This window comes from Mammaliicoccus sp. RAM2 (assembly GCF_045897195.1).
Lineage (GTDB): Bacteria > Bacillota > Bacilli > Staphylococcales > Staphylococcaceae > Mammaliicoccus > Mammaliicoccus sciuri.
Genome location: NZ_JBJNWI010000003.1, coordinates 1 through 57671 on the forward strand (window position 1 = coordinate 1; position 57671 = coordinate 57671).

The window sequence follows — 57671 nt, forward strand, 5'->3', positions numbered from 1 at the left end:
CTAATTTGCGTCTAAACAATATTGTACTAAAAACAATGTTTGTTTTCAACTAATTTTGTTAACTTATTTTTAACACGTTTATAAATATATAACATTTATTTCGTATTAACAAGAGTCAATTTTACACTTTCAAGAAAAAGTTTTGATAACTTTTTTCGTTGTTGTGCTGTCGTTTTCAGCGACTTTTATATAATATCAAGCGAGGTTTTAAAAGTCAACACTATTTAGCATCTTTTTTAACAAAAAATTAAAAAGCACAAGATTAAGGTGTAAATAGAATTTAATCTTGTGCTTTTTATCATTTCTTCAATGATTTACTGTCATTATTTAACTTTGATTTCTTTGCTTTTCTCTCTTCAAGAGACAACGCATTATATTTAGGTAATGTAATTAATTGATAAGCATTACATAATAATAATCCAAAGATTGTAAGATAAATCCAACTTGTATCTTCCACTCTTAAAAATGGTATAAGTTCTACAGTTGTCATAACAACCATAAAAAACATAGATGGAATCCATAAATTCTTTTTAGATTGTTTGTTTTTTATATTACTTGTGATGATTGCAAAAATAACAACAACTATTGGTAGCCATATAAATGATATGATTTGATCTGTTCCACCAAATCTTAAAAATCTAAAATACACTAAATCAAATATAGCAAATACAGTTACAACGATTTGTACATGTGGCCATATCTTTCCAAAGATACCTATGCCTAATTGATTAATGAATAAATAGATGAAATATGCAAGCTGACTTATAGTTGCTACAAGTAGTCCTACAACTAAGAACCATATTGAAGCTGCTATAAACTCACCTATTTCTCCAGCAAATAAATATTTCGTTACTTTATCATATCCAAAGATAAGTGACGCAATATATGTCACAACTACACCTATTAAAAGTGTATTTCTGTAAAATTGAATTAAATATTTTAAAGTCACTTGCTTACCTCCGCACTAATCTTCCTCTGTTATATTAATGATATTCTTAGCAATTTGACTATAAACTTTACCTAAATCTTCATGTTCTTTATAGATTGAAGGTGAAAAGTTATTTTCATCCCACTCAGGTTGGCTTAATGGAAGTTCACCTAATAACGTCGTTTGAAGTTCTTGTGCTAATTTTGCACCGCCGCCTTTACCGAATACATATTCTTTATTTCCTGTTTCTTTACTTTGGAAGTAAGACATATTTTCGATTACACCTAAAATAGAATGTTCTGTATGTTTAGCCATTGCACCAGCTCTTGCCGCAACAAATGCTGCAGTAGGATGAGGTGTCGTTACAATAATTTCTTTGCTTGAAGGTAACATTGTATGTACATCTAAAGCTACATCACCAGTACCTGGTGGTAGATCAAGTATTAAGTAATCTAATTCTCCCCATTTAACTTCTGTAAAGAAACTTGTGATCATTTTTCCTAGCATTGGACCTCTCCAAATGACAGGCGCATTTTCTTCGACGAAAAATGCCATAGAAATAACTTTAACTCCTTCACGCTCAACAGGAATAATTTGTTCGCCCTCGACTTCTGGCTTTTCTTGTATGCCCATCATATCTGGAACACTAAATCCATAAATATCAGCATCAACAAGTCCTACTTTCTTACCTTCTCTTGCAAGAGATACAGCTAAGTTAACAGCTACTGTTGATTTACCAACACCGCCCTTACCTGAAGCAATCGCAATAAATTCTACTGGATTATCTTTAGATAATAATCCTTCTATAGTTTGTTCTTCCATTACACCTTTGAATTTTTCTAATGCATCATCAGATAATTCGTCAAATCTTATCCCAACAGTTTTCGCACCATTCTCTTTTAAGAGATCTACAATTTCCATTTGTAAATCAAGTTGTGGTTGCCCACCTAGTTTAGCTATGGCAACTTTAACGCTCACATGTTCTTTTTCTTCTTTAATGCTAACTTCAACTATGCCGCCTGTTTCTTTAAGTGGTACATCTACAATCGGATCATGTAACGCTCCCACAAGTTCTTTAACCTGTTCTACTGATAACAAAATCTACGACTCCCCTTCTAAAATAATTATCTACTTATCATTATATTAAGTGTAACAAAAAATTTAAACATACAGGTAGTTTATTGTTCAAAAAAAGGCTGAGATCATAATCTCAGCCTTTAAATCTACTTATTTTGAATGATTAGGTATTCTTGTGTTGCGATGTTTATTTTCTGATTTAATAAATATAGATAAGACAACTCCGAAAAATACAATAACAGTCAATACTAAGAAAGCAATATTGATACCGTGAATCATTGCTTCAGATTGTAATATCTTCGCAGTATTACCAGCATTGGCATGTTCTAATTGTGTTTTTGAAGGTTCAAAATTCTTAGCACCAATTGACATAATTGTTACTAATATACCTGTACCAATTGAACCAGCGATTGTTCTTAGTGTATTCATCATCGCTGTACCATGAGATAACACTTCGTTTGGAATTGCATTTAATCCTGCAGTATTAACAGGCATCATAATCATAGAAACACCAAACATTCTAATTGAATAAACAACTATTAAATACAATAATGACGTACTATCATTTAGAAATGCAAGCATGAACGTTGTCACTGTAATGATTGTAAAACCTATGATTGCCAACCATTTCGCACCATATTTATCGAATAAACGACCTGTCACAAGTGACATAACACCTGTAATGATTGCACCTGGCAACAATAGTAAACCAGAGATTAATGCTGAATAACCTCTTGCATCTTGCATATACATCGGCATTAATAAAGATGGTCCTATTAAAGATACCATTGAGAACACACCAATGATTGTTGTTAGTGCAAATGTTTTATACTTGAATACTCTTATATTCAATAATGGGGTTTCTAATTTTAACTGTCTAAATACAAAGATTACTAACGTTACAATACCAACAATTAATGTAACGATAACAATTGGTGATGTGAATCCTAGAGATCCTGCGCTACTGAATCCATATAATAAAGATCCAAAGCCTACTGTAGATAGAATAATAGATGGTACATCTAAGTGAACATCTTTTGGTTTAGAAATATTCGTTAAGTATTTCGCACCAAAAGCTAATGCTACAACCGCGAATGGAATGATTGTGTAGAATGGACTTCTCCAACTAAAGTTATCAACGAGATAACCAGACAATGTTGGACCTAATGCTGGGGCGAATGAGATAACGAGACCTGCCATACCCATCGCAAAACCACGTTTCTCTTTAGGGAATAAATTAAAGAGTACAAATTGCATAAGAGGCATCATAACACCTGCACCCATTGCTTGAAGTACTCTTGCTAACATTAATATTCCGAAGTTAGGCGATAAAGCGGCAACTAACGTACCGATTGTAAATGATAACATCGCCATTAAATAAAGTGGTCTTGTATTAAATTTATCCATTAAAAATGCTGTAGCCGGTATCATAACACCGTTGACTAACATAAATCCTGTCATTAACCATTGACCTTGGTTGGCATCGATTTTTAAATGTACCATGATTTCAGGTATTGCTGTATTTAATAAGGTTTGGTTTAAAATCGCCACAAAGGCACTTACTAACATAACAGCTACTACTAAATTTCTTTTACCTTTTGAAATGTCCTGAACATTCATGGTTTCAACTCCTTCCAAATATACCTTTGCTATTATGCACTATTTTATTTCGGAAATCAAAATAAATGTTTCATCGGTTTAAATTTTTGCTATCTGGATAGAAAATTTCAGTACATATATATAGAACAGTGATAATGACTAATATCACCCAAAACTCAATTTTAATTTGTGAATAATATATATGTACTGTGAAATAAAACATAATTGTGCTAACAGTTATCGTTAATAAATGAAAAGTCATGCCCTTGAAATACGGATTATCATTCAGTCTATTTTTAAATCTATCTAATAAAAATTCTATAGCGACAAGTGTAAAGTACCCAAACAATATATAACTACCATAATAGAACAAATTATCTATCATACTTTTATTGTAATTGAATTCCGCTAAGCCATAATAAATTAAAATTCTGCTTAATCCAAACATACCAAAAGAAAGTAGTACAATAAAAATTGCACCAGACAATGTGAAAATACTTATTATAATCAATATGGACAATAAATGAAAAATATCAAAACGCTTATTTTTTCTTTTCATACATTGTGACTCCCTCTAAATATGTTTTACCTTTAAAAACTTTTTCTTCTCTTTTCTTTAAATATAGTTGCCCAAATAATTGTCAATATAATGACTACTAACATAATATACAACATAATATTTTGAACACCATAACTTAAAAATGAAATATTCAATACATATATTGAAGAAACGATTAAAGATCCTGTTGTACTACCAATCGTCTTAAATAATGTATAAATCGACATCATAGAACCTAGTTGGTGATGTGGCGCTTCTTCTTGAACAACGACAACATCTTTTGTATATACTGTACCAAAAGATACTCCCATTACAAAAACAGCAAATGGAATGATTACAATCCATTCAACGCCTGTTAAAATAGCAAAGCTACCAACAAACATTGCCAGGAAAGCTAACATATAAATAAGTTTCAATTTAAGTTGATCTAATCTGCCAAGTACAAACGTGATAAACAACCAACCTACCGACATTGGAAAAATGATTAAACCACTTTGTAATGGTGTAAAGCCTTGTTCATTTTGTAAATAGATTGGCATAAAAATAGTGTAGCCCATTAACATTGTTGAATAAATCATATCTGTAAACAACACGAGAATGATTTTTCTATTAAATGCTTCAACGGGTACAAATGGATTTCGCATACGTGTCTCCACTTTATAGAGTAATACGACAAATCCAACTAATAATATGAAGCAAATCACACGTACAATAAAAGGTATATGTTCTGCAACGATTAGTAAAAAGCTTGCGACTACGCCATAAAATATAAATAACCCTTTATAATCTAATTTAGTTTTCTCTACTTTCTCTTGTTCAAAATTAAAATACTTAATAACCAACCACATTGAAACTAAAGCTATAGGTACGTTGATATAAAATAGAAAGCTCCAGTTTAAAGATTCTAATATTGCGCCACCTAACAGTGGTCCTACAATACTAGATATCCCCCAAACACTACCAACAATACCCATCACTTTATATCTTCTCGGAATTGGAAAAGCAAGTTTAGGTATAACTTGACCTAAAGTCATCATGACACCTGCACCTAAACCTTGGATGATTCTAGAAATGACAAGCAACGGGAAACTATGTGTCATTTCACTTAACCCACAAAATATACTTCCAATAATAAATACAGATATCCCTAATAACACCACTAACTTAATATTAATTCTCTTTACAAGTTCACCAACTATTGGTGTCATAAACACAACCGCTATTAAATATACTGTAAAGATTAATGCAACTTCCGTATCAATATTAAAGTCTTTTTGCATTGTTGGTGTCGCTAAAGATACGATTGATGTTTCTATAGCACTCATAAACATAATAAGTACTAAAGCCAACACAATTCCTTTGTTCTTAGTCATAATTCACGCTCTTTCGTATACAATATTTCCGTTAACAATTGTTAATTTAGCTTGAATTTGTGCTAAATCTTGACGGTTAACTTTAAATGGATTTTGATCTAACACAGTGAAATCCGCTTCATATCCTACTTTAATTTTTCCAGTACGGTCAGTTGTTTGACCAATCTCACTCGCAAGCGTTGTATATAACCGTAACGCATCAAATACGGATAGTGCTTCTTCTATGAAATACGCACCTTCTTCACCGTACGTTTGTCTATTAACTGCCGCATGAATACCTAGCATCGGATTCGGAGTTTCAATCGGTGCATCTGAACCGCCACCTATTATAATACCTAAGTCTAACATTGACTTGAATGGATATAAATATCTAGCTCTCTCTTTGCCTAATTTATCTTGAACCCATGGAAAATCACTTGTAATAAATTGTGGTTGTACATCACAAATCACTGGTAAATTCGCAACGCGTTGTAATAACGCTTCATTTAACGTACTAATATGAATTAATCTATCTCTGAGTCCGTTCTGCACAGGATATTTTTCTATTGCATCCAATACCATTTCACAAGCTTTGTCACCAATCATATGAACTGCTATCGCACCATTATATTTTCTTGCGATTTTTACTTTTTCTTCGAGTTCTTCTTGAGTAAATATCGCAAGTCCATAATTTGTTCCAGTCGGATCATTAGAATAAGGTTCTTTCAACAATGCTGTACTGCCACCAAAAGCACCATCTGCATAAAATTTCATAGCATCAGGTTCTATCCATTTATCAATAAAAGTCGCCTGTTCTTCCATCATTTGTTCATAAACACTAAAGTGGCGTAACAATCGTACTCTAAATGGCTTTTGATCTTCACCTGGTCCTACAACTGTTTTATAAGCATTTAAGACATCTTTATAATCTTCGTAATATCCTAAATCTTCTGTATGCGATCCTGTTATACCATATTGATATAAATATGTAATCGCGTTATTTAAATGTTTAGTAAGAGACTGTTCATCTTCATTTGAAGCTAATTCTTCAAATGGTTCCATAGCTGTATCATATAGCCAACCAGTCAGTTCACCTTCTTGTTTTTCATATGAACCACCGTCAGGATTTTCTACATCATTTGTCATATCTAAAATCTCTAATGCTTTTGAATTTACGATTGCTGCATGTCTACATACTCTTTTAACAATAACCGGATTATTTTTGCATAACGCATCTAAATCAAATTTATTAAGTCTAATGCCATTTAATAAATTTTCATCATAACCTTCAGCAACTAACCATTCACCTGGTTGTAATGTTTGGGCTTTCTGTCTAATTTTTTGTTTTACATTTTCAATATTGGTCTCACCATTTAAAATGACTGATGATAACCAAACACCAGTCCCCATAACATGAATATGTGTTTCAACAAATCCAGGAAACATCGTTCCACCTTTTAAATCGATTGTTTCATAATCCGTTGTTTGAAGTTGGTTTAAATCTTTTTGTGATAAAACAGCTTCTATCATACCATTGTCTACAATTACACCTGCATATGTATCATCTGGTTTTTCCATTGTATATATTGTTCCGTTCTGATATAACTTTTTCATTCGATTCAGCCCCTTTATACATTCAAGTTTATTCTAATTCTACATATTTAATAGTAAAAAAGACACCGATAAAATCGATGTCTCCTATTTTAATTTTATAAAGTTGATTTTTATTGTATGACATGCTTTACGGCAGCAACTAATGCTTCCGTTCTTTCTTCACCAAAATATGCTTTATATCTATCATCTGCATCATACATATTTATGATTTCTATGTGTTTCTCTTCTGTATAATTTGGCCAACTATATGTTAACCATTCTCTGTGTAACTTAGTCACTTCTTCTTGTCTTTCCAATGTTGCTCCTTGGTCTACAATATTATCAAGTTCTTCTACTAGTTTCTTTTCAATTTGATTTTTACCTTTAATTTCATCTTTGGTCATATCGAGAAACTGATCATCAGTCTGGTCAATTTTATGGCCACTTCTATCTTCAACTGTTTCTCCCTGAATCTCTTCGTTAATATTTAGCTTGTCACGATCGAATGTTTCAAAACCTCTTTTTTCTGACATTATGATTTCCCCCTATTCATATCGTATAACATTTAATATTATCTATTTACCCGTTTTGCAAAAAAATAACAAAAAGAGCGGGATAGAAATCTCAATATTCTAAAGAGATTACATATCCCGCTCACTATTCTTATTTCAATCGTCTTTGTTCACCTTTTTTAAGATGTTCATTAAACGTTTGTTTATTATTTCTACGTTGGTGTTTAATCAGTAATACAAATGCATATATTAATATTAGACCGAATATGAGTGAAACAATGCCCATAAACTGTAAACCATTTTGTTTACCGCCACTAAATACAAAGTAATAAAAGAAATAGCCTTGAATTAAAATAATAATTGTAAGAACCGTATAATACAAACGATAGTTCATCTTATCCTCCTACATAAAGTACATAATTGCTAGAAAATGAAATACTGAAGCAATCAAAATGAAGAAGTGCCAAATCATATGGAAGTACTTTTTATCTTTTTGAGCATAGAACCAAGCACCTACTGTATAACTAAGACCACCAAATAAAATAAACAACATAAATATTAACGATGTCTTATTGATAACTGATGGTAACATGAGAACACCCATCCAACCCATGATTAAATACATCGCTAAACTTAATTTATGATTAACGTTCTTAGCTGTTGATTTATATACAATTCCCCAAATTGTAATCCCCCATTGGACTGCCATAATAAGCCAACCTAACCAGCCGCCAACTAAAGATAATGCAATAGGAGTATAAGTCCCACAAATTGCGATATAAATCATACTATGATCAATAATTCTCATAATGTATTTCTGAGGTGATGAAGATGACATTGAGTGATAAACAGCAGATGATAAAAACATCAGCATAATACTGATAATATATATAGATACACTCGTCGATTTAAGTGCACCATCACTAATATAACTTTCTACTGCTGCGTATGGTAAGAAGAATAACAGAAAGAAAGCAGGGACACCATGTGAAACTGCATTTCCGACTTCTTCGCCAAAGGAAAGTGGCATAATATCTTTGAAAGCTTCTTTAACTTTCCCATTTTTTCTAGGATGAGACTTTGTATAGTTGATTTGTTCCATTCATATACCTCTTTTTATAATAGTTGATTGTTCTCTAAATCTCTTTGAGCTGTTTCAATACTGTCTTGTCCTTCTTTATTCTTTAAAGGACTAAATTCTTTCGTTCTATCTACTTGTAGTGTAGCAAATGTGTCTGCATATTGGAAAATATCAAAATAAAACAGTTCGAATTTCAATGACTCTTCTTCTACAACGCTGAAGTCTTCATCTAATTGTTTTAACTTCTTAACTGCTAAATGATACGGCAATGGTTTAGAAGCCGCTTCTATAAGGAAATCTAATTTAAATACATGAATACCTATATTAGCATTCTCTAATTTATCAACATCATCTTCAGATAGCTCAGAATACTCTAATACACGTTTTTTACCATCTATTGATACAAGGCGACCAACTTTTTCACCACTATGTGCTTTAATAGATTTAGTTGTTACATCACTATTATGCTTTACTGTAAATCCAACAAATTCAGGATCCAGAACTTTTACGAGCGCGTTATCAATGTTGTTTAAAAATAAGTATTCCACGCCATTTTCTTTCATTTCAGCAAGTAACTTTGTTTTCTCTAGAGATTTGAATACACCACCATTACCATTAGGTGTACGCATCACTCTTTTATTTGTATCTAAAATTAATTGACCATCTGTTGTTAAAGATACAATGTGATCTTGCTTGAAGAAGTGAATATAATTTTCATCGTAATCAAAGTATTTATTCTCTAAGAAAAATGACAGCGTATCTTTATGATTTACGTCACTTGTCATAATATACCAATGAATAGGTGTACCAATTTCTTCTTTTAATTGCTTTAATTGTTCTGCTTGTCTTTCGAATAAACTTTTGTCATTAAACGAGAACGTACCCTTTGGTCCTTTATGACCTAATCTTGTACCTTGCCCACCAGCCATTAATAATACCGCAAATTTACCATCTTTAATCGCTTGTATCCCAAGTGAACGGTAAGATTTCAGTTGTTCTTCTGAAAGTTGATCTTTAACTTCAAACTCAACTTGTTCTATATTATCTGCAACATCTATTGTCTTTCTATTTATGTATACATCTTGATATAGTTTATCTATTTCATCTAAATCTAATTGATTAATATCAGATTCTAATTGTTCTTTCTCACTTTGGCTCATCACTTTAGTATATTCTAAAATGTGATTTTGACCATGTTCTATCAGGTTTGTTTCATCTAGCATTATAATACCTCCGAAAATTTGACTCATTCTTATTATACGACTTTAGAACGATTTGTCTAAAAATATCATAAAAAATTTATAATTAAAATGATTATTTCAAAATTAAATGGGTATTTATAATAATGTGTTGCTTTAAACACAAAATATCCCTATATATAATAGGCCAAGGAGGATTTTATTATGAGTTTAGGAGATAAGTTTAACGATGCAAAAGACAAAGCAGTTGAAAAAGGTAAAGATCATGTAGAAGAGAATAAAGACGAATATACTGAAAAAGGTAAAGACTTCGCTAAAGATAAAGGCGAAGATTTAAAAGGTAAATTCGGAAAATAACATAATGTTTAATGGAAGCTAAGACACTACCTTTTGTCTTAGCTTCTTTTTTATATAAACAATCGATAAATATCTTTCCACCATAAAACGACCGTGATAATGGTAAATGCAGATGATAGACTTAAATCCATAACACCGCCTGTTCTAAATACAATGGGTAATTTAACTGAGACATTTAAAGGATAAAATAGTTTAACGCCTCTTGGTGTTAACATATCTAAAATAATATGCGATAACATACCTAATATAATCGAAACTAAATATGGTTCTGGTGCGGATATGCTTCTCAATCCCCAAAATATTAAAAATAGAAATAATAATGAATGGGTAAACGTTCGGTGTCCAAAAATTAATCTAACAATAAAACTAATAGGAAATATTTTCTTGCCTAGATTACTTTTGAAATGACAAATATCTGGGACCAAACTTGCTACGCCACACAAACTTACAATCGTAAATGAAGTAAAAATATCTTCTCCATAATAAATACTTAATGATGACCCGATGAATATACCGCATGAAAGATGTGTTTTTCCTGTCATATTAATGTTTCCTCTTTTCAATTACTTTATTTTATTTTACCACAGAATACCGAACAAGTATACGAACACTTTGTGACTTTATAGTGATATACCTCACATAATTACAATTCAAATGACAAAATTGTGAAAAGAATCACATAAGTATTGATTTGTTATTAATCCCTGTTAAACTATAGTTGTAAGTCATATTAAACATAACCCTATACCATTGTTGAAATAACCCCCTTATTTCACAATAAAAAAACGTTCATCAATTACGATGAACGTTTTTTTATTTAGCTTGCTTTATTTAATTGCGTTTCTTGATGATAATCACTTTGAGTGGTTTCATTGTTGCTTGATTGTTGAGCGCGATTTTGACTTTGCCCTTCTCTATTTGTATTCTCATCTTGTTGGTTCGTGTTTCGAGAAGGATCTGTTTGATTATTATCCTCTTCGTATGGTTCATTACTTTGTTCATTTGATCCTTGACTAGAATCTTCATTTGTGTTTGAGTGTTGTTGATCATGATGACCTTGATTATTTTGATCATTTTCTTTAGGTAATGAACAGCCATCATCATTACATAAGTAACCATCACGTGATAAATTTTGCCAAGCTCTCGTAAATTCTATTGTATTTTCTGCTTTATCACATTCCGCTTGAGAGTTACCTTGATTTAATAAACAATTTCTAGCTACTGTATAAGCTTCTGTATCAAACGTTTCAGTTTCATTGTGATTGTTTGGTTTAACACCATTTACATTTTCTTCTACTGGAATTTCATCTGTAGATTGTTGATTGTTATTATCATTTTGTTCGTTCTGATTATTATTATTATTTGGTTTTGATTTTTCTTCTTTAGTTTTAACATCTTCACCTGTCGATTCTGCAGTTGTTTTTTCTTCAGTAGTAGTCGTTTCAGATGATTTTTCGTTATCATTATGTTCATTATTCTTAGAAGTTTGGTTGTCACATGCTACTAGAAATAATAAGCAAACTGTTAAGAGACCATAAATCCATTTCATAGAATCACTCCTCGGCCTTTTTGCTTTTTCTTTCTTACTATTCATTAAAGACACTTCTTTCTTATAAAATAATTAAGCATTTAATAAAACATAAGAATATCATACATGATAAACTAACATTAGTAAAAACTATTGTAACATGTAGGAGGTATTAAATATGTATAGAAATGTTAAAAAGGATGAGTGGACAGGTAGAACAGATAGTACAACATTGCGTTCTGCTTTTAGATTTCATCAAATCGTTGATTCAATTCATATTGAGAAAGAAGACATTACACCAAAGAAAGAATTCGAAAATCAAGTTAATATGGCACTTATAGGTTTTGAATGCGATGAAGGTGTTTCTAGAAATAATGGTCGACCAGGTGCTGTAGATGGTCCTAAACATTTTAGAAAAGCCTTAAGTCCTTTACCAATACATAATGAGTATTTACATTTAACTGACTACGGAGATATCATTTGCCACAAAAATAAAATGGAAGAAGCGCAATCAGAACTTGGAGATAAAATCTCAAACATATTATTACATAATGACTTTACAGTTATTATCGGTGGTGGTCATGAAGTATTATATGGCCATTATTTAGGCGTAAGAAAAGCCAACAAAGACAAAAAAATTGGCATCATCAATATAGACGCACATTTTGATATGAGAGATTACGATGAGAAACCATCTTCTGGCACAATGTTTAAACAGATTTTAGATCAAGACGATCAAGTTGGTTATTTCGTGCTAGGCATTCAGAAAAATGGTAATACAAAAGCACTCTTCGAAAGAGCTGATGAATACGGTGTCCAATACATTCGTGAAGATGAGCTTCGTAGCCATTTATCAATAGAGACTATTACTTCTATTAATTCATTTATTGAAGGATATGACGAAATCCTCATTACATTATGTACAGATTCGATAGATGTAAGTTATGCGCCTGCAGTAAGTGCACCTTGTATTATGGGCTTACAACCTCAAATTGTTCAAACAATTTTACAATTAGTTACAAACTCAAACAAAAGTTCAAGCATTAGTATTGCTGAACTATCACCAAGATTCGATATAGATAATCGAACTGCAAGATTACTTGCTAATATTGCATCGAATATTTATCACGATCAAGCAGAAGTTATTCAATCACAGTGGGAGTCCTAAATCATGTCAGAATTTAAAAAAGGTATTATTTATGCAATATTTGCATATATTATTTGGGGTGTCCTACCAATTTATTGGAACCTCGTAAGTGAAATTGGACCATTCGAAATTTTGGCACATCGTATTATATGGTCAGCAGTATTCATGTTATTACTGCTATTATTTACAAAACAATTTCCAATGTTCAAAGCAGCAACGATTAAATTATTTAAACAAAAGAAAATGCTATTCGCTATTATCATTGCTGGTTATATTATTACAGTGAACTGGGGTACATTTATCTGGGCTGTTAATAATCACCATGTACTACAAGCAAGTCTTGGTTATTACATCAATCCGTTAATGAGTATTTTCTTAGCTTTTATTTTCTTAGGAGAACGATTCTCAAAAGCTCAATGGGTAGCTATACTATTAGCATTTGTCGGTGTTATTTATATGACTTTTCAAGTTGGCGAATTTCCATTCGTTTCAATATTACTCGCAACATCATTTGCGCTTTATGGGTTAATCAAGAAAGTTGTAGATATTGATGCATTTAGTAGTATTACGATAGAATGTATCGTAACATTACCAGCAGCACTTATTTATATCTTCTACTTATCACAACATAATACCGTTACATTTGGTATGAACAGTTCAAGCGGATGGTTATTACTTTCTGGTGCTGTTACAGCTGTTCCATTAATTTTATTTAGTGCTGGAGCAAGAAGAATACCACTATCATTAACAGGCTTTATACAATATATCGGTCCAACTATCATGTTCTTTATCGGTATATTCTTGTTAAACGAACATTTCGATGTTGATCAATTTATTACATTCATATTTATCTGGGCAGGTATTATCATATATAGCTACAGTAAATATGTAGAACTTAATCGCAATAGAAAAAAATTAACAAAAGAAGCTAGCTAAAAAACAATAGAAGCAATAAATAAAGGGTGAGACATTTATTGATGTCTCACCCTTTATTTATTAATATATATCGCCACAAGTTGTAGCTAATAATGCTTTAATTGTATGCATTCTATTTTCTGCTTGTTGGAATACTTTCGAATAATCTGATCTAAATACGTCATCTGTCACTTCCATACTTGTTACACCAAATTTTTCGAAACAAAGCGCGCCCATTTCAGTATTCAAATCATGAATAGCTGGTAAGCAATGTAAAAATAAAGTTTCATTTTTACCAGTTAAATTAATTAAGTTTTGATTAACCTGGTAATCTTTAAGTAATTCAAAGCGTTCTTCCAATTGTTGTTCCTCACCCATTGAACACCAAACATCTGTATATATGATATCACTGCCGTAAATACCTTCTTGGATATTATCTGTAATTAATATCTCACTTCCAGATTCTTTACTAAATGACAATGCCATATTTTGAACTTCTTCATTTGGTTGGAGTGATGATGGTGCAACAATATGAATATTCACACCTAAAATTGCACTCGTAACGAGCAACGAGTTCGCAACATTATTGCGTCCATCTCCTATAAACGTCAAAGTCTTTCCTTCGTATGTACCAAAGTATTCTTTAATTGTCATAAAGTCTGCTAACATTTGTGTAGGATGCCACTCATTTGTTAAGCCATTCCATACTGGTACGTTCGAAAATTGAGCTAAATCTTCTACTGTCTTTTGTTCAAATCCTCTAAAAGCAATACCATCAAACATAGATCCAAGTACGACTGCTGTATCTTCAACAGATTCTTTCTTACCTAACTGTAAATCATCTTTACCTAAATAAGACACACTTGCACCCATCTTAGTTGCAGCTACTGTGAAAGCTGAACGTGTTCTCGTTGATTGCTTTTCAAATAATAAAGCGATATGTTTCCCGTTTAAATAACGGTGTGGGATTTGATGCTTTTCTTTGAATTTTAATTCCATTGCCAAATCAATAAGCGATTCTAATTCTCCTTTAGAAAAATCAACTTCTTTTAAAAAACTTGTCTTGTTTAATTCCTTTAACATAGATAACTTCGTCCCAATGAAACCAGCTCCTCATTTATTTATAAAGATAATATTACAACATAGCATTCTGTTTGTAAATAGTTATTCAATATATTGCATAAAAATACTATCATCAATTAGTATGACATAATAATTAAAAAATATAACACATTTTCTCGTTTTTCTATTGAAAACGGATACATAATGCGTTATGATGTAGTCATCAAACAAAAGGATGTGTTTAGATATGGCAATGAGAGTATCAAAGGACAATAATCAAGTTCATATTCAATGGAGAGTAGCGGACATTACAATTCCAAATAATGAAATTAAAAACATTAAAGAGGATCAAGATATTCACGCTTTGTCTAATGAAGCCCAAGATCATATCGTAAGAATTGGCTCAACTTTTGGCAAAACAAATCGTGTGATTATCGAAACAAATGATAAAGAATATATTATTTATACACATGCTGATAAGAAAGTTTACAACGAACTTACTAAAGAAGCTTAAGTTCAAACTTTCAGGCATTTTAAATAAACACCTCGAAGTCATATAAAGCTGACTTCGTGGTGTTATTTATATGGCATTTTCAAATTGAATTATTATGATACATTTTTAAAGCATGCTAACATATAAGAAAGGAGTGATGATCAATATGTTAAGAGACTTAAAAGGGCTCAATGCAGTCATTACAGGTGGCTCTAAAGGTATCGGTAAATCAATCGCGATTGCATTAGCTCACGAAGGCGTCAACGTTGCAATTGCAAGTAGAAATATTGATACTTTAAAAGCAACAGCCGATGAACTTAAACAATATGACGTCAAAGTATTTTATAAAGAAACTAATATTGCGCACCAAAAAGATGTGCAACGTTTTATAGAAGATTCATATCATGCATTAGGCTCTATTGATATCGTGATAAATAATGCAGGTATTATGAAGAACAATTCATTTTTAGATGTAAGTGAATCTGAGTTTGATCAATTATTCAAAACAAATGTTAAAGGTATATATTACGTTTTACAAGAAGCATTACCACATCTCGTAAGACAAAAAAGCGGAGATGTTATTAATATCGCTTCAATGTCTGGTTTAAAAGCCAGTGCAACAAGCAGTATCTATTCTGCTACTAAATATGCAGTAATTGGTATGACTGAAGGTATTATGCAAGAAATGAGAAAACATAACATCCGAGTATCATATTTAACCCCTTCAGCTGTATTAACAGACTTAATTGGAGAAACACAATTACAAGAAGATACAATGACGCATCCAGAAGATATAGCAGACGTAGTCATATCACAATTGAAACTACAACCAAGAACATTTATGAAGACAGCACAAATCTGGGCTACTAACCCAACACCAAAAGAATAGGAGAGATAACAATGTATGTTGTAACAAATAGAATTAAAATGAAAAAAGGTTATGCAGAAAAATTAGCACCAATGTTTACTAAAGGTGGCGCATTACAAGAAATGAAAGGTTTCATAAAAGTTGAAACTTGGAACATGCAAGACATTGATGACAATGACGAATTACATGTAAATATGTGGTGGGAAGAACTAGAAGACTTTGAAGCATGGAAAACGAGCGATGCATTTAAACAAGCACATAGTCGCGGTGGAGACAGTAATAAAGACAAAGGTGAATCACCAATGTTAGGATCTGAAATCGCAATCGCTAAAGTCGAAACAACAATCGATCCAAAATAATAATATAAAAACGGACAAACTGAACTATTTAAGTTCATTTTGTCCGTTTTTTAATTTAAAAGAAAATATGAGCTAATATTACAATTATCGGTAATGCAATAATTGTACGCATAATATAAATCATGAAGAGTTTCCCTAGGCTTACTGGTATTTTCGAACCGAGTATAACGCCCCCTACTTCTGATAAATATATTAATTGTGAAATACTTAAAGCACCTACGATAAATCTTGTCATATCACTTGGTACATTACTAATAAGTAATGATGGTAAGAACATATCTGCAAAACCGATTAATAATGTTTCAGACATTTCTTTTGCATATGGTATTTGCATTAATTCTAATAATGGTACAAATGGTGCACCTAAAATACTAAATGTTGGTGTATATTCAGCAACAATAGTTGCTAATGTACCGATTGTCATAACGACTGGTAGTACTGCTAACCACATATCCAATACAGTTTTCACACCATTGATAATGAATTGTTTAAAGTCAGGTGATTTTACAGCTTTTTGAGTTGCTTGTTCAAATCCCCATGATATTGGATTATGTGTTTTAGGAATTGATTCATTTAATTGCTCAGTGCTACCGTTTGAATACTTATCTGGAATTTGTTTAAGTGGCCAAATTCTAGGCATTATAAAAGCTGCTACAACACAAGCTAAAATAACGGATAAATAAAATTTAAAGAAATAATCCATTAAGCCAATTGTTTGAGCAATGACAATTGCAAATGTGATGGATACAACAGAGAATGTTGTCGCAATGACAGTTGCCTCTCGACGTGTATAAAAGCCTTGTTCATATTGTTGACTTGTAATCATTACGCCTACAGTTCCATCACCAATAAATGAAGCTAGATTATCAACAGTTGATCTACCAGGTAATTTAAATACTGGTCTCATAATTGGCGCAAACATTGGTCCTAAAAATTCTAATAAACCAAAGTCCATTAATAATGGTAAAAACAAACCTGCAAAGAAGAATACTGCAAGCAATGTTGGTAATAAATCATTGTAAACCATTAATCCAGTATTTTCATTTACAACTATACCAGGTCCAAAATCGAAATAAATGAATATTGCAAATATCGCACCTATTATTCTAATTACGACCCAAATCCAATTGACGTTAAACAATTCGTTCGCTATAGATCTCTTAGTAGAAGTACTGAATATCGTAGAATAGATTAATGTCATTACTGCAGAGAAACTAATTAAAAGCATTATAATTAGTCCGGCATAGTCACCTATCCAATCTAAAGCTGTATTTGCAAGGTATGCAACAGGTAAACTTGTTTCTTTCTCCCCTTTATCGTCAGTTACCGTAACGGGAACTAAAAATAAATATATTCCTAACACTGATAATATAATAAACTTTAACCTTCCTACTAAAACGCTCGTCTCTTTCATACTTTCTCTCCTTTTCGCAAGACTAACTATACACAAAAATTAATAAATATTCAATACTATTCATCTCTAATTGTATTATATATTTTTATGTAAGCGCTGTCATTATTTTTAGTAAAAATAAAAGAATTATTAATCATAATATACCAATGTATTTATTATAATTTTTCTTTAAATATTTTTAATTTTCAAACATCTATTTATTATCCGTATAATATATAGATCAATTCCAATTAAATCTTTCATTTTATACCTTAAAAACACCTTAAATTTCTGATTGTTCGGGTATTAAATTTTATCTGTATTTTTACAAATCACACTGTTATAATCATGATTATATGTCAAAGAGAAGGAGTTATATGATGTCGAAACCTCGATTAATTACATTTATGTTAAGCGTATTTGTTGTGGGAATGGTTGAACTAATGATTGCAGGTATACTTACTTTAATGAGTAAAGATTTGAATGTATCAGAAGCAATTGTAGGACAACTTGTAACAGTTTATGCATTAACATTCGCAATTAGTGGTCCCATACTTGTTAAACTCACTAAAAACGTCTCACCAAAGACTGTATTATTAGTAAGTATGGCTATATTTATTTTAGGAAACGGAATAATTGCGATTTCACCTAACTTTACAATACTAGTAATAGGTAGAGTATTATCTTCAGCGGCTGCTGCTATTATTGTCGTGAAGATTTTATCTTTAACAGTTGTGTATTCAAATCCAAGCGAACGCGGGAAAATGATTGGACTTGTTTATACTGGTTTCAGTGCAGCTAACGTACTTGGTGTTCCTCTAGGCACTAAAATAGGTGATTTAGTAGGTTGGAGAATGTCATTTGTATTTATATCTACAGTAGGGATTATTGCACTTATACTTATTATTTTTAATGTAGCAAGCAATAAAATAGATACAGTAGAATCTTCTAGTCAAAGCCAAGATTACAAAGTCGTTCATCCGTTAGAAATTGTAAAATATTTAAGCATAACTTTCCTTATATTAGCGGCAAATTATGTTGTCGTAACGTATATTAGTCCGTTACTATCTGTGTATGGATATGATTTAAATATCGTATCACTCGTACTACTCGTAGCTGGTATCGGTGCAATTATTGGTACTTCATTAGGTGGATATATTACAGATGCATTAGGCAGTAAAAAGTGGCTATTAATTTCATTAAGTACTTATACAGTACTAATGCTTGTATTTGAACAATTCTTACCTATACTTATTATTACATTAATAGGCGTATTTGCTTGGAATATTGTCCAATGGGGATCAAATCCACCTATCCAAATCGGTATCATCTCTCAACTTGAAGGAGATACAAGTGCGGCAATGAGTTGGAACATGTCTAGTTTAAATGCAGGAATAGGCGCTGGTTCATTATTAGGTGGTATATTTGTATCATACTTTAATGTTGTATCTAGTCTATATGTAGCTGGTGCATTGAGCTTCATTGCATTCCTAATTTGTTTAACGATTAAGAAACAACCAAAGACGCAAAAAGCATAAAAAAAGCGAGTGAGATAAATATCTCACTCGCTTTTTTTATACTTTATTGTAATTCTTTATTGCTTTTTGATTGGCTTTCTTCATCTGATGATGCGTTCTTTTGTTCGTATTCTTTTCTACTCATAACATCATCAACGTGCATATTTACTTCAACAACTTCAAGTCCAGTCATATGTTTAACTTGCTCTTTAACTAAGTCCGCAACTTTTTTGAAGATTTTAGGAGCTGATTCACCATATTCTAAAATTACTTTTAAATCTACAGCTGCTTGTTTTTCTCCTACTTCAACAGAAACCCCTTGCGTTACGTTATTTCCAGATGTGAAACGATCAGTTAAGCTAGAAGCAAAGCCGCCTTTCATATCTAAAATACCTCTAACCTCTCTAGCAGCAATTCCAGCAATTTTTTCTACTACTTCATCTGAAAATGATAATGTATTTGAAAATTGTTGCTCTTGAGCTTGAGCTTGTTGTTGTTGAGCTTCGCGCTCTTGTTCATTTACCCCTGTTTGTTCATTGTAACTACTTTTTACTTTGTTGTTGTCTACGTTTGCCATAATAGATTCTCTCCCTTTAATTTATAATTTGTTTATTTGCATTATTTATATTGTAAGCAGTCTAACTTATTCTATTTAAGAAATTTAAGAACTGCTGTGTACAATCTTTAATATACCCCAATCCTACACCTATTAAACATAGGACTAGGATTAAAACTGTTTTCCAAAAACCAATTGTTAAAAATAGTACTGCTAATATTAACATTGCGATAAAACCAATAATTCTCCATTTATATTCTTTAATAAAATTAATGAATTGATTTGGATCTTGATTTTCATTTGGCATAATCGGAACCTCCTATCCTTAGTCTTATAAAACTCTTGTGTCACTCGATTTTTGATCTCTGACATTAATCTCAATATTTTTTACAGGTATTTCTGAGAAATGCTCAACATTTTCCTTAATATCTGATTTAATTCGATCCGTTAATGTTTGAATTTGGCCTGTATCTGAAACCACAAAGAAATCAGCTTTGATTGTTGCATAAGATTTATTTTTCTTATTATACAGTTTAGAAATAACATTTGGTTGACGTACTTCATCGTATTTTTGAATAGTACGATAAACACATTTTTCAACTGAATTTCTCGTAATATAAATGTGACCATCCTCATAGTCACGATGTAAGCCTGGCTTTTTATGTGTTGGTTTAAATGTTGCAAAGAACATCAATATACCAAAGAATATTAATACACCTGCACAAGCAATCAACGTTGGTTCAAACCAATTATATTTTAATAATTCTTGTTGATAGCTCTTAATTTGGCTAATATCCAAGTACATAAAAAGAAGCGTGCCTACAACTACTATTATGAATAAGCCTAGGAAAAAATTCTTTAATCTTCTCACTGGCAACTGCACCTCCTATGTAAAGTTCTATTACTACTCATAGTTATACCCCTAAAACGATTTTGAAAACTAAATTTTATAATTTAAGTAAACTTTTTTGGAACATGTTAATAAATCTTAAAATTTGTAGTAATTAAAAAATAAAAAACTCTCTTCCATTATAGAAAGAGAGTTCATTATTATATATGCGTTGATTTTTGCATTAAGTATAAGAAATAAGGAGCACCAACTATTGCAACAATAATACCTGCTGGAAGTCCGTTAGGTTCTAATACAATTTTACCAATTGTATCTGCTACAACAAGTAAAATCGCACCGTTTAACACTGCAATTGGTAAATATAATTGGTGTCTCGGTCCAACAATACTTCTTGCTATATGTGGTCCCATTAAGCCGACGAAACCAATTCCGCCTGCTACTGAAACTGCAGCTGATGATAATACAACAGCTAAGAATACAAGTAGTATTCTTTCTCTATTATTATTAATACCGAAAGAAACGGAAATTTGTTCATTCGTACTTAATACATTTAATACATTTGCTTTATAGAATAAGAATGGCATGACAATAGCTAACCATGGGATAAATGCGAACACAAACGGCCATTCATCTCCCCATATATTACCTGCAAACCATCTTGCGATAAATTCCATTTGATCTTGATCAAATGTAGACATAATTGTAATAGATGCACCACTCAGAGCAGTAGATAAACCTACACCTATTAAGACCATTCTTACAGGGTTTATACCTTCTCCACGTTTATGACTGAATATGAAAATAACCATTGCAGTTGCTAAACCGCCGAGCATACTTACAATTGGTAATACATATACAAAATCTCCTGCTTTTATCGTACCAACAACAAGAAATAGTGTAATCATAAACCCGCTTCCTGCATTAATACCAAGAATACCTGGTTCTGCTAAAGGGTTCTTGGTAATACTTTGTAGGATTGCACCACTTAACGCTAAACTTGCACCTGCAAGTATTGTGATGAGCATTCTAGGCATTCTGAATTCAAATAATACCATTGTATCTAGTTCATTACCTTGTCCAAAAATCGTCTTAAAAAATTGTGTAAAGGACATATTAAATTCACCAGTTGTCATAGCAAATCCCATAGAAGCAATAAGTGCGATAACTAATATAATAAATGTAATACGCTGCTTTTTAATTATTTTAGGATGTATCATAATATTTTACCGTCCCTTCTTACAAGATAAAGGAAGAACGGCACACCGATAATTGAGATAACAGCTCCAATAGGTGCTTCTCCTAACATTCTTGCAATCATATCTGCAAATAACAGGATAAAACCTCCAAGAACTGCTGATAAAGGTATCACACGCTTATAATCAGTTCCAACCATGAATCGAACAATATGTGGCACCATTAATCCGACAAATGCGATTTGTCCAACGATTGAAACCGCTATACCTGCTAGGAACATTGTAGCAATTAGACTCGTGTATCTAACAAATGTACTATTTTGACCTAATCCTTTTGAAAGTGTATCACCTAAACTAAGTATTGTAAGTTGTCTACTCATGATAATAAGGACAATTAAAATAACAATAACAATCGGTGTAGAGATCATAAGTTGTTTCCAAGTTGTACCACTTACACCACCAACACTCCAGAATGTTAATGTTTGATTTAATCTAAATATTAAAGCAATTCCTTCACTTGCAGCTGTTAAAAGCGCAGATACTGCAGCACCAGCAAGTACTAATCTCATTGGGCTGAACCCACCTCGTTTAGATGAGCCTACACTCATAACGAGTATGCCACCTATACCAGCACCTACAAATCCAGCAAGCATTAATGTGAAATAACCTGCATTAGGTATAACGGCTAAAGTTAAAGCAAGCATCATACTCGCACCAGCATTAAGCCCTAATAAACCAGGGTCAGCTAAGCCATTACGTGTAACACCTTGCATGACAGCACCGGATACAGCAAGTGCCATACCAACAATGACAGCACCTATTTCTCTCGGAATTCTTATTTCTCTTAATATATTATGTTCTTCTATTTTTGGATTATAATGAAAAATCGCATCATAAACCACTTGTATCGAAGTCGTCTTTGCACCAAATAAAAATGACAGAAGTAAAACAGCTACAAGTAACATGATTGTAACTGTTAATATAATGGGATAGCGATTAACTTTTAATGATTTAGTCTGAGTCATTGAGTTGCCATCCTTTATAACTTCGTATAGTGCTTACATAATAAATTATATGTTACAAGCATTGGTTTTCCAGTTCGTGGGTCTGTAGAGAGCTCTGCATCAATATTGAAGACTTCTTCCAATATTTCATTTGTTAAAACTTCTTCTGTTTGACCTTGTGCAACAATTTCACCAGATTTCATAGCAATTAAATGATCTGAAAAACGAATTGCTTGGTTAATATCATGTAATACCATAATAATTGTACAACCTTGTTCTTTATTTAATTCTTGTACAAGCTCTAAAATTTCTAATTGGTGTGAAATATCTAAATAAGTAGTTGGTTCATCTAAAAAGATGATATCTGTTTTTTGTGCGAGAGCCATTGCAATCCAAACACGTTGTCTTTGACCACCACTTAAATCGTTAATCGATCTATATTTAAAATCATGCGTACCTGTTACATTTAAAGCCCATTCAATTTCCTCTTTATCTTGTTTAGATAATCTACCGAAACCTTTTTGATGAGGAAATCTACCATAAGATACAAGTTCTCCAACTGTTAATCCATCTGCAACATCAGGAGATTGTGGCAAAATAGCAATTTTTTTAGCTATTTCTTTAGTTGAAGTTGAATGTAAATTCTTACCATCTAACAACACTTGACCCGTTTGTACATTTAATATACGGCTTAAAGCTTTTAATAAAGTAGACTTACCGCAACCATTTGGTCCAATTATAGAAGTCACTTTGCCATCTGGTATTTCAAGATTCAATTCATTAACTATTAATTTTTCACCATAACCTATTGAAATAGCTTCTCCCGTTAAACGATTCATAAAGAACCCTCTTTCCATTAAAATTAACTCTATTTATATGACATTTTCATTAATTGTATATATCTGTAAATGATAATCATTATCATCATTCATATTCATGTATTATAGCATTTAATAGTATCTTTTTCTATCATTTTCTGAATATTTTCGTATTCCGTTCACAAAAAGAGGTTGGAACACTTAACGTATTCCAACCTCTTAACATTATTATTCATCTACTAAAAATCCATTTCCAAGAACGTCTCTTACGTCATGGACAACGACAAATGCATTTTCATCAAATTTTCTAATCATGCGTTTTGTTCTAGAAAGTTGTGTCTTCGCAATAACGACATATAAGACATCTGTATCTTTCTTAGAATAATAGCCTCTACCATTTAGAATCGTACAACCACGACCAATTTGTTCATCAATCATTTTAGCGATTTGATCGGGATTTTGAGAAATGATTGTAACGGCTTTTTTAGGATTTAGACCTTCAATTACAAAGTCCATCACTTTTGTTCCTACATATAATGAAATCACTGTAAGTAACGCTTTTTCTAAAGGCATTACAGTAAGTGAGAACATCACGACGATAAGGTCAAAGAATAATAGAGCATATGATGTATTAACGTCTAAATACTTATGCGCTATTCGAGCAAGAATCGTCGTTCCAGCAGTCGTACCACCAGATAATACAATTAGTCCTATACCTAGACCAACCATGAAACCACCAAAGATTGTGTTAATTAAAATTTCATTCGTATGCACAACCCAAGAGTCAGTTAGACCTAGAAATACAGAAATAGCAATAACAGCTATTATCGTATAAACAGTACTTCTCTTGCTTAAAAATTTATAACCTAACGCAATTAAAATAGCATTTAAAATAAACGTAGACCATGCAGGTGAAATGTCGAATGCATAAAGTAAGATTAAAGAAACCCCAGTTACGCCACCTTCACCTAAATTAGCAGAAATGATAAAGGCATTAACACCCGTAGCAAAAATAAAAGATCCTGCCAAAATTAATATCATATCTCGTAAAATTCTATTTTTCATGACCTTACCTCCTCTATATTTTTTAACAGACATATAGATACTACCACAATCCTCAAATCCCCTCAACATGCCGATTATAAATAGAAGACGAATCATATAATGGATGTATAACGGTGATGTGAAGAAAGTAGTTTGAATTGAGTGAAGTGATAGAGGAGAGAGAAATAGGTGATGTCTTGGCTTAATTAGAGCGTTAAGCCATGACTTAGGCTATCTCTTGGCTTTATTCAGACATTAAGCCACAACTCGTGTGTTTATTCCTCCTTTAACTCACATCTTCCACTATCTTATATCTTCAATCCCCTTCATTTTCACATTCACCACTTAATTCAAACTGTCATCACCAAAAAAGTACCGACAAAATCGTTTCTAGATTTTGTCGGTACTACTGTCTTCGTATATTAAACCCCTGATATATCTTCCTCTTAAAATTCTTTTTCAAAGGGTTCTTGTATATCTTTTAACACTTTAACAGAGTTATCAAATAATGATTTTTCTTCTTCATCTAATGGCATTTCGATAACTTCTCTAATGCCTGATCTGTTTATAAGTGCTGGTACGCCTATATATACACCTTCATGTCCATACTCGCCTTCTAAATATGCAGACACTGTTAACACCACATCTTGGTTGTTCAAAATAGCTTTTGTAATACGCATTAACCCCATTGCTACTCCATAATAAGTTGCACCTTTTGCTTCAATAATTTCATATGCTGCATCACGAGTTTGTACAAATATTTCTTCTACTCTATGTTTGCGTGTTTCATCTTTTTCAATAATACTTCTTAATGGTTTACCTGCAATATTGGCATGAGACCAAACTGGTAATTCTGAATCACCATGTTCACCAATAATATTTGCATGAACACTTTGTGGTGCGACATCGAATTCTTCACTTAATAAATATCTAAATCTTGCTGTATCTAATATAGTACCTGATCCGATTACACGTTCTTTTGATAAACCTGAGAATTTCATAGTTGCATATGTTAATACATCTACTGGGTTAGTTGCAATTAAGAATATACCATCAAATCCTGAATCCATAATTTCAGTAACGATTGATTTGAAAATTTTCATATTTTTTGCTACTAAATCTAGTCTTGTTTCACCTGGTTTTTGAGCTGCACCTGCACAAATCACAACTAAGTCTGCATCATGACAATCTTTATAATCACCTGATTTAACTTTAATTGGTGAAGGACCATATACTGTACCATGATTTAAATCCATTACATCCCCGATTACTTTCTTTTTATCTAAGTCTATGATGACAAATTCATCACAAATACCTTGGTTTATCATTGAAAATGCATAACTTGAACCTACTGCACCATTACCTACTAATACGACTTTTTTACCTTTGAATTGTTTCATTATAATCGCTCCTCAATTTATATTTATAAAATTATTGTTAAAATAAATGTCCATATACAGATGAATATTAAGAATCCTACGCTATATTTCAAAGTCATTTTGAGCAATTCAGACTCTTTACCAACTTCTTTAACAGCAGCTGTTGCAATTGCGATAGATTGTGGTGAGATTAATTTAGCTGCTACACCACCTGCTGTATTTGCAGCAACTAACAATGGTCCACTTGTACCAATTTGACTAGCTACTGATGCTTGAATTGGTGCAAACAATGTGTTGTTATTTACAACTGAACCAGTCATGAATACACCTATCCAACCTAATACTGGAGATAGTATCGGGAAGATGTTACCAGCTTTTGCAATACCTTGTCCCATTGCACCTGTAAGTCCACCATAAGTTGTAATTTTCGCGATAGCTAAAATAAAACAGATTGTCAAAATTGGTAACCAAAGTTCTTTAATTGTTACGCCTAATAAATTAAAGGCATCACTGAACTTAAAGTGTTTCGAAATGAGTATTGTGATCACTACTGAAATTAATATTGCAGTACCTGTTGCACTAAATATGTCGATTTTTAATGTAATCAGTTTATTTGTAATTTCATTAAATGTTCCTGGAATATTTATATTCCATACTAATGAAGAAAGTAAACCACCTTCAGCAAATAAAGCTTTGAAAAATGGTGCACTCCATATCATGACAAAAATCGTTAAAATATAGAATGGGCTCCATGCATACATAATGGATTTAACAGAATGTTTCTTTGTTTCCAATACTTCTTGATCTGAAACTCTGAAAATATTTTTAGGTTGGTAATATTTTGAGAAAATTGCTAATGCAACCATTGATAATAATGGTGGTATAATATCAGCCAATTCTGGACCTTGGAAATACGTAATCAATATTTGTAAGCCAGTATATGTTGTACTTACAACAAGTATCATCGGTAAAATTTCTTTCACACCTTTAAATCCATCTAATATCATGACAAGTAAAAACGGAATAAAGAAGTTCAGGATTGGGAGTGTAAGTGTTGAAATCTGTGATACTTCAAGCGCTGAGATATTACCGTGAAGACCTAAACTATCTATAATACCAACTGGAATACCTATAGCACCAAAAGCGCCTGCTGCTCCGTTAGCAATTAAACAAAGCATTGCTGCCTGTAAAGGTTTAAAACCAATTTGAATTAACAATACACTACATATTGCGATAGGGACACCAAAACCAGCGGCACCTTCTAAAAATGCATTAAAGCTAAAACCTATTAATAATAATTGGATACGTTGGTCTTGAGAAATACCTGAAATACTATCTTGAATGATACTGAATTGTCCTGTACCAATTGAAACTTTGTATAACCATACTGCCATTACGACAATATAGCCTATTGGAAGAATACCTTGAAAGAATCCTTCTGTTATAGCACCAATCGCCACAGTATGTGGTAATTCGAAGATAAATGATGCAATGACTAAAGTTACAATAAGTGTCGTAATAGATGCATAAATACCTTTCATTTTAAAAACTGTTAAACATAATAGAAATAATATAATCGGTATACTAGCAACAATTGCTGATAGTGTAACGTTGTCTAATGGATTTATATTATTTAGTAGCACAATGAACAACTTCTTTCTTATTTTTATTTTTCAAGATGCGCATCTTTAACTTTTGTGATTCTTTTCACAATGTAAATATAGCACCTCAATTTCTTGAGGTCAATAGGTTTTATGCATATTTTGTGAAAATATTCACGATTTATTTACTACTGATTTTTTGATTTTTATTGAATCCTTTGCCCTATCTAAATGGTTGCGTTTTCATTATTTCTCATATTTTTTTAACTTTTTATAATAAAAACAAGATCCTGAAATATTTTTCTAAGATCTTGTTCAATACTATATTATTCAGTTAAACTTTGCGTATTTACAAAATGTCTATACTTTTCATGAGATGCTAATAATTCTTGATGTGTACCTACACCTGTAATTTGACCTTTATCTAAAAATACAATTTGATTGGCTTTTTTAATCGTAGCAAGTCTATGTGCAATCACAATAGTTGTGCGATCTTTCATTAATTCATTTAATGCTTGTTGAATGTAGAATTCACTTTCACTATCTAAATTAGCTGTCGCTTCATCTAATAGTAAAATATCTGGATTCTTAATGAAACTCCGTGCGATATCTATACGTTGTCTTTGCCCGCCAGATAATTTTGTACCTCTTTCACCGATTTCTGTATCAAACCCTTGTGGAAATGCCATTATAAAATCATAACATCGTGCCATCTTCGTATAGTGTACAAGTGTTTCTTCTTCTACTTCTGAATAGACACCATATGTTAAATTATCTCTTATCGTCCCTGACATCATTGCATTAGATTGCATAACATATCCAATTTTCTGTCGCCAATATTTTAAAGATATATCATCTATTGGTTGGTTTCCATATAATATTTGGCCGTGATCGATTGGATAAAGTCTTTCAATTAAACTAAACAGCGTACTTTTTCCTGAGCCAGAAGGACCAACAAATGCCGTAACTTCTCCAGATCGAATAGATAAAGATAAATCTTTAATAACGGAATGAGCTTCATATCCAAATGAAACATTTTCAAATGTAATATCTTGATGATTCGTAATCGGTTGATTATGATCATCACCTCTTTTTTCCGCTTCTTCTTGATAAATCTCATAGATACGTTCACTTGCGCCGACAGCTTTCTTATAATCCGTTAAAAACATTGAAAAATTCAAAATTGGCGCTGATAATTGCACGACATAGAATATCATTGCGACCAATGTACCTGCAGTAATCGCTCCACTCGAAACTCTAATACCACCAAAACCAAGTATCACAGCCACTGTTAACGTCATAATAACGCCTGAAAGCGGGGAAATGATTGCTCTGATTTTAGCTTCTTTTAAACCAAGATCATATATACCTAATAAAGTTCCTTTTGTTTTTTCGAGTTCTTTTTCTTCTGATGTTGTCACTTTAACTAATTTCATTTCAGTCAGCACTCTTCCTAATATACCGCTGAATCTAGAAATCTCAGTTTGTGTGTCTCTTGAGATTTTACCCATTTTTCGTCCTAAAGGTACCATTATTCCTATAAATATTGGTAAGATTAGGAACGTCATGAGCGTCATTTGCCAATCTAAAATAAATAACATCACTATCGAACCAATAAGTGTTAACAATGATGGTAATACGCTAGGTGCTTTTTCAGAGATAAATAAGTTAATCACATTCGTATCATCTGTAATTCTACTCATCAATTGTCCACTTTCATTTTTGTCAAAGAAACTCATTTTCAAATTGATTAAATGCTTCCAGAGCTTTTCCCTAATTGAATAAATTGTTTTTTCACCAATCTTGCTTAGTAAATATGTCCCGATACCACTCAAGACTGCATTTACTAAAAATACGCCTATAAAAAGCCAAACCATTCTTAAATCTAAACTTTCTGCATTAAATGTATCTACTAATTTCCCAGTAAATAATGGTACAAGCAAACCACTAAGACTACCTAAAATTGAAAGTGTCATAGCCGTAAACACTAATTTTTTAGGCCAGTCTACCTTTTTTAGTAAATAAAGCAGAGGATTTTGTTTTGTCATTTTAATAACCTCTTCACTAAAGTTAATGATATAGTTATATTTTACAGCATTGAGATTATACATACCAAATTTAAAATATGTTCACAAAAAATTAACGTTCATTTGTTATCTTATTGTAGGGTAGTTAATTAATATATGTTAGAATGATATAGTTAATTTTAAAAATAAATAAAGAGGTCTTATCCATGAAAAAAAGTCTATTATTATTTTTTGCATTACTTATATTGAGCATATCGGTAACTCAAAATACTTATGCAGCGGATAATCCGAAATCACCAACACAAGTAGCCAATGAAAATGGATACTCACTCGGTGAAATCTATGAACCTGAAGGCGCTATTAACTATAGTTCTGAGACTGGTCAAATTATGTATGAATATAAAATAGATGCTAAATGGTATCCAGCAAGTATGTCTAAATTAATGACATTATATTTAACTGAGAAAGCAATCAATAGTGGTAAACTTGATAAAAATGCTAAAGTTAAAATGACGGATGAAGAATATCGTTTATCTACATTACCAGAATTAAGTAATACAAAATTGTATCCAGGAGATGTATATACAATCTCTGAACTTATGCAAATAACCGTTTCTAACTCTTCAAATGCAGGTGCGATGATTTTAGGAAGAGAAACGATGAAAGCTGAGAACTTAGCTTCTGCTAAAAAGATAGATAAAAAAGATAAAGACTCCAATAAAAATACTGCATCTAAACAACAAAAAAAGGATTTAGATTCTGACTTTGTTGACTACATGAATGAAACAGCAAAGAAATTAGGTATGGAACATACAAAATTCTACAATGCCAACGGTGCTTCTAATAATTTATTATTAGAATATAAAGCAAAACGATATCAATCAGATGAGGATAATTATTCAACATCTAGAGACTATGCAATTTTAACGCAACACCTTGTAAAACAGTATCCTGATATTTTAGAATACACTAAAAAAGTTGCCCCTACTGTTCACTACGTTACATATTATACGTATAATCATTCACTTGAAGGTGCAGATATGTCACTTAAAGGTACAGATGGTCTAAAAACGGGTTCTAGTGACACAGCGGACTATAACCACAGTCTTTCTACTAAAAGAGATGGATTAAGAATTAATCAAATTCTCTTTGGTGCCGGAGACTATAATAGTGTCGGTGGTGAGAAAGAACGTAATATGATGGGTAATAGCTTGATGGAAAAATCATTTAAAGAATATGAATGGAAAAAAGTATTATCTAAAGGGACTCAAAAAATTAATGGCAAGAAATATTATGTAACAGAAGATTTATATGATGTCGTTCGTAAAGGCGTAGATTATAAAGTTGTACTTCAAGATGGACGTGCAAGCATTGATTATAACCGATCTTATATCGATGATAGCTATGGTCCACCATCTGTAAAAGTAGAAACACCAAGTAAACATAAATTTAACGAAACAAAGAAAAAAGTTACAAGCACTGATAATAGACCTATTATTATGACAGCATCTATTTTACTTGCTGTCGGTATTATCCTTTTATTAACTTGGTTAATCAAGCGTAAGAAAAAATAATAACGGATATTAAGTCTTAAGTCCGACAACAAAAACGTCACTTTAGTGTAGAATAGTCTTAAACTATTCAATACGAGGTGACGTTTTTTTGATTCAATTTTTACCGAACTTTCTATCAGAACCAATTAATTTATCCTTAACAACGATAACGATCATCGCGCTTATATATGTATTTGTTCATCATAGAAGACAACAACCCATTTTAAGTTTAATCGATATTATTCTAGGATATTTTCCAATACTCATCCATGAGATGGGTCATGTTATAGCAAATAAACTATCAGGTGGTAAGCCTAAAGACCTCGTAGTTGTTTGGCGTCGTAAAGAGCGTATGGAAACCGGTAGACAAGGTTACGCCGTTACTGGTTCTAAATCACGATTAAATCAATTTATAACGACTTTATTCGGTTATATCATGCCGCCAATTATGTTGATTTTAGGTGTATGGCTTAAACATCACACATTCGGACCAATTTTCTTAATCATTCTTCTGATTATGTTTTTATTCTATGTCATATTAACATCTAAGAAATTTATCCCAAGTATCATTCTCGTCATTATTGCAGTAGCTTTATATGAAGTACTGTCTGCACCGAATATACATGGCTTTGGACAAATCATTACGTATATTTATCACATTAGTTTAGGAACATTATTAGGTGAAGTCGCACAATCAAGTATTACAATATTCCTATTAACATTCTCTCGTTCAAGACAAGAATGGGATGGTAGTCAGTTAAAACAGCTCACTAAAATTCCAACTATTTTCTTTAGTGTCATATGGATAGCAATTAATGTATATGCGGTTATGTATACTTTTAATATTTTATGGCCATAGATATTGGAACTTTTAATATGAAGTCTTCGCGTAGTATAATTCGACTTTATACTTTACTGCACGATATCTCTTAGTCTTCGTGCGTTACACTCTGATTTTGTACCTTAGCGCACGATATCTCTCAGTCTTCGTGCGTTACATCCTGATTTTGTACCTTAGCGCACGATATCTCTTAGTCTTCGTGCGTTATATTGTATCCATTAACAAAAAACCAGCAGAAATTCATTCGTTTGAATTTCTGCTGGTTTTTACTTATTAAGCTGTTTTTATACCAAACAAATATGATGCATTTGTTTCGCTTATCATAATTGTTTTATCTTCAAGTTTAAGTTCTATGAGTTGGTTTAAGCTATCTTTATTGCTAATTGTTACTACATCTCCAATATGCAATTCTTGATTACTTAAATAATCTAGGAGATTCACGTAATCCATTACACGTTTAATTTCAACGTCATCTCCAATTTCAAACTCATTTAATGATGTGTTATAAATTTCTTCTATTTGATTCTCTCTTGGAATAATACCACCATGCGGACAAGTTGTTGGGTAACCCATTAACTTATCTATCTTATCTATAAAACGGTCAGATACACGATGTTCAAGTATTTCTGCTTCTTCGTGAACCTCATCCCAAGTATATTCAAGTTCTTCTATTAAGAATCGCTCTATTAGTCTATGTCTTTTAATAATATTTGTTGTATGATCTAAACCCTTTTGAGTTAATTTCACACCTTTATATGGACGAATATCTACATAATCATCCTTTTTCAAACGTAACATCATTTCACTTACTGATGAAGGTTTAATATTTAAATCTTGCGCTAAATTCTTATTGGATACGTAATCTGTTGTGCCATTTAATCCAAAAATCGCTTTTAAGTAGTCTTCTTGTTCTTCAGTCAACATCTACTCTGACCTCACTTTTATTATCGTATATTTATTGTACCACGATTTATTTTTACAGGCTATCTCTTGACTTTAGATAATTTTCTAATATAATCAAATTATAGTTTAGGTTAACCTAAACTTATTTTTAGAAAAGGTGATAACATGTTGCAGGTAAAAAATTTGAATTTATATTTAGGTCAACAGCACATATTGCATGATATTAATTTAACAATTAAATCTACGGGTGAATTAATTGGCATAATGGGACCAAATGGTGCAGGAAAATCTTCATTTATTAAATCGATTTTGGGTGAATTTAAGGCATCAGGTGAAGTTTATTGGCAAGACAAACCGATAAACCAACAGTTGAAACAGTTAACGTATATTCCTCAAAGAAATCAATTAGATCTAGATTTCCCTATCACTGTTCAAGATAGTTTGTTAACAGGCTACTATGCTACATCAGGTTGGTTTAGACCGTTAAAAAAGGAAGCTTATCAAAAAAGGGATCAATTAATGTCAGAGTTACAACTTACTTCATTAAAAGATAAGACATTAAATCAATTAAGTGGTGGACAATTACAACGTGTTCTTTTAGCAAAGTCTTTAATGAAAGACAGTGATTTATTATGTCTCGATGAACCATTTGTCGGCATTGATTTTAAGAGTGAAGAAATCATGATAAACATGCTTAGAAGATTAAAGTCAGAAGGAAAACTCATCATCATTGTTCATCATGACATTCAAAAAGCCAAATTATATTTTGATAGAATCATCCTCCTCAATCGAACTATTAAATTTTTTGGCTCAGCATCTGAAGCTTTAACAGAACACAATATTAAAGAAGTATTTCTAAAGGAAGGCGTTACACCATGATTAATGAATTTATCTCATCCCTAATACAATATAATTTTTTAAGTCGAGCACTGATTACTGCAATTATAGTTGGTGTTGTCTGTGGCATTGTAGGTAGCCTCATAATATTAAGAGGTTTATCTTTAATGGGTGATGCTATGAGCCACGCTGTACTACCTGGTGTTGCAATAAGCTATGTATTAAACATCCCAATGTTTATAGGAGCCTTGTTCACGGGTATGTTAACGAGCTTTCTGATAGGTTATATTGCCCAACACTCTAAAACTAAAAATGACGCAGCTATTGGTATTATCTTTACTGCATTCTTTTCCCTTGGAATTATTATCATAAGTCAAATTAACTCCTCTACTGATTTATATCATATTTTATTCGGGAACATACTAGCAGTAACTTCAAGTGCATTTTATACAACGAGTATTGTCAGTCTGATTGTTATCGCTTGTGTCATATTATTTTACAAACCCTTGCATTTATCAACATTTGACCCTATTGCAGCTAGAATGAGTGGTTTAAATGTAAAATTCATTCATTATTTTGTCATGATGCTATTGGCGCTCGTAACAGTTGCTAGTTTACAAACAGTGGGCATTATACTTGTCGTTGCACTACTCATTACACCGAGTTCAGCTGCATTTTTAATAACTAAATCATTAAAATCAATGATGATTGTCGCAAGTATTATCAGTGCAATATGTGCGGCCTGTGGCATGTATGTTAGCTACCTTTATAACTTACCAAGTGGCGCGTGTATCGTATTAGTCTGCTGCTTTGTATATATGATTACATTCACCATACATAAAATGAAAATAAAATTTGCTTAGGAGGTTAAACATGAAAAAGTTATTTATGCCTTTACTCGTTGTTATTATTTTATTAAGTGCTTGTAATGCGTCGTCTTCAAATGACGATAAAAATTTAAAAGTTGTAACAACAAACTCAATATTAGCTGATATGACAAAAGAAGTAACAAAGACTGACGCAAAAGTCACAAGTATCGTTCCTATTGGACAAGACCCTCACGAATATGAAATCAAACCTAAAGACGTCAAAGCTTTAACAGATGCAGATGTCATTATATATAATGGTTTTAATCTTGAAAGTGGAAATGGTTGGTTTGAAAAAGCATTAGAACAAGCAGGTAAAAAAATCTCAGACAAAAATGTTATTCAAGCAACTGAAGACGTTACGCCTATTTATTTAAAAGGTGGAGAAGGCGATAAAAATAAAATCGATCCACATGCTTGGTTAAGCATTGAAAATGGTATAAAATACGTAAATACAATTGAAAAGCACTTAAGTGATATAGATAAAGATCACAGTAAACAATTTAAAGATAATGCTGAGAAATACACGAATAAATTAGATAAACTACATCATAAAATGATGACAGCATTCAATGATATTCCTGAAGATAAACGTGCTTTTATAACAAGTGAAGGTGCATTTAAATACTTTGCGAAAAGCTATCATATTACACCAGGATATATATGGGAGATTAATACAGAAAAACAAGGTACACCAGACCAAATGAAACAAGCCATTAAATTTGTGAAAGACCACGATTTAAAATCATTAGTCGTCGAAACAAGTGTTGATAAGAAAAGTATGCAGACATTAGCAGAAGAAACAAACCTCAACATTAAAGATGAAGTATTTACAGATTCAATCGGTAAAAAAGAATCTAAAGGTAACTCATATTACAACATGATGGAACACAATGCAGAAGCTATTCATAACAGTATGAAATAATAAAAAAAGAGGTCGAGATTTAATCATCTCGACCTCTTTTTTTGTGTATTTAACTATCATTATTCTGAATTCTGGTAATTAGAACTCGTATCCTTACGGACATTTCTCAGAATTCTGTCCCTAACGACACCCATAACATACACTTCTCAAACAATATCTATTATTTTAATGTTGGATCATCTTTTTTCATGACTTGTTTATATTTACTAAATGTTTCTTTATCATTTTTAGAAAATGCTTCGTTCATCATTTGTCTTTTTTCGGCTCTTCTTCTTCTGTCTTTTTTTGTTTCTTTACGATCATACCTGAAGTTTAGTGAAGTACCTTTTTTAGTAAATTCTTTCATATACATATATGATCCTGAATTATAAGCTGCTCTAATAATCATATGTCCTGCTACTGGAGATGTTAAATATAAGAACAGTATTGTTAATAATGTTCGGACACTAAAGTATTCTTGTGTCACTAAGAAATATATAAACACACCTGTCAAAGTAAGCAACACAGATAATGTAGAGCTTTTAGTAGCGGCATGACTTCGAAGAAATGTATCTCTAAAGCGTACAATTCCTATCGCACTAATGAGCGCTGCTATTGAACCTAACAATATTGATAAAGCGGCAATTAAACTAACGATCTCGCTTAGATTCAAAGACACGACCCCCTTCTATGAAACGTGAAATACCTACTGTACTCAAGAAAGAAAGTATTGCGATAATTAAACTCGCTTCTAAATAACTGAATGTATCATAAATAATGCTTAATACCCCTACTACGGAAACTAGAATCGCACCGATAGCATCAAAAGCAATGACTCTATCTGCGGTAGTAGGACCTATGATCATTCTGAGAAGTACGACAACAATGGAAATACCATATATAACAAGCGCTGTTTTGATAATTGCTAAAATGATAAATGACATTATTTAAGCACCTCCCAGATTAGTTTTTCGTATTTCTTAATTTGCTTCGTTAAAATTTCTTTTTCTTTATCTGAAATATCAATTGCATGTATAAAGAATCTTCTACCATCAGGTGAAAGTCTAAGCACGACGGAACCTGGTGTAAGCATAATAAGCAATGTTAACAATGTAATCGCCCAATCTTGTTTTAACGTTGTTTCATAAGTTACAAGACCTGGATTAACTTTGTTCGTTTTAAATAAAATATAATTGATTGTTGTCATACTTGAAGTCACAAGTTGATAGTTATAAACACATATAAACTTGAAGATTACCCAAACCTTTTTCAAGTAGAAGACATGTCCAAAGAATCTATGCATTAAATAAACAATAAAGATACCAATGAGATATCCACCAACAAAGGTTGATAAATGAAATTTATCTTCATCTTGGAACAGCGTCCATAAGAAGGCGATTAAAATATTTAATAACAACTGTGCCATTATTACTTCGCCTCCACTTCTACGTTTGGAATAATTTCTTTAATATATGACTGTTCATGTATGTTAAATTGTGCTGCTAATTCTGAAATGTTTAATACATATTGTGATGCAATACCTAATAATATGGTAGCTACTGTTAATATAATCATCGCGTATAATTTATGTTTAGAAAGTGGGACTTTTTCAACTTTAGGAATATCGTTTCTACCGAAGTACATCACTAAGAAAATTCTTAGTAAACTGTACATTGCGATGACACTTGTAATTACCATCACGATGACACCAATTGTATAACCATTATCTAAAGCACCTTTAATAATTAATAATTTCCCAGGAAATCCACTAAATGGCGGCACACCACCGATTGATAAAATCGTGATAAAGAATATAATCCCTAGACTCGGATAATATTTAATTAATCCACCAAATTGATCATAATATCTCGTGCCAGATAATAATACGAAAGTACCAATGATTAAGAATAGTAATGTTTTGATAATCATATCGTGACTGACATAGAATATTGCGCCCGTGATGCCATCACTATTATTTGCACTTAAACCGAGAACAGCAAATCCTATTGATAAAATAACTTGGTACGCTGCAATCTTTTTAATATCTTTAAATCCTAATACACCGATACTGCCGATGATCATTGTGATGATAGCCATGATATATAAAAGGAAGTGTGTAACTTCTGGCTTTTCATCGAACATCAACACCATAACTCTTATCAATGCATAAACCCCGACTTTAGTCATAAGGCTGGCAAACAATGCTGCTAACTCAGTGTTTAAAGCTGCATATGCTTTCGGCAACCACATAAACATGACTAAAGCTGCTTTACCACCAAAGACAAAAATCATAATAACTGCTACTAAAGTAACGGTCGTTGGTTGATTACTTTCAGTAATACGCATTGCGATATGTCCAAAGTTCAAAGTACCTAACGTTCCATATAAATATGCTACACCCATTAAGAAGAACCAAGAACTGACAACGTTAATAACAACATAGATAACACTCGCTCTTAATTGTTCAATAGATTGTCCAAGTGTTAATAATACAAATGAGGCTAATAACATAATTTCAAACATAACGTATAAATTAAAGATATCTGCCGTTAAGAAGCTTCCGTTTACACCTGTTAATAAAAATAGTATAAAAGATGGTAAGAAATATCTATTTGCTACTCTTTCTCGCTTACCAAAACCAAAATATATAATAACTGTTACAACAAAACAAGAAACAGTTGTAAATAGAAGTGCCAATTCATCTCCGACAAATTGTATACCAAATGGAGGTTGCCAATCACCAAAGTTAATAACGAGTACTTTATTTAAACTGACTTCTACCAGAAGCCATGCTGTTATGATTGTTATGATTGCTAAACTCGTTATCGCGATACGTCTTGTTAAAGCTAAACGTTCTTTAAAGAAGAACAATATTAATCCAGTAATTAAAGGTACGAGTAATGGTACTAATATTAAATTATTCATCTACATCTTCATCCTCACCGCGTAACGCTTCTATTCTATTTACTTTCGTCAACTTAAATGTTCTATATATAAGCACGAGTAAAAATGCTGTAACAGCAAAACCAATAACGATAGCTGTTAAGATTAATGCTTGTGGTAAAGGATCGACATAATCTTTTCCTTCTCCATTAATAAGTGGAACATTATTTCCACCAAACTCGCTCATTGATAAAATCATTAAGTTTGCTACGTGTGTATAAATTGCTGTACCAATAACAATTCGAATTAAGTTCTTAGACAAAATCATATATGTTCCTACAAACGTGAGTACGCCTATTATAATGACAAGTATTAAATTCAACTGTTATCACCACTTATCGCAAGCATGATTGTTACAACAGCCCCTACTACAGTAAGTAGTATGCCGAGCTCGAATAGTGTAACGCTTGATAAATGAATCTCACCTAACAACGGCCAAGTCATATAGCCATCTTCATGTGTTAGCATCGGATGCCCAAAGAACATAGGAATAATACCTGTACCAATTGAAATGAGACATCCAATAATCGTAACTGCTCTAAAGTCTAATGGCATAGATTGAACGACTGTTTCCACATCAAAAGCTAAAAACATTAAGATAAAGGCTGAGCTAAAGACGAGTCCACCTATAAACCCACCACCTGGGTTATCGTGACCAGCAAGAAAAATATAAAATCCAAACGTCAATATTATGAATATAGCAATTTTAGATATCGTTTCTAATACAACATCATTTTCTTTCATTTGGCTCATCCTTTCTTATCTTAAATTTAACTAATGTAAATATACCTAATCCTGCAATTAATATAACGATCCCTTCAAGCATTGTATCTAATGCTCTAAAGTCTCCTAGAATACCATTGACGATATTTTTAACACCTGCTAATTCGTATGCATTATCATAGTAGAAAGAAATTTTGTCGAACAGACTATCTTGTTGCATCATAATAACAAAGACAACAACAAAGACTGCCATTAATAAAGCAATTGTTAATTTCACAATTTCACTGATAACATTTGGTGTATCCTTCTGAACATTTGGTAAATGATAGAAGACTAATAAAAATAATACTGTCGTAATCGTTTCTATAACAAGTTGAGTTAAAGCTAAATCAGGTGCTTTCATAAATATGAATACGACCGCGATTGAATATCCGATGACACCATTTAAAATCGTCATTGTCATTCTTTCTCGAATAAACATTAATGCTGTTGCAGTAATCACAATATTAATTAATATAATGATTTCAAATGTTGTCGCTTCAGTAATATGGTAATAAGCAATATCATAAATACCTACTTGATAAATACCATATCCCATAATGACAAAGAAGATTACATAGATAATGTGTAAATATTGGTTCAATTTATTATTCATAATACCTTGAATTGAAAAAGTACTGATACGATCTAATGCATCCATACCTTTTGTATATAGCGTATTGATTTCTAATTTTTTAGAAATCTTACTATAAATAACATCCCATTTTGGCACGAGTATAAGAAGAGTCCCAATAATGTATATGCCAAGTGTTAAGAATAATTCCACTGTAAATCCATGCCATGCTTTAATATGTGGTAAATGAGCCATAATCTCGCTATCGTGGAAGATATCTCTTAATGCTGGACCAATTAGATATTCCCCTAATACATTCGGTACAAAGAAAATAATTGGAACAAACAATACGATAATAAATGGAGAGATTAATAACCCACCCCCATCATGACGTGGTACTTTCGGTAGTTGGTCTTTTTTTAGTTTACCGAAAAATGGTTCTTTAATGAGTTTAATACAATATACAAATGTAAATATACTGCCGACAAAGCCAGCTAATATCATAACGATAGACATCGTTTGATTAAATATATCTGTATGACCTGTTTCTACTAAACTCGTAAAGAACTTCTCTTTACTTAAGAAACCATTAAATAACGGAATACCTGCCATAGATAGAGCACTGATTGTCATGACAATTGTTGTTAAAGGCATGATTGTTTTTAATCCACCAAGCTTTTTAACATCTCTTGTTCCTGTTTCATGGTCGATAATACCGACACCCATAAATAGAACACTTTTAAAAATCGCATGATTAATTAAATGGAATAATGCCGCAAATAAGCTTGCTAAAAAGATTTCATTATCTGCTTTAAAATTACTATTTAATGCTAATAATCCTAAACCGATCATCGTCATAATCATACCGAGCTGACTGATTGTTGAATAGGCAAGCATTGCTTTTAAATCTTTCTTGTTAACTGCAAAGAATGAACCTACTAATAACGTCACTAAACCAATTGTGACAACTGTATAAACGACCCATGTACTTTGACCGATAATTGGTGTAAATCTTAATAATAAATATAATCCTGCTTTAACCATTGTTGCTGAATGTAAATAAGCACTGACAGGTGTTGGTGCTTCCATTGCATCTGGTAACCAAATATGAAATGGAAATTGTGCAGATTTCGTGAATGCTCCGAGTAAGATTAAAATGACTGCAAGTACAAACCATGGTGATTCATAAATTTTATCAATCATACCGACTTGTTCAGTAATTGTATTCGTACCCGTAATGCTGTATAGCAAAATCAAACCTACTAACATTGCCATACCGCCAAACACTGTAATTAAGAATGATTTCAAAGCACCGTCTTGACTCTTTCTACGTTGATACCAATATGAAATGAGCAAGAATGAAGAAATACTTGTTAACTCCCAAAATGTATATAACAATATCGTATTATTTGAAAGTACGACACCTAACATTGCTAACATAAACATTAACAAATACGTATAAAATCTTGGAAGATTCTCTTTTTCATGGGAAAGATAATAAATGGCATATAAGAAGACACCTGCACCAATTAATGAAATAAGTAGTGCAAAAATTAAAGATAGACCATCTAAACGTAAATCTAAATTAACATCTACAAGTGGAATCCACTCTTGGAAATAAGTAATACTTTGGCCAGCATATATCGTCTTAATCTGACTTAAGAAATATATGGAACTTAGAACTGGCGCAATTAAACTTAGCCATCCAGCAAATCGGCTAAACTTTGTATTCATCGTCATGAGCACGATCGACATCACAACGATAATCATTAAAAACAGCCATATTAAAGCCATACATTGACCCCTTTCTCTTTATATATTAAGTTCAATTGTCGTTTCTTTTTTTATAGTCGTGACATCAATGAATTTTAAAGTTTCTATTAAAGATTGATGTCCGAGGTATTTTTGAATAATCGAAACAGATACCCCTGATTTGAAGGCATGATATGCAAAAGTCTTTCTTAACGAGTACAACCCGATATTCTTCAACCCTACTTCTTCAGCTGCAACATGTATAATTCGATAAGCTTGTTGCCTTGATAATTGTTTTTTTGTTTTGATGGACATAAACACAAAGTCATCTCTTTTTAATCCTTCTTCATATATAAAAGTGGATAAACTTGATCTCAAATGTAACGGTATAACAACTTTAATTAAATCCTGTTCGTCATTTATCCAATCTTGCTTTATATCATTGTCCTCATCAAATAAATCTTGGACCGTTAAATTAAGTAGCTGGTTTACTTTCATACCCGTATGAATAGCTAAGCTAAACAATAAATAGTCTCTTTCACTATGTGATTTCAATACTTCATACATTGCTCTAATGTCATCTTTATTCTTAATTGGAGATACTTGTTGCATAAATTTGGTCCATCCTTCCTAATTAAGGTACATATTAATAATAATATATATTTGAGTAACATGAAAGTAATTTATACATTTTTTTGTCGTTTTTACATACTTGCTTCGATATATAAAGTGAAAGGAGGTTTTAATCATGGAAACAGTTAAAGATATCAACATCATTTTATTGCATCAGTATTTAGATGAAGCTTCTAAAGTAAAAACTGTTCAACGTAAATTTAATGCAATTAATTTAAATGTTACACCCGAACAAGTTAAAACTTTTAAAGGCATTATCGAAACATTAAGTGACGAGAAATTTAAAGATGCATATATCGTCAAAACAATACAGATAGAGAATTAATGCTATCTAAAAAGATTTAGGAGGTGAAAATATGAAAAGAGTATTAGAATTAACATTTAAAACATCTTTAGATAAAACATTCACATTACAAATTCAAAATCCAAAAGCAGACTTATCAAGTGATATCGTTGAAAATGCGATGAATAAAATTATGAATCTTAACTTATTTAACTTAAACAAAGGTGAGCTCGTATCAATCCATTCCGCACAATATATCGAGCGCAGCACACGCCAATTGATTAAATAAATATGCTAGAGTAACAGAAAAGGCAAGGACATTAATTTTGTCCTTGCCTTTTTCTTATATATCTTTAACGAGTGTTTCGTATTTTTCTTTATGTGACGCATCCATAAAATAGTAAACTTTTCTTTCGTCGAGATTACTTCTATATTTATCGATTAAACCTTTTCTATATAATTTTGCTAAGTTTGTACCTATATTAGAAGGTCTTGTTGTTAACTCTAAAAGTTTCCCACTAAGAATTTCTTTGATTGTAATTTCTTTTGCAGTATATATTTCTTCTAAAATAATGAAATCCACGAGTGATAATTTCTTTTCATTTTTTAATGTTGTCAATTTATTCTCATAGTCGATCATTTGTTGAATGGTTTTGTTGAATGTTTCTATCAAGTAAAGCCCTCCCAATTTAATTTTTCCCGATTTTTAATAGTTCACAATACACAAATTACATTAATTATTATTTTAACGCGTTTTAAATTCATATTTTGATTAAATCGATTAACATATTTGATTTATTATAAAGTATCTTCTCCATTTTATTAAATTAGGTAACATTTACATACGATTTTTGATATCATATTGTTAAATAAAGAAATATATTGACGGATTTTGATGTTTTATTCCATAATTTGTCTATATTTAGAGGTGATTATTTGTACAATTATAAGATTTCACTCCATAAAGAAAGTATCATTAATCCGAAGTTACTTGGATTTGGTGCTTTATGTTTTGTTTTAGAAGGTCACACAGAAGTTACATTAAATCAAACGACTTATGAATTTAATGTCGGTGACCTATTTTATCTTCAAGATAACGATAATTATTTGCCGATTATTAATAATGGATTAGTCGCTATACTTCATATTAGTTATGCAATGATGGAGAATTTAAGTGGAGAAGAAGCATTTGTCTTTAGGATTCCACGTACGACGAAGACAAATGAATTAGATAGATATAAGCATGAAATTAAAGAATTATATATTAGAGCCATACTTGCAAACTTAACAAACGTTAAAATTAGATGTAGTAATTACGTTGTTGAAATTTATAAAATCATGTTTGAACGTTTTCAAGTGGATACTAAAAATTATGGTCATATTGAAATTGAACTCAGCAGCCTTATTTATAAAGTAAAACAATATATTGATCAAAATTATCACGAAAGATTATCACTTAATAGTGTCGCGAGTCATTTTTATATTTCTCCTGAACATCTATCTAGAGAATTCTCTAAACAAATGGGTACTACATTCATACAATATTTAAAAGAAACAAGACTTTTTCAAGCGACATATGCACTACTGTTCACTCAGTTTAAAACAGAACAAATCGCAAATAGTCATGGTTTTTCTAGTTATCATAACTTTAATAGACAATTTAAAGAACAGTTTCATGTAACGCCTAATCAATATCGTCTTCAATATAGACGTCATAAAAAAGATAAAGAAAATGAAGTGATTTCTAAAGAGGAAAAAGCTTCATTGATTTCGAAATTACAAAAATTGATGCATAATAAATCGTTTGTTCATGAATATAAAAGGATGGCATTTAGTGATGTACCTTTTAAGACACTCTCAGCAAATCATAAGACATATTTACATATCGGTGATGTTTATGATTTTTATACACCTTTTCTTGGAGAAATTTTAGAAAATGTAGAAAAAATGACGGATATGCCGATTATTGTCATTCACTGTTCTATGAAGACATTCTTTAGTGAAGAACACCAAAATCATTATAAACAAAATTTGGCATTTTGTTTAAGTATGTTTTCAGATACGAGAATTATACCTGCCATAAAAATATATGATATTGATTATGACGACGACAACTTTAAAAACAACTGGCATGAATTAATAGATGCCATTTATAACTATTTCTATAATAAGAACGGAGAAATCTTCTTCGATCTAGATTATAATGATATTCATCATATTAAAAAGCAAATTAGAGAAACAAAGATGAAATTACCTGATATACATATTGGATTAAATGCGCCAAATCCATTTATGCATATATATGAAGAATTAGAGATCGATTTCTCGCAATATGAAGACATTGATGCCTTTGCATTAAGTTATAACTTTAATGACTTGTATAACTTAGATGAGATCAATAATTATGATATCGCAGACATTACAAATCAATATACTAAACAACTCATTCAAAATATGGCTTATTTAAAATCAAAAAATAAACATGTTATCCCTATTGAATGGAATATATTAAACGGTGATACGTATACAAGTAAAAGCTTTTATTTTAATGCGTCAATTATGTTAAAGCATTTAATGAGTATTACAAATTACATATCTGGTATAGGATTTTGGTTAATGGAAGAATCATCTGCTAAATATTCAACCATCGATCAACCTTTATCTTTATATTTAAAATATCACTGTAAAAGTCCAACGAATTATTTATTATCTATACTGAGTCATTTTAACGGTCATGAATTTTCTGAAGGTCCAAACTATATTAAATTTGAAATTCATAATAAAATATTCTATTTATTATTTAACTATGAGCTGTACCACCCACATGATATCAACTATCAAAATAATATCGGGATTATACTATCTTATCGAGACATTCCATTCAATAATTTCAGAGTCACTAAAATTACTTTCGATCAAGACAATGGAAATATCTTTAAAGCTATTAGAAAGTTAGATCATACTCATGGTAATTTGGACTTCTTAAATACAGTATTATTAGATAGATATTGTTCACCAGATATAGAAATGGCAGATTATAATACAAATAAAATTGACGAAACTTATTTCTTAAAGACGAACGCTGTACAACTATTAATTGTACAAAATAGAGGATAGAGAAACACATATTAAAACAAACGAAATAAATATTCAAAAAAATCTTGGGCATCGAATAGATGTCCAAGATTTTTTATATTTAATCTAATTCTAAGTTAGTACGATAATTATCTACGACTTCTTTCTTGCTTGAATCGCTAGGTACAAAATAATACAATCCATCATCTAGAATGGCATCTTGACCTTCTAATTGATTTCTATCAACATTATCTAATGCGTCACTATATTTAGATCTTAGGCTATTGATTTGTGAAATTTTTAAATCTGTTTGAACATTATCGCCTAATGTATCAAAGATTTGGTTGATTTTCGGTAATGAACCGATACTTACTAATTCTTTCGCTAATGCTTGGATAACAAGTTGTTGTCTTTCTTGTCTACCAAAGTCTCCACCAGCGCCATCTTCTTTTCTACTTCTAATAAATGCTAAAGCTTCGTCTCCATCAAGTTTATACTTTTGGTCTTTAACATATGAATTCCCTTTAACTGTAAATGTTGCATTACTTTTAACGGTTACGCCACCTGCTTGGTCTACTAATTCTTTAACACCATCCATATTAATTGTCGCATAGTGGTCAATCGGTACATTCATTAATTTCTCTAAAGAATTAATTGCCATTTTTGGTCCACCATATGCATATGCATGGTTAATTTTCTCGACAGAATCTCTGCCTACGATTTGAGCTCTTGTATCTCTAGGTACACTTACCATTACAGTCTTTTTCTTATCAGGGTTGATGGATAATAGTAAGATTGAATCTGATCTTTCTCCGCCACCTTCTGCTGCTCTTGTTGAATCTGAATCAATTCCGAATAATGCGATAGATATCGGATCGCCATTCGTATCTACTGCTTTCTTTCTTAATTCTGATTTATCTCTGTCTAATGGATTATGTATTGAATTACCTAATGCAAAGAATTTATAGACAAAAAATGCGATCACTAATAAAAATACGAGTAATAAAATAATAATGATTGTCGTTACTATTTTGAATGCTGTTGACTTCTTTTTCTTTGTAGAACGCTCATATTGGTTTGCCACGTGTTCTCAGTCCATTCTATTTTTTCTTTATTATACATTTATTTATACCATATTTCCATATTGAACATAATTATGTGCACAACTTAAATGCACCTATAATGAATATTTAAGTTATACAAAGATTCCATACTTATTTCTGGAAAGTCTATACATTATATGATAGAGTATTATTGTAAATCTACAACGTTACTTGTTTTTTAATTTATATGACATATTAAACGGGAAAGAGGATGAGATTCGGCGATCTCATCCTCTCTTTTTGCGTCTATTTCTATTTGTTTTAGATTTAATAACTTTTGTTTTTATATTAAACTCATCTGGATATCTAATTCTGACAACTTCCCCATAAAATAACCTTTGTTCTCCATATCTTGTACATAAAGATAACTCAGGATATACTTCTTCCACTTTTGCAATATAATTATATGACTTATCTCTTTTCAATACATCAATATAATAGCCAGGTTTAATACCTTTATCTGTTCCTGCATTAATAATAAATGACGTATCATCTAATATTCTTATAATTTCCACTTGTTTCATGATTTCACGCTAACTTCCTTTAATTCTTATTATATGAAATGGTGATGATAAGCGCTTAGATGACTGCTACTATTGTTTCATAGAGTTGAAGAATATTTATATAATTTGTCTTATGCCATTTCTTTTTCTTTAGGATATATAAACTTTTTACATTATTAATATCATTACATTACATTTTTTGGCAATAGGATTATTAGTTAAATTGTACTATTTTTTTATTGTTTTTTCAATATAATACTTAATTCAAAGAGACTGGGACATAATGGAATGTCTCAGTCTCTTTTAGTATCTTGGCAGTAGATGACTGAGTTGAAAATGCACTTGTAGCAAGCTTTTTTCAACTCTAGTCATCCTTGCCCGGGCGAGACTACGAAATCTTTTTTTTAAATTAGATTTCTGTCTCGCTCCCTTTGATAATCCTATTCTAGATACAATTCTACTGCATCTCTTGTTTTACTCATTGTTACGACATGTTCATCATAATTTCTTGATAAGTAACTATAGAAAAGAATATCTATAGTCATAAGTTGAGATATAAGAGAACTTGTCGCTGCTAACCTCAAACTTTTTTCAGAACTTGCGTCATGAATTAAATATATATCAGAAGCTTTTGCTAATGTAGACTGTTCTGACTGTGTTAAACCAACTATTTTTACACCATATTTTCGAGCTACTTTTGCTAAAGATAACGTCTCATGATTCTCGCCTGAATTGGATATACCTATCAGCACACAACTATCACTATGTGAAGCAATGGCTGTCGCTAAAAAGTGTGTATCTAATGAATGAATCACTTGTTTACCTATTCTTGTGAACTTCTGATACAAATCTTGAGCAACCAAACTTGAAGCACCGACACCAAATACGATAATCGTATCTGTATCGTATAATTGATCGACAACCTGCTCAATATGTTTACTCGAAATATTCTTTTCGGTCATTTCAAGTGTATGAGAAGCTCTTGTAATAAGCTTCTTACTAATTGAGTCGACTGTTTCATCTTGTTTAATTTCTTGATAAATACTTTGTTCATGTTGCGGTAAATATCTAGAAATTGCTAACTTCAAGTCTGTGAACCCTTTAAATTCAAGTTTATGTGTACATCTAATAACAGAAGCTGCACTCGTATTCGTTAATTTGCCAAGTTCTTTAGCGCTCAAGTTAATTGTTTTTTCAGGATGTTCAATAAAATATTCTGCAATACGTTTTTCATGTTTCGTTAAACGTGGCATTTGTTCTTTTATAAATATGAGTAAATGTTGATGTTCCATATGATTTAATCCTCTTCTAATTCTTGTGGTGCCGTCATTTCTTTATTTGTTCCAAATAAATATGTGGCAATGAATCCTCCAAGATATGCTGCAAGCAATCCTGCGATATATCCTAAATACATATTATCAGAAATAAGTGGAATAAGTGAAACGCCACTCGGTCCAATTGCTGATGCACCAATATGACCAATGCCACCGATAACTGCACCACCAACACCGCCACCTATACATGCTGTAATAAACGGTCTACCTAAAGGAAGTGTTACACCGTAAATCAACGGTTCTCCAATGCCTAAAATACCAACTGGTAATGCACCTTTAAGTAAGTTGATAATCTTTTTATTTTTTCTACATTTAAACCATAATGCAAATGCTGCACCTACTTGACCTGCACCAGCCATAGCTAGAATTGGTAAGAGGTAAGTTGCACCAGATTGATTAATCATTTCGATATGAATCGGTGTTAATACTTGGTGTAAGCCAAACATGACAAGTGGTAAGAACGTTGCACCTAGTACAAATCCACTAAATGCACCACCTATATTTAGAACCCAATCTATTACGCCTAATAAGCCATTTGAAATAAATCCGGCAATTGGCATGATTAAGAAAATTGTTCCTAGTCCCATAATAAATAGTGTAATCGTTGGCGTGACAATGATATCTACCGCACTCGGAACGACTTTGTGTAACCTTTTTTCAATTAAAGATAAAATCCAAACTGCAATGATAACTCCAATGACACCACCTTGACCGGCAGCTAATGGTTCTCCATTAAAAATATTTTTAAGTGGACTTTCTGGATCCATACCCGTCAGCATGGTTGTACCACCAATAACACCACCCAATCCTGGTGTCGCACCAAATTCCTTTGCGGCATTAATCCCAACATAAATCACGAGATATGCAAAAATACCATCTTTAATGATATTAAATACTAATACGAATTGTTCCCAAGTCGCACCATCTATTGTACCTGCTGTTAACATATTAGACAGTACTGCAGAAATACCACCAATTAAACCTGCACCAACAAAAGCTGGAATTAACGGTACAAATATATTAGCAATAGATCTTAATACTTTTTTAAATGGTGTTTGATTCTTCTTATTAATACTTTGCTTAAATAAATCCGCTTCTTTTTCAACTTGTTCTTTATTAGATGCTTTATGCTTTATATCTTCACCTAAAGGAACCCCTATAATTGAACTCATTTCATTAGCTACTTTATTAACAGTACCTGGTCCAATTACAACTTGAAGCATATCATCTTCTACTACACCCATTACGCCCTTTATATTCTTTAAACCTTCGACATCGACCTTACTGTAATCCACGATATTCATTCTGACACGCGTCATACAATGTATCACTTTGTCTAAATTATCTCTTCCGCCGACTTCTTTAAGAATATTTTGTGCAATCTCTCTTTCTTTTGACATAGCCTACACACCCCTTAATTTACGTGTTTCTCACAAACCCCTTAGCTTGTTTAAGTCTTACTAATGCTTCCTCTTTAGAAATTCCATGCATCCCCATTACAATTGCAACTTTCACTTGTTCATCACTTTGATTGAATAATCTCTCACTATCTTCATCCGTTGTTTGCAATACTTCTTGAATCATGTTTATAGCTCTTTGCTTTAATTTTTTATTAGTTGGTTTTACATCAATCATTAAATTCTCATATACTTTTCCTATACCAACCATAGACCCTGTTGATATCATATTAAGAATTAATTTTTGAGCAGTACCAGCCTTCAATCTAGTTGAACCTGTCAATACTTCAGGACCTACATCTACTTGGACCGGATAATCTGCATGTTTACCAACTTCAGATGCTTTGTTGCATGTCACACAGCCAGTAGGTACATTTATACTTTGTGCGTATCTTAAACCACCTATTACATATGGTGTTCTACCACTGGCAGCTATCCCGATAACCGTATCATGTTCATTAATATTTAAATTTCTTAAATCTTGTTCTCCTAGACTTTCATCATCTTCTGCACCCTCAACAGCTACAGTCATCGCACTTGGACCACCCGCAATAAGTCCTACGACAACATCAGGTGTTACACCAAATGTTGGTACACATTCAGCTGCGTCTAATACACCTAATCGACCACTTGTACCTGCGCCCATATAAATTAATCTTCCACCATTGTTTAATCCGTTAATAACTTGTGTAATTAATTGAGCAATTGCATGATTTTCTTCTTTAATAAACTGAGCTACTTTTTGATCTTCGTTGTTCATAACATCAACAAATTGCTCAGGTGTTAATGTGTCTAACTTAGACGAGTGCTCATTTCTTGATTCTGTCGTTAAACGACTGATATCCATTTTTTCTTCCCCCTTCACAAACTGAAAAGCTGTACCTGCATCAATTAAATCTATGCATGGTATATCTTGTTGGTATACATGTCCAATAACATTAACAGCTTCATGACGCTTTAAATCTTTATTGACGATTTGTAATTCATTCATATAGCGACCATACTTGTTATTATCTAAAGTGATCGCACCCCTTGTTCTTGCAACCGTGTTTTCAGGTAATATTTCAGATTGAAACATTTGCCGTCCTTCTTCCGCTCTAATCACATCTCTTGCTTTGTCTTTTCTATTATGAAAAATTCTCCCAATATAACTTTCTAAATGCTTTGTTTCAGATTGCACATGAAGTGACACGATTCCTTTATGAAAGAAGTTGTTGAATTGATTAATCGTTGTTGTATCGATACCTGTATCCCCTATACATATATCATCTACTCCTAATGCCGCTAATTCATGAGCAGCAATTAATGGGTGGCAATATCTATGATCTTCTAATGTAGGTAAACCTTCATATACCGGACCTCTATATACCGTACCTGTTACAAAAGCCATAATTGAAATATCCGGGAATGAAGTCTTTAATTTTGTGTTTTGCTTTATAAAGTAACCTTTATCCAGTCCAGTTTCAGGACGTGGGTAATAATTATGCGCAACCATAATACGAGACATATCAATATCTTGATCTTTAAGTTCATCCAACAAACTAATAGCATCCGTACTAGCATTACAGACAATTTTAACTTCACTTAATAATGAAATAATATCTGGAATCGCTAGAGAAATATCTAACCTTATATAATCAATACCTAAACCTTTTAATACATCAGGTTGCTTATAAGAAAGGCCAAGGTTTTGAAAAGCATGAGGACTCGCATCAGCTATAATCTCAGCTTTATCACCTATAAGTAACTTTAATGCTTTTAACCTATCAAAATACAATTCCGAATTCTCTTCAGGAATTTGAAGAGAAGTAAACACATATTTGAAACCATGATTTAACATCGTTTCAATATATAATTCATCAAACGCCTCACCTAAATATACCGAAAACCCTAACATAGCAACTCACCCCTATTGGAATCGTTTACATTATCTCATTTTTGAAACAATATTTCAATAGTTAAAAGTTTGTATGAATATTTGCGAAATATCGTTACAGAATGTGGGGATTGTAGGTAAATTTGAAAGTAATGGGCTATCTCTTGGCTTTACTCACTACTTAAGCCATGACTTGGACTATCTCTTGGCTTTACTCAGTACTTAAGCCATGACTTCAGCTATCTCTTGGCTTTATTCACTACTTAAGCCATGACTTGCTCAATCGCTTGGCTTTACTCAATAATTAAGCCATGACTTCAGCTATCTCTTGGCTTTATTCAGTAATTAAGCCATGACTTGAGCGATTTCTTGGCTTTATTCACACTTTAAGCCATGACTTGGTCGATCTCTTGGCTTTATTCACACTTTAAGCCATGACTTGAGCGATCTCTTGGCTTTATTCACACTTTAAGCCAAGACTCTATTTAAATTTAATACATTCAATCTCTAAGATTACTCCCCACCCCAAAAAAACGCCGGAACTTCTGCAGTTCCGGCGTTCTTCATTATTCTATTATTTCTTATTTATCAAACGTTCTACTAATTGGTTTACTTGTTCGATATTTTTAGTTTGTCGATTCAATATTTCTACGATCTCTTGGTTGTCTTTGTTTGTTTTAATATCATCTTGAGTATTATTTTCTTGCTTGTTACGATGTTGACGCAATGCTTCATATAATACTTCATCTTTATTTGTTTCATCTATCTTATCGTATATTGCTTTTGTTTTTGGACTTACTTCTATTGTTGTCGCATTTGTATTGTCTGTATCTGCTTCTTCAGCAACTTGATTATTTTCACTTAATGCATGTCCTTCTATATCGATTTTAGGTAAAATTGAATTTAGCCAATTTGGTATATACCATGATACTCTACCAAATAGTTTCGTCAATGCTGGAATAATTGTCATTCTTACGATAAATGCATCGAATAATACACCGAATGCTAATGCTATACCCATCGATTTAATCATAACATCATCTTGGAATACAAAGCTGATGAATACACTGAACATAATGAGTGCTGCTGCGACAATAACCGGTCCACTTTCTTTAAGACCAACTTTAATGGACTTCGTATTATTCATTGTACGTACATATTCTTCATGTACACGTGACATAAGGAATACTTCGTAATCCATGGCTAAACCAAATAACAAACCTATTGTGATAACTGGTAAGAATGCTAATAGCGGACCTGTTGTATCTACCCCAAACAGGCTACTCATAAAGCCATCTTGCATGATAAGTGTTGTGAATCCTAAAGTCGCTGCTAATGATAATACAAATCCCAGTACTGCCTTTAAAGGAATAATAATTGATCTAAATACAACCATTAATAATATGAAGGCTAATAATATAATAACACCTGCAAATAACGGTATCGCATCGTTAAGTTTTTCAGACATATCTATATTAATAACACTTTGACCTGATATTTCTGTATCTAAATCATATTTGTCTTTAGCATCTTTATTATAATCTCTTAAATCATGAACTAAATCATATGTTGATTCTGCATTTGGACCTTTTTTAGGTAGAACTGTCACAAGTGCATAGTCTTGATCTTTGTTCAATTGAGGTGGTGTGACAGTTTCAACATTTTTAATATCGTCTACATCTTTCATCAAATCTTGTAAATCATTTTGTAATGCTTTTGGATTATCTTTTTTATCAGAAGTATCTACAAGCATGACGATTGGACCATTAAAGCCTTCTCCAAAATCGTCAGAAATAATATCATATGCTTTCTTCTCTGTAGAATCATTTGGTTTCATACCATTATCTGGTATACCTAAACGCATATGTGTCACCGGTAGTGCTGCTGCAATTAAAATGACAAATCCAATGATTAAAGCAATCCACGGTTTACCTACTACAAATTTTGACCATGGTGTATCCAAACTTTCATTTGAATGTATTTTACGTTTTTTCGGATGAATTTGTTTATGGAAGACACTAATTAATGCTGGTAGTAATGTAATCGCACTGAGTACAGCAAAGATAACACTTAGTGCTGATGCAAATCCCATTGTAGCTAAGAAATCAATACCAACTAATGCTAAACCACAGACAGCTATGACAACCGTAACCCCTGCAAAGATAACAGCACTTCCGGCTGTACCTAATGCTAATCCAATTGCTTTAATATGATTTTTCTCAGTCTTAATAATTTGTCTATATCTAAATAAAATGAATAAAGCATAATCAATACCTAACGCTAGTCCAATCATAACTGCTAATGATAGCGTAACGTTTGGAATATCAAATGAATACGTAAGTAAAGCGATTGTACCAATACTAGAACCAAGTCCGATAACCGCACTTAGTATTGGCATGCCTGCAGCAATAAATGATCCGAAAGTCACAAGTAACACAACGAAAGCAATTACAATACCAATAGCTTCAGAAGCGCCACCAATTTCAGTATTCGCAGTTAAAGCATTACCTGTTAATTCAGTTTGAATATCATCATCTTCTAAAGTTTTAACAGCATCTTTAACTTTGTCAACTGAATCGGATTTAATAGAAGTTTGAGATACTTTATAATTGATATCTGCAAAAGCAGTTGTTTGATCTTTATTAATTTGTTTATTTTTATAAGGATCTGTCACTTCTTTAATATCATCATCTTTATCTTTTACATCTTTTAAAGCTTTTTGAATATCTTGCATAACTTTTTGATCCGTTATGCCTTTTTTATCTTCACTTTTAAAGACAACTCTTATATTTGCTTTTTCACTATCTTGATTAAATTCTTTCTCAATCTTTTCATTCGTGTCGATTGATTTAATACCACTCATTGTAATATCGTTGTCAAATGTGGGTTTATTAATCGTTAATGGCGTCACGATTCCAGCTAATAAGATGACCCATATAAATATTGTTAACCACTTATGTTTAGCAATAGAAGAACCCAATTTGTATAAAAAGTTCGCCAAAAATATTTCCTCCCTTAAATCTACTATATAGTTTATGCATACAGTGTATACAGCATAACGTTTATACTAGCACCTGTAATGTTCCATAAAAAGAGATAAAATCCCAAATGTGTATACTTTGTCTACACTTTTCAAAAATTGTAGAAAAGCTGTTAACAAAACGTTCACATTTGGGATTTCTTAGATCTATATTAATAGTAGAATTAATGCAAGAATTGCTGGTCCACCTTGTTTTAAAATAATAGACTTTGAACTTGTAAGGCTGCCATATATGGCAGCTAATATAATGAATATTAACAGAACCGCTACAAACTCTTTAGGATTACTTGATAAAAAGGCACCATAAAATAAAGATAATGCGAGTAAACCATTATAAATACCTTGGTTTTTAAGTAGTGTTTGAATATTTTTATCTTTTAACACTTGTTGCTTTATATTAAATGTTTCTGCCGTTTTTTTAGAAGTCGTAGCGATTGTTTCTAAATACATAATGTACAAATGTTCAACTGCTACAATAACGACAAAAATTGTTGCTAGAATACTCATATTTGGTCACCTCTATATAATAATTTGACTTTCTTTTTCATGAATCATTTCAATAATTTCATTTTTCTCATTCATAACTGCTACTTTCGGCGCATGTGACCTTGCTTCTTCATCAGTTACTTGAACATAGTTCATAATAATTATGACATCATCTACTTGTACAAGTCTAGCTGCAGCACCATTAAGACAAATTTTACCAGTTCCTCTTTCACCTTCAATAACATATGTTTCAAGTCTTGCCCCATTGTTATTATTGACAATTGCTACTTTCTCATTAGGCAAAATATCTACCGCATCTAATATGTCTGCATCTATTGTTATACTACCTACGTAATTTAAATTAGCTTCCGTTACTCTAGCACGATGAATCTTCCCGTTCATCATTGTTCTTATCATGAAATTCATCTCCATATATATTTTTAATTTATAAATTTTGATACTCGTTATTATCATACAATGATATTTCAATCCGTCAACTATTAAGTTTGAATATTACTTTTTTGTAACTATGGAACTAAATAGTGCGTACTTACATTCTGATATATTTACATTTATACTAACCCCTATAATAATAAAAAGGAGTTTTGAACATGAATGATACAACATTTCATAATGGTAACAATATGCCTAGTGTAGGACTAGGTGTTTTTAGAGTGGAAAATGATGACACAGCAAAAGATGCAGTTAAACACGCTATCATCTCAGGTTATAGAAGTATTGATGCAGCATTTATATATGGAAATGAAAGTAAAGTTGGAGAAGGTATTGCAGAGGGAATTAAAGCAGCAAATATCTCAAGAGAAGATTTATTTATAACTTCTAAATTATGGTTAGAAGATTACGGTAAGGAAAATGTTAAACGAGCATATGAAAAGTCATTAAAGTTATTAGGTCTAGATTATTTAGATTTATATTTAATGCACTGGCCAGGTACAGATGAAAATCTTATGATAGACACATGGTCAGGTCTAGAAGAATTATACCAACAAAAATTAGTTAATAATATCGGTGTAAGTAATTTCAATATAGATCATTTAGAAAAATTATCAAACAAAGCGACATATAAACCCGTCTTAAACCAAGTAGAATTCCATCCATACTTAACTCAATTAGAACTTAGAAATTATTTATATAGAAATGGCATAAAAATGGAATCTTGGTCTCCTCTAATGAACGCAGAAATATTAAAAGATAAAGTCGTTAATCATGTTGCCAAAGAAATTAACAAAACACCTGCACAAGTCATTATACGTTGGAATATAGAACATGGTGTCATCACAATTCCTAAGTCTGTTACACCATCACGTATAGAAGAGAACTTTGAAGTATTTGATTTTAATTTAAATGATGATCAAATACAAATGTTGGACGCACTTAATGAAGATAAACGCATTGGACCAAATCCTTCGGAATTTAATGGTTAAGTAAAATAACTATAAACTTAAATATATACTTTATTAATCTATTTTTTAAAATCTCGAACAATTGTTCGAGATTTTTTATTTTTCATAACTCATTTTTTACATTTCGCAAAATATATATATTATTTCAATTGTATTATACAATTATTTTTAATACTTTTTATTTTAATAAAATACATATGATTTTTTACTTATTATATTGCGTAAGTAGTTAATTTTTTGGTATTATTTAGGAGTAACTATTTCCACTTATAAAATTTCAACAAGTTTTAGACATTACAATTTTACTTTTTTAGAGATACGAAATACTTAAATAACAATTAAATTTAAAAATCAAATACTTGGAGGATAATATGGAAAACATTATTCATTATGAACTACTTAAAAAAGATATCTTTAATAGAATTTTTGATGAAATGCATTTAAAACGTATGGATTTAATCACACTATTCTATCTTAACGAGATCAATGAAGAGGAAGTCTACGTACGTAA

General features: G+C 31.7%; 59 protein-coding genes and 1 pseudogene (1 of these 60 running past the window's edge). 17 read left to right on the forward strand and 43 right to left on the reverse strand.

Annotated elements, in window-relative coordinates; translation table 11 throughout:
* Window positions 1-298: 298 nt before the first annotated feature.
* From ACJTHF_RS05150 to ACJTHF_RS05195, 10 genes are all read right to left on the reverse strand, one after another.
* On the reverse strand, window positions 299-949 hold the full coding sequence (locus tag ACJTHF_RS05150) for a KinB-signaling pathway activation protein (protein WP_048540107.1): 651 nt from the start codon (window positions 947-949) through the stop codon (window positions 299-301).
* Between the two features lie 15 nt (window positions 950-964).
* Complete coding sequence (locus ACJTHF_RS05155; RefSeq protein WP_049321026.1) at window positions 965-2026, reverse strand: Mrp/NBP35 family ATP-binding protein; 1062 nt, start codon at window positions 2024-2026, stop codon at window positions 965-967.
* A 129-nt stretch (window positions 2027-2155) separates the two neighbouring features.
* Complete coding sequence (locus ACJTHF_RS05160) at window positions 2156-3625, reverse strand: MDR family MFS transporter (protein ID WP_048540103.1); 1470 nt, start codon at window positions 3623-3625, stop codon at window positions 2156-2158.
* Window positions 3626-3695: 70 nt separating this feature from the next.
* Entirely contained in the window at window positions 3696-4163 is a 468-nt protein-coding gene (locus ACJTHF_RS05165) for a SepA family multidrug efflux transporter (RefSeq protein WP_048540101.1), read from the reverse strand.
* Window positions 4164-4195: 32 nt separating this feature from the next.
* Window positions 4196-5536 carry a multidrug efflux MFS transporter SdrM gene (sdrM, locus tag ACJTHF_RS05170; protein WP_058591252.1) on the reverse strand — a complete coding sequence of 447 codons (1341 nt, stop codon included), beginning with the start codon at window positions 5534-5536 and terminating at the stop codon, window positions 4196-4198.
* Window positions 5537-5539: 3 nt separating this feature from the next.
* Window positions 5540-7129: an amidohydrolase gene (locus ACJTHF_RS05175; RefSeq protein WP_119469685.1), complete on the reverse strand. Its 1590-nt coding sequence runs from the start codon at window positions 7127-7129 to the stop codon at window positions 5540-5542.
* A gap of 110 nt (window positions 7130-7239) precedes the next feature.
* Window positions 7240-7641 carry a TipAS antibiotic-recognition domain-containing protein gene (locus ACJTHF_RS05180; RefSeq protein ID WP_119469684.1) on the reverse strand — a complete coding sequence of 134 codons (402 nt, stop codon included), beginning with the start codon at window positions 7639-7641 and terminating at the stop codon, window positions 7240-7242.
* Window positions 7642-7771: 130 nt separating this feature from the next.
* Window positions 7772-8014: a hypothetical protein gene (locus ACJTHF_RS05185; protein WP_048540094.1), complete on the reverse strand. Its 243-nt coding sequence runs from the start codon at window positions 8012-8014 to the stop codon at window positions 7772-7774.
* Between the two features lie 9 nt (window positions 8015-8023).
* The gene (gene trhA, locus ACJTHF_RS05190) at window positions 8024-8722 is read right to left on the reverse strand and encodes a PAQR family membrane homeostasis protein TrhA (RefSeq protein WP_048540092.1); all 699 of its coding nucleotides are present in this window, start codon (window positions 8720-8722) and stop codon (window positions 8024-8026) included.
* A gap of 14 nt (window positions 8723-8736) precedes the next feature.
* The gene (locus tag ACJTHF_RS05195) at window positions 8737-9924 is read right to left on the reverse strand and encodes a UTP--glucose-1-phosphate uridylyltransferase (protein ID WP_119469683.1); all 1188 of its coding nucleotides are present in this window, start codon (window positions 9922-9924) and stop codon (window positions 8737-8739) included.
* Window positions 9925-10104: 180 nt separating this feature from the next.
* Between ACJTHF_RS05195 and ACJTHF_RS05200 the strand changes: the two genes are divergently transcribed.
* Window positions 10105-10257 carry a hypothetical protein gene (locus tag ACJTHF_RS05200; protein WP_167388692.1) on the forward strand — a complete coding sequence of 51 codons (153 nt, stop codon included), beginning with the start codon at window positions 10105-10107 and terminating at the stop codon, window positions 10255-10257.
* Window positions 10258-10307: 50 nt separating this feature from the next.
* Here the strand turns inward: ACJTHF_RS05200 and ACJTHF_RS05205 are convergent, their stop codons facing one another.
* Both ACJTHF_RS05205 and ACJTHF_RS05210 read right to left on the reverse strand, forming a co-directional pair.
* Entirely contained in the window at window positions 10308-10799 is a 492-nt protein-coding gene (locus ACJTHF_RS05205) for a metal-dependent hydrolase (protein ID WP_048540088.1), read from the reverse strand.
* A gap of 275 nt (window positions 10800-11074) precedes the next feature.
* The gene (locus ACJTHF_RS05210; RefSeq protein WP_058591256.1) at window positions 11075-11806 is read right to left on the reverse strand and encodes a hypothetical protein; all 732 of its coding nucleotides are present in this window, start codon (window positions 11804-11806) and stop codon (window positions 11075-11077) included.
* 157 nt (window positions 11807-11963) lie between these two features.
* On the opposite strand from ACJTHF_RS05210, the gene hutG reads away from it, so the two are divergent.
* The gene (gene hutG / locus ACJTHF_RS05215) at window positions 11964-12953 is read left to right on the forward strand and encodes a formimidoylglutamase (RefSeq protein WP_058591257.1); all 990 of its coding nucleotides are present in this window, start codon (window positions 11964-11966) and stop codon (window positions 12951-12953) included.
* Window positions 12954-12956: 3 nt separating this feature from the next.
* The gene (rarD, locus tag ACJTHF_RS05220; RefSeq protein WP_078355139.1) at window positions 12957-13868 is read left to right on the forward strand and encodes an EamA family transporter RarD; all 912 of its coding nucleotides are present in this window, start codon (window positions 12957-12959) and stop codon (window positions 13866-13868) included.
* A 60-nt stretch (window positions 13869-13928) separates the two neighbouring features.
* On the opposite strand, the gene argF is transcribed toward rarD, so the two are convergent.
* Window positions 13929-14930: an ornithine carbamoyltransferase gene (gene argF / locus ACJTHF_RS05225; protein WP_048540081.1), complete on the reverse strand. Its 1002-nt coding sequence runs from the start codon at window positions 14928-14930 to the stop codon at window positions 13929-13931.
* A gap of 226 nt (window positions 14931-15156) precedes the next feature.
* On the opposite strand from argF, the gene ACJTHF_RS05230 reads away from it, so the two are divergent.
* From ACJTHF_RS05230 to ACJTHF_RS05240, 3 genes are all read left to right on the forward strand, one after another.
* Window positions 15157-15423, forward strand: coding sequence for a hypothetical protein (locus tag ACJTHF_RS05230; protein ID WP_025904965.1), 267 nt, complete (start codon window positions 15157-15159; stop codon window positions 15421-15423).
* A gap of 145 nt (window positions 15424-15568) precedes the next feature.
* Window positions 15569-16291 carry an SDR family NAD(P)-dependent oxidoreductase gene (locus ACJTHF_RS05235; protein ID WP_058592539.1) on the forward strand — a complete coding sequence of 241 codons (723 nt, stop codon included), beginning with the start codon at window positions 15569-15571 and terminating at the stop codon, window positions 16289-16291.
* Between the two features lie 11 nt (window positions 16292-16302).
* The gene (locus ACJTHF_RS05240) at window positions 16303-16629 is read left to right on the forward strand and encodes a heme oxygenase (protein WP_049321053.1); all 327 of its coding nucleotides are present in this window, start codon (window positions 16303-16305) and stop codon (window positions 16627-16629) included.
* Window positions 16630-16684: 55 nt separating this feature from the next.
* Here the strand turns inward: ACJTHF_RS05240 and ACJTHF_RS05245 are convergent, their stop codons facing one another.
* Window positions 16685-18043, reverse strand: a complete 1359-nt coding sequence (locus ACJTHF_RS05245) for a YjiH family protein (protein WP_048540075.1) — start codon at window positions 18041-18043, stop codon at window positions 16685-16687.
* Between the two features lie 359 nt (window positions 18044-18402).
* Between ACJTHF_RS05245 and ACJTHF_RS05250 the strand changes: the two genes are divergently transcribed.
* Window positions 18403-19560: an MFS transporter gene (locus tag ACJTHF_RS05250; RefSeq protein ID WP_078355142.1), complete on the forward strand. Its 1158-nt coding sequence runs from the start codon at window positions 18403-18405 to the stop codon at window positions 19558-19560.
* Window positions 19561-19603: 43 nt separating this feature from the next.
* Here the strand turns inward: ACJTHF_RS05250 and ACJTHF_RS05255 are convergent, their stop codons facing one another.
* The 10 genes from ACJTHF_RS05255 to ACJTHF_RS05300 all read right to left on the reverse strand — a co-directional run bounded on the left by ACJTHF_RS05255 (window position 19604) and on the right by ACJTHF_RS05300 (window position 30032).
* Window positions 19604-20116, reverse strand: a complete 513-nt coding sequence (locus ACJTHF_RS05255; protein WP_058592199.1) for an Asp23/Gls24 family envelope stress response protein — start codon at window positions 20114-20116, stop codon at window positions 19604-19606.
* 61 nt (window positions 20117-20177) lie between these two features.
* Window positions 20178-20405, reverse strand: coding sequence for a DUF2273 domain-containing protein (locus tag ACJTHF_RS05260; RefSeq protein ID WP_369919472.1), 228 nt, complete (start codon window positions 20403-20405; stop codon window positions 20178-20180).
* A gap of 21 nt (window positions 20406-20426) precedes the next feature.
* Window positions 20427-20966 (reverse strand): alkaline shock response membrane anchor protein AmaP, encoded by a 540-nt coding sequence (amaP, locus tag ACJTHF_RS05265; protein WP_048540111.1) that lies wholly within the window; start codon window positions 20964-20966, stop codon window positions 20427-20429.
* A 179-nt stretch (window positions 20967-21145) separates the two neighbouring features.
* Window positions 21146-22162, reverse strand: a complete 1017-nt coding sequence (locus tag ACJTHF_RS05270; protein ID WP_048540071.1) for a FecCD family ABC transporter permease — start codon at window positions 22160-22162, stop codon at window positions 21146-21148.
* A complete protein-coding gene (locus ACJTHF_RS05275) occupies window positions 22159-23163 on the reverse strand; it encodes a FecCD family ABC transporter permease (protein WP_048540068.1) in 1005 nt (334 codons plus the stop codon). The genes ACJTHF_RS05270 and ACJTHF_RS05275 overlap by 4 nt, the downstream gene beginning before the upstream one ends.
* Window positions 23164-23177: 14 nt before the next feature.
* Complete coding sequence (locus ACJTHF_RS05280; protein WP_232156825.1) at window positions 23178-23981, reverse strand: ABC transporter ATP-binding protein; 804 nt, start codon at window positions 23979-23981, stop codon at window positions 23178-23180.
* 207 nt (window positions 23982-24188) lie between these two features.
* The gene (locus ACJTHF_RS05285; protein WP_048540065.1) at window positions 24189-25025 is read right to left on the reverse strand and encodes a YitT family protein; all 837 of its coding nucleotides are present in this window, start codon (window positions 25023-25025) and stop codon (window positions 24189-24191) included.
* A 425-nt stretch (window positions 25026-25450) separates the two neighbouring features.
* The gene (locus ACJTHF_RS05290) at window positions 25451-26404 is read right to left on the reverse strand and encodes an L-lactate dehydrogenase (protein ID WP_048540064.1); all 954 of its coding nucleotides are present in this window, start codon (window positions 26402-26404) and stop codon (window positions 25451-25453) included.
* Between the two features lie 23 nt (window positions 26405-26427).
* Window positions 26428-28026 (reverse strand): L-lactate permease, encoded by a 1599-nt coding sequence (locus ACJTHF_RS05295; RefSeq protein WP_058592200.1) that lies wholly within the window; start codon window positions 28024-28026, stop codon window positions 26428-26430.
* Between the two features lie 284 nt (window positions 28027-28310).
* Complete coding sequence (locus ACJTHF_RS05300; protein WP_075578423.1) at window positions 28311-30032, reverse strand: ABC transporter ATP-binding protein; 1722 nt, start codon at window positions 30030-30032, stop codon at window positions 28311-28313.
* Window positions 30033-30217: 185 nt separating this feature from the next.
* Here ACJTHF_RS05300 and pbp4 point away from each other — a divergent pair, with 185 nt between their 5' ends.
* On the forward strand, window positions 30218-31585 hold the full coding sequence (gene pbp4, locus ACJTHF_RS05305) for a penicillin-binding protein PBP4 (protein WP_058592202.1): 1368 nt from the start codon (window positions 30218-30220) through the stop codon (window positions 31583-31585).
* A gap of 88 nt (window positions 31586-31673) precedes the next feature.
* A complete protein-coding gene (locus ACJTHF_RS05310; RefSeq protein WP_106417536.1) occupies window positions 31674-32423 on the forward strand; it encodes a M50 family metallopeptidase in 750 nt (249 codons plus the stop codon).
* Window positions 32424-32678: 255 nt separating this feature from the next.
* Here ACJTHF_RS05310 and ACJTHF_RS05315 read toward each other — a convergent pair whose 3' ends face one another.
* Window positions 32679-33329: a metal-dependent transcriptional regulator gene (locus ACJTHF_RS05315; protein WP_058592204.1), complete on the reverse strand. Its 651-nt coding sequence runs from the start codon at window positions 33327-33329 to the stop codon at window positions 32679-32681.
* A gap of 144 nt (window positions 33330-33473) precedes the next feature.
* On the opposite strand from ACJTHF_RS05315, the gene ACJTHF_RS05320 reads away from it, so the two are divergent.
* Genes ACJTHF_RS05320 through mntC form a run of 3 tightly spaced genes read left to right on the forward strand, consistent with a single transcriptional unit; the run spans window position 33474 to window position 35936 of the window.
* Window positions 33474-34187: a metal ABC transporter ATP-binding protein gene (locus tag ACJTHF_RS05320; protein WP_058592205.1), complete on the forward strand. Its 714-nt coding sequence runs from the start codon at window positions 33474-33476 to the stop codon at window positions 34185-34187.
* Window positions 34184-35008 carry a metal ABC transporter permease gene (locus ACJTHF_RS05325; protein ID WP_058592206.1) on the forward strand — a complete coding sequence of 275 codons (825 nt, stop codon included), beginning with the start codon at window positions 34184-34186 and terminating at the stop codon, window positions 35006-35008. The genes ACJTHF_RS05320 and ACJTHF_RS05325 overlap by 4 nt, the downstream gene beginning before the upstream one ends.
* A gap of 10 nt (window positions 35009-35018) precedes the next feature.
* A complete protein-coding gene (gene mntC / locus ACJTHF_RS05330; RefSeq protein ID WP_084756666.1) occupies window positions 35019-35936 on the forward strand; it encodes a manganese ABC transporter substrate-binding lipoprotein MntC in 918 nt (305 codons plus the stop codon).
* Between the two features lie 160 nt (window positions 35937-36096).
* Here mntC and ACJTHF_RS05335 read toward each other — a convergent pair whose 3' ends face one another.
* Genes ACJTHF_RS05335 through ACJTHF_RS05370 form a run of 8 tightly spaced genes read right to left on the reverse strand, consistent with a single transcriptional unit; the run spans window position 36097 to window position 42558 of the window.
* Complete coding sequence (locus ACJTHF_RS05335; RefSeq protein ID WP_025906003.1) at window positions 36097-36588, reverse strand: Na+/H+ antiporter subunit G; 492 nt, start codon at window positions 36586-36588, stop codon at window positions 36097-36099.
* Window positions 36566-36859 (reverse strand): monovalent cation/H+ antiporter complex subunit F, encoded by a 294-nt coding sequence (locus ACJTHF_RS05340; RefSeq protein ID WP_078355149.1) that lies wholly within the window; start codon window positions 36857-36859, stop codon window positions 36566-36568. Before ACJTHF_RS05340 ends, ACJTHF_RS05335 begins: the two co-directional genes overlap by 23 nt.
* The gene (locus ACJTHF_RS05345) at window positions 36859-37341 is read right to left on the reverse strand and encodes a Na+/H+ antiporter subunit E (RefSeq protein WP_048540046.1); all 483 of its coding nucleotides are present in this window, start codon (window positions 37339-37341) and stop codon (window positions 36859-36861) included. The genes ACJTHF_RS05340 and ACJTHF_RS05345 overlap by 1 nt, the downstream gene beginning before the upstream one ends.
* Before the next feature lie 2 nt (window positions 37342-37343).
* Window positions 37344-38840: a Na+/H+ antiporter subunit D gene (locus tag ACJTHF_RS05350; protein ID WP_232156826.1), complete on the reverse strand. Its 1497-nt coding sequence runs from the start codon at window positions 38838-38840 to the stop codon at window positions 37344-37346.
* Window positions 38833-39180: a Na(+)/H(+) antiporter subunit C gene (locus ACJTHF_RS05355; protein WP_048540042.1), complete on the reverse strand. Its 348-nt coding sequence runs from the start codon at window positions 39178-39180 to the stop codon at window positions 38833-38835. Before ACJTHF_RS05355 ends, ACJTHF_RS05350 begins: the two co-directional genes overlap by 8 nt.
* Window positions 39177-39602 carry a monovalent cation/H+ antiporter subunit B gene (locus ACJTHF_RS05360; protein ID WP_025906014.1) on the reverse strand — a complete coding sequence of 142 codons (426 nt, stop codon included), beginning with the start codon at window positions 39600-39602 and terminating at the stop codon, window positions 39177-39179. Before ACJTHF_RS05360 ends, ACJTHF_RS05355 begins: the two co-directional genes overlap by 4 nt.
* Entirely contained in the window at window positions 39589-41988 is a 2400-nt protein-coding gene (locus ACJTHF_RS05365; protein ID WP_058592209.1) for a DUF4040 family protein, read from the reverse strand. Before ACJTHF_RS05365 ends, ACJTHF_RS05360 begins: the two co-directional genes overlap by 14 nt.
* Window positions 41989-42006: 18 nt before the next feature.
* Window positions 42007-42558, reverse strand: coding sequence for a tyrosine-type recombinase/integrase (locus tag ACJTHF_RS05370; RefSeq protein WP_048540039.1), 552 nt, complete (start codon window positions 42556-42558; stop codon window positions 42007-42009).
* Window positions 42559-42694: 136 nt separating this feature from the next.
* On the opposite strand from ACJTHF_RS05370, the gene ACJTHF_RS05375 reads away from it, so the two are divergent.
* Both ACJTHF_RS05375 and ACJTHF_RS05380 read left to right on the forward strand, forming a co-directional pair.
* Window positions 42695-42904, forward strand: coding sequence for a hypothetical protein (locus tag ACJTHF_RS05375; protein WP_025906021.1), 210 nt, complete (start codon window positions 42695-42697; stop codon window positions 42902-42904).
* 31 nt (window positions 42905-42935) lie between these two features.
* The gene (locus ACJTHF_RS05380; protein ID WP_048540037.1) at window positions 42936-43151 is read left to right on the forward strand and encodes a DUF2922 domain-containing protein; all 216 of its coding nucleotides are present in this window, start codon (window positions 42936-42938) and stop codon (window positions 43149-43151) included.
* A gap of 54 nt (window positions 43152-43205) precedes the next feature.
* On the opposite strand, the gene ACJTHF_RS05385 is transcribed toward ACJTHF_RS05380, so the two are convergent.
* On the reverse strand, window positions 43206-43535 hold the full coding sequence (locus ACJTHF_RS05385; RefSeq protein ID WP_048540035.1) for a MarR family transcriptional regulator: 330 nt from the start codon (window positions 43533-43535) through the stop codon (window positions 43206-43208).
* Between the two features lie 263 nt (window positions 43536-43798).
* Here ACJTHF_RS05385 and ACJTHF_RS05390 point away from each other — a divergent pair, with 263 nt between their 5' ends.
* Window positions 43799-45979 carry an AraC family transcriptional regulator gene (locus ACJTHF_RS05390; RefSeq protein ID WP_088592181.1) on the forward strand — a complete coding sequence of 727 codons (2181 nt, stop codon included), beginning with the start codon at window positions 43799-43801 and terminating at the stop codon, window positions 45977-45979.
* Between the two features lie 79 nt (window positions 45980-46058).
* On the opposite strand, the gene ACJTHF_RS05395 is transcribed toward ACJTHF_RS05390, so the two are convergent.
* The 9 genes and pseudogenes from ACJTHF_RS05395 to panD form a co-directional block, all read right to left on the reverse strand.
* Window positions 46059-47021: an LCP family protein gene (locus ACJTHF_RS05395; protein WP_049320945.1), complete on the reverse strand. Its 963-nt coding sequence runs from the start codon at window positions 47019-47021 to the stop codon at window positions 46059-46061.
* Between the two features lie 246 nt (window positions 47022-47267).
* Window positions 47268-47564 carry a hypothetical protein gene (locus ACJTHF_RS05400; protein ID WP_058592212.1) on the reverse strand — a complete coding sequence of 99 codons (297 nt, stop codon included), beginning with the start codon at window positions 47562-47564 and terminating at the stop codon, window positions 47268-47270.
* 419 nt (window positions 47565-47983) lie between these two features.
* On the reverse strand, window positions 47984-48835 hold the full coding sequence (locus ACJTHF_RS05405; protein WP_058592213.1) for a MurR/RpiR family transcriptional regulator: 852 nt from the start codon (window positions 48833-48835) through the stop codon (window positions 47984-47986).
* 5 nt (window positions 48836-48840) lie between these two features.
* On the reverse strand, window positions 48841-50277 hold the full coding sequence (locus ACJTHF_RS05410; protein ID WP_107603445.1) for a PTS transporter subunit EIIC: 1437 nt from the start codon (window positions 50275-50277) through the stop codon (window positions 48841-48843).
* A gap of 19 nt (window positions 50278-50296) precedes the next feature.
* Window positions 50297-51181 carry an N-acetylmuramic acid 6-phosphate etherase gene (gene murQ, locus ACJTHF_RS05415; RefSeq protein ID WP_179135360.1) on the reverse strand — a complete coding sequence of 295 codons (885 nt, stop codon included), beginning with the start codon at window positions 51179-51181 and terminating at the stop codon, window positions 50297-50299.
* A gap of 27 nt (window positions 51182-51208) precedes the next feature.
* Window positions 51209-52231: pseudogene (locus ACJTHF_RS05420) on the reverse strand (MupG family TIM beta-alpha barrel fold protein); the annotation flags it as partial.
* Window positions 52232-52784: 553 nt separating this feature from the next.
* Window positions 52785-55211 carry an MMPL family transporter gene (locus tag ACJTHF_RS05425; RefSeq protein WP_232156832.1) on the reverse strand — a complete coding sequence of 809 codons (2427 nt, stop codon included), beginning with the start codon at window positions 55209-55211 and terminating at the stop codon, window positions 52785-52787.
* A gap of 186 nt (window positions 55212-55397) precedes the next feature.
* Window positions 55398-55757: a DUF1304 domain-containing protein gene (locus ACJTHF_RS05430; protein WP_048540020.1), complete on the reverse strand. Its 360-nt coding sequence runs from the start codon at window positions 55755-55757 to the stop codon at window positions 55398-55400.
* Between the two features lie 12 nt (window positions 55758-55769).
* A complete protein-coding gene (gene panD / locus ACJTHF_RS05435; protein WP_058592217.1) occupies window positions 55770-56153 on the reverse strand; it encodes an aspartate 1-decarboxylase in 384 nt (127 codons plus the stop codon).
* 194 nt (window positions 56154-56347) lie between these two features.
* Here panD and ACJTHF_RS05440 point away from each other — a divergent pair, with 194 nt between their 5' ends.
* Both ACJTHF_RS05440 and ACJTHF_RS05445 read left to right on the forward strand, forming a co-directional pair.
* Window positions 56348-57181, forward strand: a complete 834-nt coding sequence (locus ACJTHF_RS05440) for an aldo/keto reductase (protein WP_078355157.1) — start codon at window positions 56348-56350, stop codon at window positions 57179-57181.
* A gap of 350 nt (window positions 57182-57531) precedes the next feature.
* Window positions 57532-57671, forward strand: partial view of a transcriptional regulator, SarA/Rot family gene (locus tag ACJTHF_RS05445; RefSeq protein ID WP_078355158.1) — the 5' end (the start) only. 217 nt of this gene lie beyond the right edge of the window; 140 of the gene's 357 nt are visible here — the first part of the coding sequence; its start codon is at window positions 57532-57534; its stop codon lies beyond the right edge, outside the window.

Excerpts from the sequence above, each read along its gene's own strand:
- trhA (WP_048540092.1), bottom strand. The coding sequence starts at position 8,722 with ATGGAACAAATCAACTATACAAAGTCTCATCCTAGAAAAAATGGGAAA.
- ACJTHF_RS05270 (WP_048540071.1), bottom strand. The coding sequence starts at position 22,162 with ATGATACATCCTAAAATAATTAAAAAGCAGCGTATTACATTTATTATA.
- panD (WP_058592217.1), bottom strand. The coding sequence starts at position 56,153 with ATGATAAGAACAATGATGAACGGGAAGATTCATCGTGCTAGAGTAACG.
- ACJTHF_RS05405 (WP_058592213.1), bottom strand. The coding sequence starts at position 48,835 with ATGGAACATCAACATTTACTCATATTTATAAAAGAACAAATGCCACGT.
- rarD (WP_078355139.1), top strand. The coding sequence starts at position 12,957 with ATGTCAGAATTTAAAAAAGGTATTATTTATGCAATATTTGCATATATT.
- ACJTHF_RS05300 (WP_075578423.1), bottom strand. The coding sequence starts at position 30,032 with ATGACAAAACAAAATCCTCTGCTTTATTTACTAAAAAAGGTAGACTGG.
- ACJTHF_RS05345 (WP_048540046.1), bottom strand. The coding sequence starts at position 37,341 with ATGGCACAGTTGTTATTAAATATTTTAATCGCCTTCTTATGGACGCTG.
- ACJTHF_RS05255 (WP_058592199.1), bottom strand. The coding sequence starts at position 20,116 with ATGGCAAACGTAGACAACAACAAAGTAAAAAGTAGTTACAATGAACAA.
- ACJTHF_RS05365 (WP_058592209.1), bottom strand. The coding sequence starts at position 41,988 with ATGGCTTTAATATGGCTGTTTTTAATGATTATCGTTGTGATGTCGATC.
- argF (WP_048540081.1), bottom strand. The coding sequence starts at position 14,930 with ATGTTAAAGGAATTAAACAAGACAAGTTTTTTAAAAGAAGTTGATTTT.
- murQ (WP_179135360.1), bottom strand. The coding sequence starts at position 51,181 with ATGGATATCAGTCGTTTAACGACAGAATCAAGAAATGAGCACTCGTCT.
- ACJTHF_RS05185 (WP_048540094.1), bottom strand. The coding sequence starts at position 8,014 with ATGAACTATCGTTTGTATTATACGGTTCTTACAATTATTATTTTAATT.
- ACJTHF_RS05430 (WP_048540020.1), bottom strand. The coding sequence starts at position 55,757 with ATGAGTATTCTAGCAACAATTTTTGTCGTTATTGTAGCAGTTGAACAT.
- ACJTHF_RS05240 (WP_049321053.1), top strand. The coding sequence starts at position 16,303 with ATGTATGTTGTAACAAATAGAATTAAAATGAAAAAAGGTTATGCAGAA.
- ACJTHF_RS05315 (WP_058592204.1), bottom strand. The coding sequence starts at position 33,329 with ATGTTGACTGAAGAACAAGAAGACTACTTAAAAGCGATTTTTGGATTA.
- mntC (WP_084756666.1), top strand. The coding sequence starts at position 35,019 with ATGAAAAAGTTATTTATGCCTTTACTCGTTGTTATTATTTTATTAAGT.
- ACJTHF_RS05410 (WP_107603445.1), bottom strand. The coding sequence starts at position 50,277 with ATGTCAAAAGAAAGAGAGATTGCACAAAATATTCTTAAAGAAGTCGGC.
- ACJTHF_RS05370 (WP_048540039.1), bottom strand. The coding sequence starts at position 42,558 with ATGCAACAAGTATCTCCAATTAAGAATAAAGATGACATTAGAGCAATG.
- ACJTHF_RS05180 (WP_119469684.1), bottom strand. The coding sequence starts at position 7,641 with ATGTCAGAAAAAAGAGGTTTTGAAACATTCGATCGTGACAAGCTAAAT.
- ACJTHF_RS05340 (WP_078355149.1), bottom strand. The coding sequence starts at position 36,859 with ATGTCATTTATCATTTTAGCAATTATCAAAACAGCGCTTGTTATATAT.
- hutG (WP_058591257.1), top strand. The coding sequence starts at position 11,964 with ATGTATAGAAATGTTAAAAAGGATGAGTGGACAGGTAGAACAGATAGT.
- ACJTHF_RS05200 (WP_167388692.1), top strand. The coding sequence starts at position 10,105 with ATGAGTTTAGGAGATAAGTTTAACGATGCAAAAGACAAAGCAGTTGAA.
- ACJTHF_RS05175 (WP_119469685.1), bottom strand. The coding sequence starts at position 7,129 with ATGAAAAAGTTATATCAGAACGGAACAATATATACAATGGAAAAACCA.
- ACJTHF_RS05320 (WP_058592205.1), top strand. The coding sequence starts at position 33,474 with ATGTTGCAGGTAAAAAATTTGAATTTATATTTAGGTCAACAGCACATA.
- ACJTHF_RS05280 (WP_232156825.1), bottom strand. The coding sequence starts at position 23,981 with ATGAATCGTTTAACGGGAGAAGCTATTTCAATAGGTTATGGTGAAAAA.
- ACJTHF_RS05195 (WP_119469683.1), bottom strand. The coding sequence starts at position 9,924 with ATGCTAGATGAAACAAACCTGATAGAACATGGTCAAAATCACATTTTA.
- ACJTHF_RS05210 (WP_058591256.1), bottom strand. The coding sequence starts at position 11,806 with ATGAAATGGATTTATGGTCTCTTAACAGTTTGCTTATTATTTCTAGTA.
- ACJTHF_RS05380 (WP_048540037.1), top strand. The coding sequence starts at position 42,936 with ATGAAAAGAGTATTAGAATTAACATTTAAAACATCTTTAGATAAAACA.
- ACJTHF_RS05290 (WP_048540064.1), bottom strand. The coding sequence starts at position 26,404 with ATGAAACAATTCAAAGGTAAAAAAGTCGTATTAGTAGGTAATGGTGCA.
- ACJTHF_RS05165 (WP_048540101.1), bottom strand. The coding sequence starts at position 4,163 with ATGAAAAGAAAAAATAAGCGTTTTGATATTTTTCATTTATTGTCCATA.
- ACJTHF_RS05350 (WP_232156826.1), bottom strand. The coding sequence starts at position 38,840 with ATGAATAATTTAATATTAGTACCATTACTCGTACCTTTAATTACTGGA.
- ACJTHF_RS05245 (WP_048540075.1), bottom strand. The coding sequence starts at position 18,043 with ATGAAAGAGACGAGCGTTTTAGTAGGAAGGTTAAAGTTTATTATATTA.
- ACJTHF_RS05235 (WP_058592539.1), top strand. The coding sequence starts at position 15,569 with ATGTTAAGAGACTTAAAAGGGCTCAATGCAGTCATTACAGGTGGCTCT.
- ACJTHF_RS05250 (WP_078355142.1), top strand. The coding sequence starts at position 18,403 with ATGTCGAAACCTCGATTAATTACATTTATGTTAAGCGTATTTGTTGTG.
- ACJTHF_RS05400 (WP_058592212.1), bottom strand. The coding sequence starts at position 47,564 with ATGAAACAAGTGGAAATTATAAGAATATTAGATGATACGTCATTTATT.
- ACJTHF_RS05440 (WP_078355157.1), top strand. The coding sequence starts at position 56,348 with ATGAATGATACAACATTTCATAATGGTAACAATATGCCTAGTGTAGGA.
- ACJTHF_RS05160 (WP_048540103.1), bottom strand. The coding sequence starts at position 3,625 with ATGAATGTTCAGGACATTTCAAAAGGTAAAAGAAATTTAGTAGTAGCT.
- ACJTHF_RS05275 (WP_048540068.1), bottom strand. The coding sequence starts at position 23,163 with ATGACTCAGACTAAATCATTAAAAGTTAATCGCTATCCCATTATATTA.
- ACJTHF_RS05285 (WP_048540065.1), bottom strand. The coding sequence starts at position 25,025 with ATGAAAAATAGAATTTTACGAGATATGATATTAATTTTGGCAGGATCT.
- sdrM (WP_058591252.1), bottom strand. The coding sequence starts at position 5,536 with ATGACTAAGAACAAAGGAATTGTGTTGGCTTTAGTACTTATTATGTTT.
- pbp4 (WP_058592202.1), top strand. The coding sequence starts at position 30,218 with ATGAAAAAAAGTCTATTATTATTTTTTGCATTACTTATATTGAGCATA.
- ACJTHF_RS05205 (WP_048540088.1), bottom strand. The coding sequence starts at position 10,799 with ATGACAGGAAAAACACATCTTTCATGCGGTATATTCATCGGGTCATCA.
- ACJTHF_RS05230 (WP_025904965.1), top strand. The coding sequence starts at position 15,157 with ATGGCAATGAGAGTATCAAAGGACAATAATCAAGTTCATATTCAATGG.
- ACJTHF_RS05325 (WP_058592206.1), top strand. The coding sequence starts at position 34,184 with ATGATTAATGAATTTATCTCATCCCTAATACAATATAATTTTTTAAGT.
- ACJTHF_RS05360 (WP_025906014.1), bottom strand. The coding sequence starts at position 39,602 with ATGAAAGAAAATGATGTTGTATTAGAAACGATATCTAAAATTGCTATA.
- ACJTHF_RS05375 (WP_025906021.1), top strand. The coding sequence starts at position 42,695 with ATGGAAACAGTTAAAGATATCAACATCATTTTATTGCATCAGTATTTA.